Origin of the sequence: Pseudomonas sp. NFACC08-1 (assembly GCF_900106735.1) — a bacterium.
Taxonomy (GTDB): Bacteria; Pseudomonadota; Gammaproteobacteria; order Pseudomonadales; family Pseudomonadaceae; genus Aquipseudomonas; species Aquipseudomonas fluorescens_Q.
Genome location: NZ_FNNL01000002.1, coordinates 486020 through 543324 on the forward strand (window position 1 = coordinate 486020; position 57305 = coordinate 543324).

Genomic DNA, 57305 nt, shown 5'->3' on the forward strand with positions numbered 1-57305 from the left:
GGCCACGCTGACGGTGAACACCAACAGGTTGGTGCTGGCCGTGCGTCCCTCCACAACCGCGCCGTTGAGCGAGAGGTTGACCTCCTCGCCCGTGGCCGTGTCGGTGAGCCCGGAAGCACCCGCAACCACGCCCAGCGCGTAAGTCAGCGTACCGGCACCGTCGGCGCCGTAGGCGGAGGTGAAGTTGGCGGCGAAGTTCTGCGTGGCGTTGGTGCCCAGTAGCGTCTCGTCCACCGTCAGGGTTGGCTCGGTGCCGGTGGTGCTGATGCTCGGTCCGTCGTCTTCGAAAATCATCTTGGAGCCGATCTCGGTCTTCGCAGTGGACGCCTGGACCAAGGTGAAACCACCGATGTCAAAGTCGGCGTGGTCGGTGCCCTTGGCATCGAGGGCCGCGCCGTTTTCGATGAGCACACGGTTGTGATCTGACGTGGTGGTGTATTCGATCTGGTAGCCGGCCTTGACGCCGGTGATGGTGGCAACGCCGGAAGCGAAGCTGATGACGATGCCCGCATCATTGGCCGAGCCGTCCGAATTCTCGATGACGGCGCCGGTGCTGATGTTGGTGACCCGCACGTTGCTGATCGCAACCGGGGTGTCACCGGTATAGCCGTTGATGAAATTCACCCCGGATTCAGCCGCGGTGCTGAACGCGCTGATTTTTACCACGGCGGTCTTGCCGGCCTGCAACTGCACGACATCGAAGTTGGCCATCTTCGTATTGAAGACGTCGGTAAAGTCGATGTTGGATTCCAGGTCCGCTTCGGTCTGGTCCAGATTGGGAATGGTCACATCCTGCCTGGCACCGGTGACGAAGGTGAAACGGATGCCTTCCTGTTCCACGATCATCTGGTTATTGGTACCGAAGGTCGTGGGCCCACCGGCCTGGCTGGTATTGATCGTATCGCCCGTGGTGATATTGGCGCCGCTGGATTGGTCGGCCGGGTCCTTGCCGGTGGCGATGATGGTGGGCTCATTGATCCGCAGGACACCGTCGACCAGCGTCGTCGTCGGGTTCGCCGTGGTGAACATCAGGAAAAGGTTCTGGCCGGAGGGGGCGTTGGCCAGGCTGAACTGAAGGTCCTGGCTCGCGCCGATGAAGACTTTGTCCAGCAGGTTGACGGCATCGTCTGGGTTGGTATTGACGGGTTGCTGGAGCGGTTCGTAGAGCACGGTCCAGATCTTGCCGCCGGTGGCGGTTTCTTCAATGTAGGCGGCAAAGACGATTGCACCGGCTGGGCCGCCGGCCCGGCCGAGGACGATATTGTCGTTGGTGTCCGTGTAGAGCAGGATGCTGGTGCCATTGAGCGTATCCAGCCCGCTGTCCACCCCGTCGAGCGGCGCACCGGTGCTGCCGACGAAGCTGATATTGGTAATGCTTGCTCCAGGCGCGGCGTTGACCGTGAACGCATCGCTGCCGGTGTCGCCCACGGCGCCGGTATACCCGCTCAAGGCGGCTCCCGTCGCGGTCCCTGTGCCAAGCGCGGTCAGGCGGCTGGCGAAGGTCGTGGGGAGGGAGGCGACCAGAATGTCGTTATCATCCGCATCTGTTGCAGGGCTCGGCGTGGCGGTGCCGTTCTGCAAATTGGCGGTTTCATCCAGCGTTACGTCGACGCCGGTTGCCACGACCCCCAGATCGGTGCTGGCGGTTGCAGTGAATAGCGAGGCCGGATCGCTCAGCAGTGCTGAGTCTTGCTCGCGAATAGTCATGACTTTCTCCAGAGCATGCGGTCATCGAGGTCTGACCGTTGACCTTATGACCGCAACTATGGGCAAGCCCGGCGTTATTGCGTATCGGCTGATACTCCCAGGCGGGGTGGGAGTTTCGGCCTATGTCACCGGCAATGGGATTAAGCCTGCGTGGGCAGATTCGCGCAAAACCCCGACAGTCCCAGCAAGCCTGCGAAAGCCCGGCAGTCGCCGTTGCGAGAAAGTGAAGCCGTCGATAACGACAGCGCCCACGGGCGCCGGGCCGGCGAATGTCTCGTCGGCCCGCTCACGCAGGAGAGCGATCATGACCGATATCCAACACAGCATTCCCCAGGAAGTCGAAGGCAAGGTGGCACTGGTCACCGGAGCCGCCAGTGGCATCGGCAAGGCCATCGCGTTGTTGCTGCACGCCCGCGGCGCCAAGGTGGTCGCGGAAGACATCAACCCCGCCGTCCATGAGCTGGCCCGTCCCGGGCTGGTGCCGCTGGAGGCCGACATCACCGAGGATGGCGCTGCCGAGCGCGCCGTCGGCCTGGCCGTCGAGCAGTTCGGCCGGCTGGACATCCTGGTCAACAATGCCGGGATCATCATCAACAAGCGGGTAATCGACATGACGCGCCAGGACTGGGAGCGCATCCAGGCGGTCAACGCCACCGCGGCCTTCCTGCATTCACGCGAAGCGGTCAAGGCGATGATGCCGAACAAGTCGGGGGCCATCGTCAACATAGCGTCCTACGCGTCCTATTTTGCCTTCCCGACCATTGCCGCCTATACCGCCTCCAAGGGTGCCCTGGCACAACTGACGCGGACCCTGGCGCTGGAAGTCATCGAGGATGGTATTCGCGTCAATGCGGTCGGCGTTGGCGATGTGGTCACCAACATCCTTAATGACGTGGTCGAGGACGGCCCGGCGTTCCTTGCCCAGCATGGTGAAGCCGCGCCTATTGGCCGAGCCGCACAGCCGGAAGAAATTGCCGAGGTGGTTGCGTTCCTTGCGTCGGACCGTGCCAGCTTTATCGTCGGTTCGGTGGTCATGGCGGATGGTGGCATGACGGTCACTGCTGGCTGAGTCAAGAAAAACGGCGCTTATCCCATGAAAGGGTAAGCGCTAACGCCGATCAGTTAAGCCTCAACCCCGTGGGAGCAAGCTTTGCTCCCACAGGTTTTGTGTCATGTGATCCTTAACTGACTGGCATTAGCCCGGGTGCTTCATCTATCTGAATGAATCAACCCGGATACAAACACTTGGTAGCGGCTGGTAAAAAATCAGTTGCAGCGCCACAGCCCCCTGTGGCGAGGGAGCTTGCTCCCGCTGGGGCGCGAAGCGGCCCTAAACCTGAATCCCGGTTATGTCAGATTCAATGGTGTCGCCGGCCTTGGGCCTGCTGCGCAGCCCAGCGGGAGCAAGCTCCCTCGCCACAAAAGCGGCCCTTGCTCCCACAGGTTTTGTGTCATGTGATCCTTAACTGACTGGCATTAGCCCGGGTGCCTCATCTATCTGAATGAATCAACCCGGATACAAACACTTGGTAGCAGGCTGGGAAAAAATCAGTTGCAGCGCCACAGCTCCCTCGCCACAAAAGCGGCCCTTGCTCCCCCAGGTTTTGTGTCGTGTGATCCTTGACTGACTGGCATTAGCCCGGGTGCCTCATTTATCTGAATGAATCAACCCGGATACAAACACTTGGTAGCGGCTGGGAAAAAATCAGTTGCAGCGCCACAGCCCCCTGTGGCGACGGAGCTTGCTCCCGCTGGGGCGCGAAGCGGCCCTAAAACCTGAATCCCGGTTATGCCAGACTCAATGGTGTCGCCAGCCTTGGGCCTGCTGCGCAGCCCAGCGGGAGCAAGCTCCCTCGCCACAAAAGCGGCCCTGGCGCCTAATGCCGATCAGTTAAGCCTCAAACCCGTGTGATCCTTAACTGACTGGCATTAGGGTAAGCACCGCTTTTTTTGCCTTTGTCTTGAGTGCTTGTTCAGAGTTGTACCCGACGAAGCCTGCCGTTTAACGGCACCACGCTTCCATCTGGTGTAGGCAGTGGTCGCCCGAGCAGCCCCATGCCTTCGCTGACCAGTACCGCGTCCGGTAACAGGCACAGGTTGGAAGGGGTGTCCAGGTCGCGGGCGAGCACCGTGACCTGGGCGGTTTGCAAGTCGCAGCTCAGCAGCCGCCCACTGAACCGGGTAAAGCCGCCATGCAGGGGTTCGCCGTTCCAGTCGGGAAGCAGCGGTTGTTGCAGGCGCTCGCAGAGTTCCAGCACCAGCAGTTGGCCGTTGGGGCGCAGCGCCAGCCCGGTGGGCAGTTGCAGGCCGTGAATCAGGATGTCGATCCTGGTGCTGTCCGGCCAGACCCGGATCACCTGGCCGGCCTTCTCGGCAAAGTCGATGCCCTTGCGGCTCGGGTCGCCGTGCAGTTCGCCCGAGAACAGGCTAATCAGCACGGCGTCTGTCGCCGGTTCGTACACCAGGGTCACGGGAACGGCTTCCTGGCCTTGATCCAGTTCGGGCAGCTGGGCCAGCACGCGCTCCTCTTGGCCTGTGATGAACTCCACCAACTGATTGGTATCGGGCTTGACGGCCAGCCAGCTGTGGCGGGTCGGGTGGTAGCACAGCGCATTCAGGTTGCCACGGCTATGGAACACTGGCTCGGGCGGTGTGAATTGCAGGTCCAGCAGTTTGGAACCGGCGACGTAATCGGTCTGGCTGACCAGGCAGCGTCCGTCACCGCAGGCGATGTCCGACACCCCCATGATTTCATCACGCAGCATGCGCGCCTGCATGTTCATGGCGCGAAAGCCTTGCGTCAATGTTTCGCGGGGCAGGTAGGTGCCGGGCCGCTGCGGATCCGGTCGCAGTCGACTGATACGGCCGCTGAAGGGTTGGTCGGGCAACCCCGAGCCTGCTTCGGTCAGCAGCAGGCTGCCATCGGCTTGCAGGCAGAGGCCGCGAGGGTTCAGCAGGTCCTCGGCGACCAGGGTGCTGGGGCGCAGGTTTTCCCCGGGGTGCGCGGGGATCTGAAGGGGAACGGGCATAGGCTCTCTCCGTGATTGAGCAGGGGATACGGTCATTGCGGCGGCTGCCACGGTTCACCGGTGAGATAGGCCCGCAGCAACGCCCGTTGGCAGGGCGACATCGAGCGCACCACGGGCATGAACAGCGTGGTGCCTTTGTAGGCGTCCGAGGTGCGGGCGAGGATAGGGTTCTTGGCGCCCATGACGGCGTCGGGCTGATTCAGCGGGATATAGCGCGACATGGCGGGGAACGCCAGGTAGTGAAAACGCAGCACGTTGGGGTACATCAGCGGCCAGGTGATGGTGGTGCCCTGGGGAATGCCGAAGTCGGTCTGGGCGTATTTGCGAAAGTTGGTGAAGTAGGCACTGCTGTCGAGGCCATTGGCCGTGCAGGTCAGGGCGACGAAACCCGCTTGAGCGGCGCTGCCCGGCTTGAGGGTGACCGGGAAACTGACGGAAAGCTGGCCACTGTCGACGGTCAACAAATCAGGGAAGTCGAGGAAGTCCCAGTATTGCGGTTGATCATAGACCGCGGGGGCCGCCGCCTGCAGGCCAATTTCGGTAGTGCTGGGCACCGCCCCGCCCAGGTACCTGACCTGAAGGGTGATCGACAGCCCGTTGGGGTAGTCCTCCAGGTAGACGTTGCGTTGGTCGGCATAGATCCGATAGGTCGACTCGGTGGCCTGCAATGTGGTGCCGGCGACCTTGCCCGGTGCGTTGATCGCCAAGGCAGAGGTCCGTACTGCCTGTAGCTGGTCGGCGGTCAGGGGCAGGTCGACGATGCCGCCATACACGTAGTAATCGAACAAAAAGCGGCTGGTCGGCTCCAGGGTCGTCAGGGTGGTGGAGCCGGCGCTGATGGTCACGGTCCCGTAATTGGCGTTGGGGCCGATCGGGCTGGTGATATCGTCCCTGACGGCCCGGAAGGTTTCCTTCGGAATGACGTTCACCATGTCGATGCTCAGGTAACCGGTGTTGTCCAGGTCGGCATAGCCGGCATTGCCGGTACTCTGGTTGACCAGTTGCCGGCCCGGCTGGCAGTTCAGCGGCTCGTCGGCAAAGGCCGGGGCCAGTGTGCCGATGACCCGGCCGATGCTCGGGTTGGGCGTGTACCGGCCGGCGGCATAGTCGGCGTCCAGTTGTTCGGTGGTCATCGTGGGGCACATTTCGAACATGACGAAACGCAGGACGATGCCCGTCGCTCCCGGTGCCTGAATGATCGAGCGCAGGCCGCTGCTGTTCTGGTTCCAACTGACAATGCTGCTCAAGGGGAAGGTCAGTTGAAATGTACCGCTGGCGTGGAAAGAGCCCGGCGCATCCATTTTCGCCGGCAGCAGCACACGTCCCGCCACGTCGAAACTGCTGCACACGGTGTCGCTGCGGATCAGCAATTGGATGTTGTCGTTGCCACCGATTTGCAGGCCACCGACGAAGATTTGGGTGGTCGTCGAGGAGGTGGGGTCCAGGTCCACCATCATCGGTCCGGAAACGGGCCCCTGGCCGGTCACCGGGTCCACCGAACCGAGCAGGTAGACGGGCTGGCCCACCAGGTCGCCGGTGGTGTTGATGCTGCCGGGGATGCCCTGGGAGCTGATCAGGGCGTTCTGCATGTCGACGACATGCTGCCCATAGTGATTCCAGCCCCCGGCGGTGTAGTAGTTGCCGGTGGGGGCATTGATCATGTTGTTCAACTGGTCGTCGGTGTAGGACTCGGCGCTCGGTGCCAGGGTCGAAGTGGTCAGGTCGAAGAGCGGCCAGTCAGCGTTGCCACCGTAGGGAATGGTCGGGGAGTTGTTCGGCAGGCTGACGTCCGTGCGGATGCCGCCCCAGAAATTCAGCCGTGGTCCGTTCAGGATGCTCATGATTTATTCCTCGTCCTTGATGGTTTTGCCGACAGGCGAATTGGCGAATTTGAACAGGTAGGAGTAGTCGGATTTGTAGGGGCTCTTGACCGGAGTCGCCATGGAGTGGCAATTCATGCAGCTGCTGTTGGGCTGGATGTAGCTTTCCATGGTCACGTTGGCCGAAAGGGCGGGGGTCGGCTGGCCCAGTGGATTACTGGGGTTGTCCGGCATCAGCGGGCGCTGGGTGGTGATGAGTTGGTAGTACTTCAGCACGCTGCGTTGCAGGTCCGGGTCGCTGCGGTAACGGGCGTTGACCTCGTTGGTGATCTCGGCGATCGGGGTGTACCGGTTCAACGGGTTCGGGGTCTGGAAGGTGGTGCCAGGCTTGGGCACGCAGACCAGGTGCGCGCCCTGGGTCTGCCAGTCGCAGGGTGACTGGTTGAGCGTGGCTGCCGGGGCGTTGGCGTTGAAGTAGGAATAGGCCGTGCCGGAGGCCGGCTGGTCGACCCATACACCGTTCACCAGCGTTTTGGGCGGAACGTTGTCGATCTGCTCGAAGGTCGACCAGATCCACTGCGGATAGCCGTTCACCTTGGTGATGACGTGCAGCCCCACCAGGCCCAGATAGGCCTCGGTGACGCCGGTGCGCTGGCCTTGGTCGTCGAACGTGGCCACGCGCGCAAGCATGGTCAGGTAGCGGCTGGCATTGTCATTGGGGGTGAGGATGCGCCAGCTCGATTTGACCTCGATGACCCCATAGGGAAAGTTGATGTTGTTGGCTTTGGAAACCACATCGGCGTTATAGAACTGGTTGGCGACGATGTAGTTGTAGGAGGTCTCGTTGGCCGAGATGTCGTAGTAGGTCGGGTTGCCGGCCTGGTCGATCAGCCAGCCGCCGACGGCCTGGTCGACGGCATTCACCTGGGAGCTGTTCTTCAGCGCGGCGATGTTGATAATGCCCAGGCTCTTGGCAAGCTGCGGGGTGTTCCAGGGGCCTGGATCGGCCCCCCGTGGCAGGAAGGTTTCTTCCACGGTCTTGTAGGTCTGCCAGACGGTGTAGCCAGGATCTCCCGGTTGTTTGCTGCAGTCGGGATCACCGCGCTGCCCCGCCTGGGCGGGCCAGTTCACGGCGATGAACAACTGCCAGCTGTATTGATCGAACAGGTCCTGGCTGGCGTTGGCCGCCGGCGCCGTGCTGGGGGGCTGGCAATTCAGGTTCGAGGCCTGCGTCCGTGGCATGGCTTGTTCCTGGGATTGTTCCAGGGCCAGGGCCGGAAGACTGGCCAGACCCAGTAGCACCAGGGTGAAACGGAATGAAGTGTTCATGGCGATCCTTCGTCATTGGTCAGGGTTTGCGCTGCATGAGCTTGTTCCACTGCGCCTTTTGCCCGTTGCTCTGTGAAACCGGTGGCTCGAACAACTGGCAGGGCGGTGGGTTCGCCGGGCACATCGCAGCCACCTGCGCCCAGGTCTGGGCAGGGTCCGGTCTGGCGATGCGGAAGTTGGTGTAGTTCTGGCTGACGATGGGGGCATTGGCGACACTGCTGTCACCGGAGAAAAAGAACGATTGGGGCTGCCGGTAGGGCGGTTGCCCCGACATTTTTTTGTAGAAGGCATAACCGAACAGGATCGGACCTTGCGGCGAATCCAGGTCCAGGGCGTAGGCCTGCACGCTGCCATCCAGGTTTTTGCTGCGCGCGGCGCTGTAGGGCAGGTGCTGGATGAAGTCTTGCCGCGGTGGATGATTCATCGGCGAGAACATGCAGCAGGCCGGCATGTCCTTGGGGCGATCCTGCGGGTAGGTCAGGAAGTATGCCTTGTTGCCCAGGGACACGAAGGAGCAGGTGTAGTTGTTGTTCTTGATCGGAAAGATCGGCAGGCAGTACTTCTCATAGTGCTCCATCATCGCCCCGAAGCCGTCGCCATCGGCCGGGATATAGGCCGTGTCGTAATAGCTGGTCCCGCGAGAGACGGTGTAGTCCGCCGGGGTCAGGGTGGAAGGGGGATTGCTGTAGGGCGGCGGGTTTTTTTCGTAGTTGTGCATCACCCGGTACATGGTCCAATCGCTGATCCAGAACGCCGGGAAAAACGGATCGGAAGGGTCGCCCGGGGCACGTTTGGCGATGCAGTTGCCGTTCTGTTCGTTGCAGCCCTCGGTGTTGTGCACGCCCATGGTGAAGTAGACGGCACCGCTGTCCTGCTGGGCAAAAAGCCCCGGACTGAACAACAGGATCAGTAACAACAGTCGGCTCAAAATGCAGGCTTTCATATCGACACTCCTGTGCAGTGCCGGGCGGCGGGCTCGCCACCCGGTGATCCTGGGTGAAATCGTCAAAGGCCGTTGTAGTCACTCATGCTGAGTTTCTTGGGCGGATAGTTGAACTTCACCAGGCGCTTGGCCCACAGCTCCAGGACGGCGCGGCGGCTTTGGGACATGTCCCGGGTGATGGGCATCGCAAGGGTGCTCTGGTCCTGGTAATCCTTGCTGATCAGCAAGATCAATTGGTCGATTGCGCCCTCCACGCGCGTCCGGGAATTGAGCGGCATGAACTTGTTCATGATGGGGTACAGGTAATAGAAGGTCTGCAGGATCCTTGGATAAATGAACTTGTCCCACAGCAGCTCTGGAGCGTTTGTTTTCTCGTAGATGGCGTTCCAGGTGTCGATGAAGTCCTGTTGCAACTGCATGTCCAGTGGCAGCACCCGTATCGGTGCGAGGAAGTCGACGTAGGCCTGGGTGATCGGGAAGCTGAACGGAATGGCCGGTTTTTTGCCGTTCTCCTGCACGAAGAAGCGCAAGGTAGGGAAGCCTGGCGCCACTGCCCGGCAGCTTATCTGGGCGATGCCTTGGGCGTTGGTGGTGATGACGGCGTAGGAGTAATTGACGCTGCTGGCCTTCTTGTCCTCCAGTGTACCGGTGCCATTGAGGCCTTTGTCGAAGACCAGGCAGGGGCGCAGGTCGACGGCGACCGGCGTACCGGTCGCTCTGAGGAAGTCTTGATACCCGATCGGGTTGCCCACGGGTTCGGGTACGTCCTGCAGGTCGGTCAGCCGGCGACCGCTGCCGGTGCTGCGATAGAGGGCGACCTTGGGGGCGTCGATGAACTGCGGCAGATTGGCTGTATTGTTGATACGGGCCGACGGGTTGTCGTAGAACAGCGTGAAATCGGCCGCATTACTGAAAGCCAGGTAGTAATTGCTGCTGGTCACCATGTAGGGGTTGCCGTACTCCGCGACATACAACGTGGTGTTGGCGGCCGGCTGACCATTTTTCTGCACCATGATGCTCAGCGTCTTGCGGTCACCGACATCGATGAAACTGCCGCTCTCGATGACTTCGGCGGTCCACGGTTGCTGGCCGGCGGCGATCCTCGGAGGGGTGGCCGGGAGGCGCTGTTGCAGCAGCAGAGGACCGGACTGCAGCAGTGCCTTGGCTTCGGGGTTGAGCGTGAGATCGAGGATGCCTGAGCGTAGCTCGAAAGCCGATTGCTGGTATTTATCGAAGCCGAAGCCGATCCCCGCCATGAACCGTCCCTTCTGGCGCACGCCCAACAGGTAGTCGCCGGCGTTGAATTTCTCAGGGACCAGGATGTCGGCTGCGGGGTCCACGGGATAACACGGGAACGTGTTGCTCAGGTCCAGCGACAGGGTATTACCGTTGATCTGCGCCGAGATCACCCCCAATGGGACACTATGATTCCCAGCGGGACCCGGTTGAACGACCGAGACTGGCTGGGTGGGTACCAGGCGCACCCCGGCGGGAGCGGTGGGGTATTCGTTGGCGAGCCACAGACCCAGCACCGCCGAGGTGCGGCTGTAGGCGGGGTTGAAGAAAATCTGGTTGACGTTGTTCAAGCCTTCCCTGTACAGATCACGCACTTTCGCCATGATGTCCGGGTGGTTGGAACGGGTGTTGGGGCGCTGCGTGTAATCGTTGAACACACCGTTCTTGTCGTAGCAGGTCAGGTAGGTTGAAAATCGGAACATGAGGCCCTGGGCCCCTTGCTGCGTCATCTGCTGCTGGAGGTTGGCCAGAAGACGCGAGTTGCCAATCGCCCATTCCAGGTTCTCCTTGGGAAAGCAGGTCTGCCAGGTGGTGCTGACGTTCACCAGGCCACCCAGGGCTCCCCAATTGAAGTTCAGGAAACGGTCCATCATCCGATACTTGCGGTTGAGGGTCAGGCCGCAGGACGTATCCCCCAGCACCAGTTTGTCGAAATACAATGCCGTGAACGTGTTCTGCCATGGGCTGATGTCCACGAAGCGCGCCGGGGTCGGGGCGGAGCTGCCCAGAGGGCTGCCGAGTAAGTGGTATTGCGCGCCGATCAGCGAATCCTGAGCGATGTAGGTATTGGCCTGCAGCTCGCCACCGATGACGGTCGAGGTGGTTTTCCCGTAGTTCACCAGACCGCAACTGTTGTCACCGAACAGATCCCATTCGGCGGGCATGTACGGGTCATGCTTCGGATTGATATTGCCTGGCACTTGTTGCACATAGGTCGGCATGTCGGCCATGTACTGCGTCGAGAGAGCCCATGGCATCAGCCTGTCGGGGGCATTGTGGGGGGTGATGCCGAAGTGCTTCACGAACGGCCAGTTGATGTCCATGTTGACCGCGTCGTACAGCGGGAACATGTCATTGTTGTTGGCCGTCGGCGGGTTCCAGAACATCTCGCCGTTGAGGTAGATGCGGGGGAAATTCAATATGCTCATGTCGTGCTCTCCTTAGCGTTGCCACTGGGCGTGTTTCAGCGACCAGACAAAATCCAGTTTTTTGTAGCCGACGAAGGCCTTTTCCGGCAGCGGCGTAGTCGGGTAGGTGAGACCGCCTGAGGTCGGGATGGCGAAACTGAACCAACCGTTGCTCTTCGAGTAGGCGGCGGTGCCGTGGCAGGCCAGGCAGGACGATGTGTCCTGGAATGCCGACTCCAACTGTGAGTTCGCCAGGACCTGGGTAATGGGCTGGTATTCCACGCCGATCAACTGGTACTTCGACAGCGTCGGGTTATTGGCCTGGAACTGGGCGTTGACCGGTATGGCACCCGCTGTCGGCCCGGTGCTGTTTGTCATCGGCGTAGGCGGGTAGTCCTTGTTCACGGTGTATTTGGGGTTGTTGAGGTTTTCGAAGGTGGTCCAGACCCAGTCGGGGTTCAGTTTGTTGACCACATGCAAACCGCTCAACGCCGCATAGCCGACCTTGTACCCGGTGCCCACGGCGTAGTAGGCCTGGGCCACGTAGTAGCCATCTTTTTCCAACTGCTTCTTGTAGTTCGCGTCCGTGCCGATCCATAGCCAGGCGGCTTTCAACTCCCAGGCCGTGGCCGGAAAGTTCAGGTTGCTCGTCAGGGCCTCTTGACCATCCACGTTGTAGACATTGGTTTTTACGATGTAGTCGTAGGTGTCCTGGCCCATCAGCAGTTGAAAGCGCACGACGTGACCTTGTTGTGTGGCAGGCACGGCGGCACCGCCCATGGCCAGGCTCAGGCCGTCGACCTGCTGTACGGCGTTGATGTTATGCAGGAGACGGTTCGGGTCTAGCCCCAGGGCTTTGGCTTGCCTGAGCACCTCGCCCGGTGGCTTCATGCGGCTGTCATACGAACCGGGGTTGGCGCCATTGGCCAGATAGACCTGATCGGAAGGCTTGAACAGCTCCCACTGACGGTTGTAACCCTTGGCGTCGGACTGGTTCAAACAGACGAACCAGTTCCAGGCCATGGTCTCGGGACTATTGTTGAACGCGGTCCGGGTCTGGTCGGCGTTGTATCCAAATTGCAGGAAGTTACCGCAATTGAAGTTGGTGGCGTTCTCGGCCTGGGCCAAACCGGCCAGGGCACTTAGAACAGTGATGGAAATGGCTCGCCGCATGGAAGCTCCTTGGCATTCGCCGTATCGGCATGAGGGTGCCCCCGGAAGTGTTCCAGGAGCAGTTGCTTCACCGCCGTGACCGCAAGGTGCTGCGGCAGCGACAGATCACAATTGGTGATGAGCAGCGGGCCGGTCTTCTCGCTCGTGGGCAGCCGTCCGTGGCTGCCGCGGACCAGGCGGGTGTCCAGCGGAATCAGGTCCATGTAGTAGCGAAAGCCGAGCTTTTTCTGGAGCAGGCGGCGCGCCACTTTCAATGTCGGGAAGCGAATGGCCGGGTCGATGAACAGCTCGAGCGGGTCATAGCCTGGCTTGCGATGGATGTCCACGGTGCGGGCAAAGTCGGGAGCCTTGCGCTCGTCGAACCAGTAGTAATAATCGAACCAGTAACCGGGCGCGGCCACGGCCACCAGTTCGCCGCTGCGGGGATGATCCAGTTGCCAGGCCTGTTGTTCGGTTTTATCCAGCACCTGTTCGATGCCGGCCTGGCGTTGCAACAGCGCCTTGACGCGGGGGATGTCGCGCGCCTGCTTCACGTAGATGTGCGCGACCTGATGATCGGCCACCGCAAACGCTGCACTGGCACCGGGATCGAGCAACTCCCAGGTCAGCGATTGGCGGACCTGCAACAAGCCCTCGGCTCGTAACAACCGGTTGATGGAAACGGATTGGGTGACGGCTTCGATCCCGTATTCGGACAGCAGCATCACTGCCGCGCCTTGTGCTTGGGCAAAATCCAGTAGACGCCCGACTTCACCGTCGATGGCCCTTACCTCGTCGGCAATCGACGGGTGATCGGGCCCCAGGCGTTGCAGGCTGTAGTCGAGGTGGGGCAGGTAGATCAATTGCAGGTCGGGGCGGTTGAGCTGGAATTCGGCGATGGCGCAGTCGACGATCCAGCGGCTCGACGCGATGCCGGCCGCCGGTCCCCAGAAACTCGGAAAGGGAAACTCGCCGATCTGCTGTTCGATACGCTCATGCAACGAGGCCGGCGCCGAATACAGGCCGAACAGCTTGCGACCATCGGCCGGGTAGTGGGGCCGAGGGGTAATGGCGGCGTCCACGTCGGCATACATGTTGTACCACCAGAACAACTGGCTGCAGCGAAACCCGGGGTACTGGCGCTTGAGTGTCTGCCAGACCTTTTCCCCCTGGATCAGAGCATTGGGTTGCAGCCAGAAACGCACTTCGGCCTGATCGCGAAAATACCAGCCGTTGCCGACGATGCCGTGTTCCGACGGTGGTTGTCCGGTGAGGATCGAGGCCTGCACGGTCGAGGTGACCGCCGGGAACACTGGCTGCAGCGTGGCCATCTTGGCCGTTTTCAACAGGGCATTGATGCAGGGCGTCGCGGCACCCAACAGCGCGGGCGTCAGGCCGACCACGTTGATCAGCAGCAGCGGCGGTCGCGCAGGATCAGAGCGCATGGGCGTGGGCCTCCAGTGCCTGAGGTTGCAGCAAGCGGCGCTGTTGCAATTGATCCTCGACCCAATGCAACTCCGCCGCGATGCCCTGGAGTTGGGCATGCTCGGTCGTGGGCCGCAATTGGCTGGGCAGGACGCCCCAGCTGTAGGTTTCCACTTCCAGTACGGGGCGAAAATCCCCATGGTCGGCCAAAAAGTCGAAAGTCTGCGACAGGGCAAGCTGGCTGCCGCTGAGTTCGGGCAGCAGCAACTGCTCGCTGAACAGCGGAATGTGAAAGTGAATCCTCAGTTCGGGATGAGAGGCGCGGTTCTGCTCACAATCGTCCAGGGCTGCGGGGAGGTCGGCCCAGGCCGATAGCCGATCGTGCCCATCGCGAGCCTTCACTTGATGCAGGTAGGTGGGCTCGGCAAAACCGCTCAATGTCTTGAGCACCTGTTCGCGCCGGTGCTCGTCCTCAGGCAGGCGACAAATCAGTGCATTGGATAACTGGATCTTGCCGATGGGGACCCGAGCCCGACGCAATCGGTCCAGTGATTGATAGCAGTCTTCGAACATCACGGCCTGGTGGCAAACGTCAAAGCACAGCGCCAGGTGTTCATGGTGCGGGTCCGTGGCTTGCCAGTGGCGGAAGAAGGCGATGGCCTGGTCGGTGTTTTCCAGCACGCAATCGGGCTCCATCTCCAGGCAGACCACGATCTTCTTGCCCGTCTCCCGTTGCAGCCGGGCCAGCCCGGCAGTGAGCTCGCGCAGTTGCTGCTCGGCACGTTGTTGTAGCGTCGGGCTCCAGTGGGCGGCATAGCCCAGGGGCAGGCTGGAGATCACTCCCTGGGCACAGTCCGCTGGCAGGGCCTGGGCGAGAAATCGAGCCAGGTCCAGGCTGTACGCCAGCCGCTGCGGATCGGCCCAGCTGGGCAGGTAGACGTCGGCTTTCACCGCGCCCTGGTGAAATTGGCCGTAGGGAAACCCATTGAGTGAGGTCAGGCGTAGTCCGCTGCGTTGCAGCAGGTCGAGGAAATCCGCACGGGTCGACGCTTGTTGGAGTTCGGCGGCGGCGAGGGCGCTGATCCACAATCCACTGTCCTGCGTATCGAGCCCGCGCAGTGTGCGTACGGTCTGGAAATGCCGTTCGACGCAAGCGCATAGCCCGCCCAGGTCATGGGTCGGGTGAACGTTGCTGCAATAGCCGATCTGCGTGGCCGTCCAACCCGTGCGGGCGCTCATTTGATCACCGGTTCCTGGCCCCGCAGGGCGGAGTTGTCCTGCCATTGCCGCCGCTGATCGATGGGCAGGGGCGTGCTGACCAGGGCTTTGTCCAACTGGCCGCTCTGGGCGAAAAAGTCCACCGGGTTGTGGAACAGCACTTGTTCGACCTGGGCTTCACTGAAGCCTGCGGCTAACATTGCCTGGCCGGTCTTGGGCACCTTGAGCGGGTCGCTGATGCCCCAGTCGGCGGCGCTGTTGACCACCATTTTCTCCGTGCCGTACTGCTGCAGCAGCGCGACCATGCGTTGTTCCGACATCTTGGTGTTGGGGTAGATGGAGTGGCCGCGCCAGCAGTCGCTGTCCAGCACCAGGGGCAGGGTCAGTTCGTTGAGGTGGTCAATGATCACCAGATGTTCGGCAATGCCGACCTCGCGAATGACGGCGAGCGTGCGTTTGGTGCCACCAATCTTGTCGCGGTGCGGCGTGTGCACCAGCACCGGCAAATTGAATTGCTTGGCCAGCTCCAATTGCGCGGCGAGGAAGCGATCTTCTTCCGGGGTAATGTCGTCGTAGCCGATTTCACCCACCGCCACCACGCCGTCTTTCACCAGGTAGCGCGGGAGAATCTCCAGCACCTCATTGGCCACCGACAGGTCATTGGCCTCCTTGGGATTCAGGCCAATGGTGCAGAAGTGATGGATACCAAACATGCTGGCGCGAAAACGCTCCCAGCCCAACAGTGTGTCGAAGTAGTCGATGAAGCTGCCGACGCTGGTCCTGGCCTGGCCCTGCCAGAAGGCCGGCTCGATTACCCCGGTGATGCCGGCGGCCGCCATGTTCTGGTAATCGTCGGTGGTGCGGCTGACCATGTGGATATGCGGGTCAAAGTACTTGGGCATGGTGAATCCTCGTCAAAAAAAGCGGGGGGCGGTGGGGCATCAGTTCGGCGAAACGCCGTCCAGGTGCTCGTGCCATTGCGTCGGCAAGCGTTGTTGCTGGCCCAGGCCGGCCAGGCGCTGACGTTGCGCCGGGCTCAGCAGGTCGAAGGCAATGACGTGGGGCAGCCCGGCGGACACCGTTCGTTCGGCGGCGAGTTGTTCGTCCAGCAGGTCGAGGGCCAACTGGTTGAGGGTGACGCTTTGTCGTTGCGCCAGGCCGATCAGGCGTCGTACGTCGAGGCCCATGCCCAGCGCTTTCAGCACCAATTGGTTGAAGGCCTGTTCGTTGTAGTGACGCGATGGGTAGGCGGTGTCCAGGGCGAGGGCGGCGAACACCTGGCTGTTGCTGGTGCGCCCGGCCTGGCGTGCAAGCTCCACGCACGCTCCGCGACTATCGAGCCAATCGAGGGCTTTCAAGGTGGCGACCTTTTCCTGGTCGTCGCCCCACAGGAACAATTGGTGCAGCAGGGGGACTTGCCCGGCGGCGGGCTGCTGTTCCAGCACCTGGGCCAGCAGCAACGCCCGCGCCAGCTGGACGTTGCTCCAGCCATCGCCACCGGGTTGCGCACGCTCCTTGAGGTTGCGCTTGCATTGGCTGCTCATGAGCGCCGCGGTGTTGGCGTCCGGGCTTAGGGCAAGCTGTTCCTCTGCCTGATGCCACCATCGCCGTTCGCTTTCATCGAGATGGCGGATGAAAGGCTGGCGTTGTTCGTTCAGGCAATCGTGGCGCATGTCGAGGGCCGCCGATGCCGCTGCAGTAACGTCCATGTTCATGTTGGTTTGATCCAGCGCTGGAAATGGGGAAGCAGGAAAAACACCACGACACATAACAGGCTACCCAAGGGCTGGTTAGCCACGGCCAGCACCAGGGCATCGAACAGCGGCAGGGCTGCCAGGCCAGCGCCGATAAAGGCGCGGACCTGTCGTTGCCGAGGGTTGGCCAGGTTGTGCCAGTAATGCCAGCCCAACCAGCCAAGCCATAACAGCAGCACCGGCCAAAACCAGGCGCTGCCTGCATAGACTGCCAAGGCCAGTGGGCTCAGCATCAGCAGCAGGGGGAGGCGGCTGATCAATTGGTTGCGGTGTTCCTGGCGAGCCAAGTAGGTCAGGCCGCTGATGTAGACACCGAGCAAAATGGCGCAGAGCCAGATCGGCCCCGCCGGCATCGCCAGGCTGGCCGCCGCGGTGAGGTAGAGCGCCGAGCGGCAGGCCCCCATCAGCCAGACGCTGTGGGCGTATCTCTTGTGCAGCAGGTTGTAACCGAGAATGCAACCCACCAACAGCGTCGCGCTGCCCAGCAGCCAGTGCGGCTGCTCGATGAACTGGCTCAGGCCCAGCAGCGAGGCGGCAGCCAGCACCAGCAACAACGCAGTGGCCAGCCGCACGTGCTGGCGGCTCACCAGGCCCAGGGTTATGGGACGGGGGTTGTGGTGTTGTTGGTCCCAGTCGGCGTCCAACAGGTCGTTCAACAGCATGCCGGCGAGGTACAGCAGCGACAGTGCCACCAGCAGCAGGATCCACACCAGGGAAGACGGCGGTGCCAGGGCCCCGGCGCTGCTGGTGAGCAGGGCGGCGGCCAAGGTGTTGGTCCACACCGTGGGCAGGTTGGAGACACGGCCGAGGGTCAGCCAGGTCTTGAGGTTCGGCGCCGTCTGGTTCATTGCGCACAGCGCTCGTTCAGGATCGGCGCAAGCTCGACCTGGGTGGACAGCCGCTGCAATGCCTGCTCCATTCGCGCGGTATCGATTTCATGCAAGTCCACCGACTCGCCGATCCGGCTCAACATGGGGATGGAGAGTTGCCCGCCCAGATGCTGGCGGAACTCCTCCAATCCCAGCAAGACCTGCGAGCGCCCCAGTGCATCTTTCAAGGTCAGTTCTGGCGGGTTCAGGCAGAAGCCGAGCTTGAGCAGCAGGTTCAGCACCCGTTCGGTGTCGCCGTCGCTCAACAATCCCAGGGCATTGGCATAAAGCCCATCCAGGGCCATGCCCACCGCGACGGCTTCACCATGGCGCAGTCGGTGCTGACTGAGATTTTCCAGTTTGTGAGCGGCCCAGTGTCCGTAGTCCAAGGGCCGTCCGTTACCGCGTTCGAAGGGGTCGCCGGCACCGGTGATGTGCGCCAGGTGCAATTCGGCGCAGCGGCGGATCGCATAGCGGCTGGCCCCATGTTCGAAGTGGGCGAGGGCGTCGGCCTGTTGCTCCATCCATTGGAAAAACGCCTGGTCCTTGATCAGCGCCACTTTGACCGCCTCGGCCAGGCCTGCGATCTGGTCGCGCCGGGTCAGGCTGGTCAGCAATTGAAAGTCGTTGATGACTGCGATGGCGGGATAGAAGGCACCCAGCAAGTTCTTCTGGCCGAAGGCGTTGATGCCGTTTTTTACACCGATGCCGGCGTCGTTCTGGGCGAGCACGGTGCTGGGGATGCGAATCAGGCGAATGCCACGGTGGAAGGTGGCGCAGGCGTAGCCCACCGCATCCAGCACCGCGCCGCCACCGAGGGCCAGCACATGGCAATGCCGGTCCAAGCCATGTTTCAGCATGTCGGTGTACAGCCGCTGCAACACCTGTGAATCCTTGCTCGACTCGCCGGCCGGGACCGCAATCGGCGGCGCCTGCAGGTGCAGGTCTGGAAAGTGGCTGGCGAAGTAGGCGTTGATCTGTTCCTGCAGGTGCGGGGCGCTGTGCAGCAGTTGTTCATCGGCGAATATCAACACCGTGACCGGGCCCCTGTGGCCGGCCATGAGCTGGCGGTGCAGGCAGGGATTGAGCGGATCGAATACATGGTCGGTGAACACCACCGGGTAGTCGTAGCTGACCTTGAAGCGCCCGTGCAACGGTTGCTCCGCGTCGTGCCGGCGAAGGCTCTTGAACAGGCTGTACCCGGCGATGAACAGCCCGGGCAATACCATGCTGGCGAGCAAGGTCACCAACAGCGCGTTCTGCTCGACGAGAAAGGTGCCAACGGCGCTGTAGGCCAGCGCGAGGCCGGCGTTGGCCAGGGTGGTGACCAGGATGAAAGCGCGCAGAGGGTAGCCTTGCATACCGGCGGCGACGACTGAAGTTTCCGCCAATACCGGGACCCCGCGCAGGCAGATCAACGACAGTGTGCCCAACCGGTACGCCAGTTGCCCCGGCTGGCGCTGATGCAGGCCCAGGCGGCCGGACAACAAACGCAAATAGCCGGCGCCCAGGGCATAACCCAACCCGGCGCCCAGGCACAGCCCCACGAAAATCGCCAGGTAACCCCCCACGCTGCCGAGCATGGCCACGGCCAGCAGCGCAACCATGCTCGACGGCACCGGCAGCACCACGTCCAGCGCCAGCAGGGCGATCAGCAGCAACGCGAGGTAGAGTTTCTGCGCGGGCGTCGAGGGTTGGTACAGGTCGAGATGGGTCAGGAAGTCTTGGATCTGTTGTTCGAACAGCAAGAAGCTGGCGATCACCAGGGCGGAAAAGCAAACCAGCGACAGCCAGAAATGTCCGGCTGCGCCTTTTTGCGAGAGCAAACGATACCCACGGCCATGCTTCATCAAGCATCCCTCTTGTTGTTATTGACTGATTCCGTGTCAGTAATTGAAAGCAACGCCAAGTGTGTGTTTTAGGCCAATAGACGCTCTCGCCCGAAGGGCTGTCAGGTGTGGTTGACGATGCGGTTGGAGACAGATTTGAATCTAGACGGCCCGGGTGTTTTTGCAAGGCTATCTGATGGCGATTTGATTTGGGGCGCCACTCGCGTTTCAGGTGACCCGAATTAGCTGCTTGCCCGGCCCGTTCAGGGCCTCGAATAGCCGCGCAACTGCGCTGGGCTGACGCCAAGGCGTTGCTTGAACAGCGTGGTCATGTGCGCCTGGGAGTTGAAACCGCAAGTGTGGGCGATATCGGTCAGTCGGGCGGTTGAGTCGCGCATCAGCGCCCGTGCCTTGGCCAGGCGCCGGTCGATCAGGTAGCTGTGCGGGCTTTTGCCGGTGGCATTCTTGAATGCCCGCATGAAGTACCCTTCGGACAAGCCAAGGAGGCTGGCCATTTCCTTGACCCCCAGCGGACCGTCGAGACCGGCGTCGATGAACTCGTCGAGCAGGCGCATTCGCCCGCCGGTGATGGACCCTTGTACGGGGGCCGAAAACGTCTTGGGGTCCTTCACCCGTTCAGCCAATCCGAGCGTCCAGGCCTCCCAGTCATCCTCCGCGGTGGCACGCAGCAGTGCGCTGCGCATTCTCAGGGCGAGGGTGATGGCCTGCGGGTCCATACGGTTGTTGAACGCATGTTCCCCCGGCAACGCCATACCGTCGGTGCGCACGACCCGCAGGTATTCTCCGCCCCTGGGAGATTCGGAGAACACGTCGCATTCGGCGGGGACAAATGCCAGGCCGTTGGGGATCGCCTCGAAGGGCTGCACGCGGTCGCTGCCGATGGCGTGCAGGCCACGCTGGCTGTCGAAGGCAAAGCCGATCGCCGACTGGGTGGCGACATAGCGGGTGGCGTAGGCGCAGCCGGGCAGCAATTCGATCGCCCACGGCCCGGCTTCGATACGACGGACCGGTTCGGACTGGGGCGGCTGTTGGCGGTTTCGAGGGTTCATGAACAGCATAGTAGTGAAGAGAGGAGCAGAAAGTCAGGTCAGTTTTCTGAAAGCCCGCCGATGGAGCCCTGATTAGACTGGGCAAAAACCCGGAGGCCCATCATGCACACACTGACTCGCGACGATATCGAACAAGCTGCCCGCCACTTATACGAAGTCATGCCCGCCACCGCCCAGTACGCCTGGCCCTTGTTGGCTGAACGGCTGGGTTGCACGGTGTGGGTCAAGCACGAGAATCACACCCCGACGGGGGCCTTCAAGGTACGCGGCGGCCTGACCTTCGTGCGCTGGCTCAAGCGCGAGCACCCAGAGGCAAAAGGCATCGTCACGGCGACTCGCGGCAACCACGGCCAGAGCCTGGCGCTGGCGGCCAGCGCATTGGGTTTGAAAGCGTTGATCGTCGTGCCGCAAGGTAACTCGGTGGAGAAGAACAACGCCATGCGCGGTTTTGGCGGCGAGGTGATCGAGTATGGCCGCGATTTCGATGAGGCCCGTGAGGAGGCCGTGCGCCTGGCCCAATCGCATGGCCTCTACCTGGTGCCGCCGTTCCATCCCGAGTTGGTCAAGGGCGTGGCGACCTATGGGCTTGAGCTGTTCAACGCGGTGCCGGACCTGGACACCGTCTATGTGCCGATAGGCTGCGGCTCGGGGATCTGCGCGGTCATCGCCGCCCGCGATGCCTTGGGCCTGAAGACCCAGGTGGTGGGCGTGGTGTCCACCGAGGCCCTCGCGGCGAAGTTGTCGTTTGAAGCGGGCAGGCTATGCGAGACCGCGTCGGCAAATACCTTTGCCGACGGCCTGGCCGTGCGCAGGCCCGTTCCCGAGGCCTTTGCCATCTATGGGGCCGGGGCGGCGAGAATCGTAGCGGTCAGCGATGCTGAAATTGCCGGGGCCATGCGGGCGTATTACACCGACACCCACAACCTCGCCGAAGGTGCCGGCGCGGCCGCCTTGGCAGCGCTGATGCAGGAGCGTGAAACGATGCGGGGGAAAAGGGTGGCGGTGATTCTCTCCGGTGGCAATATCGACCGGCCGGTGTATGCGAATCTGATTGGCTGAGGTCGGGCTTGCCGCCGTCATCGCGAGCAAGCCCCCACAGGAGGGCCGAGGTGTATCTCGAATCTTACAATCACCCCGGACAACTGTGAGCGAGCTTGCTCGCGATAGCCGCAGGTCAGGTTGCACCTGAGGTTGAATGTGCCGCCAATGACTACGCCGCTTCCGCAGCCATGGCTGCCCGGACGCTGGGGCGTGTTGCGATTCGCGCCATGAACGCCGCCAGTGCCGGCCAATCCCTGATCTGGATATTGAACAACGGCAGCCAGTTCAGGATGGTAAACAAATAGCTGTCGGCCAGGCCAAAGGTGCCCATCAGGTAATCCTGTCGTTCAAGGGTCTGGCTGAGGTAATCCAGGCGCCTGAACAGTTTTGCCCTGAAGATGGCCTTGGTCGACTCTGCAATATCGGCGTTGAACAGCGGCGCACATCCGCTGTGAAGCTCGGAGGTAATGAAGTTCAACCATTCCTGCAAGCGAACCCGCTCCCAAGTGCCATTGGCCGGCGCCAGCGTGTTTGCGGGGACCAGGTCGGCCAGGTACTGGACGATGGCGGGCCCCTCGGTCAGGACATTACCGTTATCCAGCACCAAGGCTGCCACGTAGCCCTTGGGGTTGATGCTCAGGAAATCGAGCCCATCGGCAGTTCGCTTGGTTTTGTTGTCGACCCGAATCAATTCAAATGGCAGGCCCAATTCCCGCAGCACGATGTGCGGGGACAATGAACAGGTCATGGGGGCGAAGTACAGTTTCATGGTTTCCTCAAGGACGGGGGGCGTGCTGTCAGAATCCGCGAGGGCCGGAACATTTTCAAAGGACATCTTCAGTGCTAGCGTATGACAAAATATCATGAGCAAGCCAAACCCAATGGCCATCAGAATCCCTTCCCTCAATGGCCTTAAAGCATTCGAGTCAGCCGCTCGGCATATGAGCTTTACCAAGGCTGCGCAAGAGCTGAACGTCACGCAGACAGCCATCAGCCATCAAATTCGCCGGCTCGAAGAGGAACTGGGCGTGCGCCTGTTCTTGCGGCTCAAGGATGGCCTGGCCCTGACAGACGAAGGACATGCCTATTTCCCAGGCGTTCGCGCGGCGTTCCATGAGTTGCGCTATTGCACGCAGACGTTGCTGCAGAGCCGCAGCAACAGCGTCTTGACGATCAGTACCCTGGTTTCATTTGCTTCCAAATGGTTGTTGCCGCGACTGGCGTCATTCCAGCAGGCGTTTCCCAACATTGACGTGCGCGTTACGGCATCTACCGAACGAGTGAATTTCCGTGAGGGCGGCGTCGATGCGGCCATTCGTTACGGTTCCGGGGACTGGAAGGGGTTGCGGGCGGACTGGCTGATGGCCGATGAGATCTTTCCGGTGTGCAGCCCCAGGCTGCTGCAAGGTCCGAAAGTCCTGGAGAATCCACGCGATCTGGCCCGGCACACCTTGTTGCAGGTCAGTGGGGTGACCCGCGACGACTGGAGTGCCTGGTTGAGCGCCGCTGGCCAGCCGAAAAAACTGGCCGAAGGCAGCCGGCTGACATTCGACCTTGCGATGATGGCCGTTCAGGCTGCGGTTGACGGTCTGGGGGTCTGCATTGGGCGTTCGACCTATGTCGAGGATGACCTGAAGGCCGGGCGATTGGTTGCACCCTTTGATCTGCGATTGAAATCTGACCTCGGCTTTTATTTCGTGAGCCCGCATGAAACAGCCGACACCCCCAAAGTGCAGGCCTTTAGAACCTGGTTGATGGATTCGTTGGGTTTTGGCGCCGAAACATGATTACCGCGTACCGTTCAGCCTTCAGTCAGCGAGCCGATATGAATAGAAGGTCCGGTTACTTTCAGGGTTCACCGAGGGTACGTCATGTTTAATACAACACTAAAAAACGAACTGACGGCTAGGACGGCCGAATTGGCAACATACAAAGGACTGGTAGGCTCCCTGGAGCGGTCGATGGCTGTTATCGAGTTCAGCCCCGACGGCAAGGTCCTTCGGGCGAACGAAAATTTTCTTGGCACGATGGGCTACCGTGCGGATCAATTGGCCGGCCTGTCCCATCGGGATTTTTGCACCCCGGCGCTGGTGGGCAGCGCCGAGTACCGTGAATTCTGGAACCAGTTGCGCGCCGGTCAGTTTGTTTCCGGCACGTTTCAGCGCCGTAGCGCGCAAGGGCAGAACGTCTGGCTGGAAGCCAGCTATAACCCGATAGTGGACGAGCAGGGCCGCGTCGTGAAGGTGGTCAAGTACGCACTCGATGTCACCGCCAAGGTTGCCAGCGAGGCAGAAACACGTGGCCGGCTGGCGGCACTCGACCGGGCCATGGCCGTGATCGAGTTCGACCTGGGCGGCCACATCCTGACCGCCAACGACAACTTCATGAATGTCATGAATTACACGTTGGCAGAGCTCAAGGGCAAGCATCACCGGATGTTCTGCGAACCGAGCCTGGTTGGCAGTTCGGAGTACAGTGATTTCTGGCGCCGTCTCAACGCCGGCGAGTTTTTCAGCGGCCAATTCAAGCGCCTCGGCAAAAACGGCAAAGTCGTCTGGCTGGAAGCCAGCTACAACCCGGTCTATGACGCCGAAGGCAAGTTGTGCAAGATCGTGAAGTTCGCCAGTGACATCAGCGAGCGGGTGGAGAAATTCGAAGAGGATTCGCGTGGCGCTTCCCGTGCGTACCATATCTCCGCCGAGACCGAGCGAGTGGCCGAACAGGGTGCCCAGGTGATCCACCAGACTGCCAAGGAGATGCGCGAGATTGCCGATAACATTGGCTCTTCCGCGCGTCTGGTTGGGCAGTTGGGCGCGCGTTCGGAAGAGATCACTGCCATCGTCAACACCATTCGCGGCATTGCCGACCAGACCAACCTGCTGGCCCTCAACGCGGCCATCGAGGCGGCACGGGCCGGGGACCAGGGGAGGGGGTTCGCGGTCGTGGCCGACGAGGTCCGGCAACTGGCCGGGCGCACCAGTCGCTCCACCTCTGAAATTGCCGAAATGATCGGCATGATCCTCTCCGAAACCCGCGATGCCGTCGCCAGCATGAACGTGACCCATGAAGGCGCATTGCGCGGCGTAACCCTGGCAGATCAGGCCGGTTCGGTCATCGTGCAAATCAGGAACGGGACCACGGACGCACTTGAGGCCGTGAGCATGTTTGCGTCCAAGCTCGACGAGTCCGAGGTGATCCCCAAGACGGCTATCGGCTGGGTGGGTTGAGGTGAGCTGAGTCCTCGCCCTTGCGATTCATGCGCTTGACCAATTCAAGCAATACCGCTCGCAGTTCCGGCGGTCGCACGGGCTTGGCCAGCACCGAGATACTCAGGCTTTGCAGCGATTGGCGTATCCGCTCGATCTCATGCCCGGTGATGACCAGCGCCGGGACTTGCCAGCCGCGCTGCTCGCGTAGCGCGGCAATGCATTCGGCGCCCGAGACTTTTGTGCCCAGGTCGAAGTCGGCGATGACGATGTCGCAATCGCTGGTCAACCCTTCGCCGTCGCTGTGGGCCTCAACCTCGCAGCCCCATTTTTCCAGCAGCGCCGAGGTCGCCATCAGTACGTTGGCGTCGTCTTCAACCAAGCACACCCGTAACCCGTCCAGGCGATTCTGGACGGGCACTACCTTGGGCGCCATGACACGTGGTGCTGCCGGTTCCAGGCCGCTGATCGCCACCCGGGTGCCTTGTCCGATCTTGGAGCGGATGTGTATATCGACGTCGAGCATCTGGCTGATGCGCTTGACGATGGACAGGCCGAGGCCAAGGCCCTCGACATCCTTGTCGCGCATATGGCGCACGCGGTAGAACTCCTTGAACACTTCGGGCAAATGTTCGGCGGCGATGCCGCGCCCCTTGTCGTAGATCACCACGGCCAGGCGCTTGCCCTGGCGCCGCACGCCGATCAGCACGGGTTGGCCGGGTGCGTATTTGAGCGCGTTGGACAGCAGGTTCTGGACCATCGTAGTCAGCAAGCCGGGATTGACGCTGACCCAGTAAGGACAGGCGCGCAGACGCAGCTCGACGCCGGCCCAGCGGGCCGCTTCGGTGTTCTGCTTGACGACGTCCTGCAGCAATTGGCCCAGGTGTACGGTGTCGGCTTTCGGCATCAGTTGGCCGTGATCGAGGGTGTAGATATCGAGGATCGAGCGGAATAGCTGCGACACGGTGTGCAGCGAACGGTCGATGTTGTCCACCAGTCGCAACTCTTCCTGGCCCAACCGGGCATCGCGCAGGCAGGCCGTGAACAGGCCGATGGAGTGGATTGGCTGGCGCAGGTCATGACTGGCCTGGGCCAGGAATCGCGATTTCTCCTGATTGGCCAAAATGGCTTCTTCGGAGGCAATGCGTGTGCGCTTGAGCAAAATGTGCGCGTAGGCGGGCACCACAATGGTGGTGACGATCAGCATCAGGAACATGTAGGGCTGCGTATGCCAGAACGGGGTCAGCCAGAAAACCAATACCAGGCTCGACAATGCGATAACGGTCGCCAACGCCAGGTAGCGCGAGCCGAAGCGCATGCCATTGCCCAGCGTGACCCAGAGTAATGCAGCGTACACCGGGAGCGTGCCCTCTCCACCGACGATCATGGCAAATGCGATGCCGGCATAGTCATGCAGCATTGTGAAAAGGCGCCGCCAGAAGAAGTGTCCGGGCCAGCGCTTGATGATCATGCGCAGGAACACCGAGACGACGATGAAGGTACAGATGTAGATAATGATGGGTACGTAGCTCGCGGCGTCTTCTGGATAGAGGCCGGCCAGGATGACGATATACAGCAGCGCGCAGGCGCTGACGGTCAGGCGTAATGTGGCCTGGTCGAGTTCACTGTTCTTTTCCACCGGTTTTCGAACCTCATGGGCTTCTGGTGCCTTGAGATAGCGTAGCGGCTGGCCCATCAATGCGACTCAGAATAGTTGCCCGGGCCGGGATACTTCAGGAGGGGACTACCACGCAGGGCGTCGGGAGAGCACGTGAACGAAGTCGTTCGTTATCTGCAAGGCTTGCGTCTTGAGCGCAGGTACTTGGAAGAAATGAGGTGAGGGTTGGGGACAGGCTTGATGCTGTCCCCAAAGGCAATGCCATTGCGTCAGTAGACCCTGTAGTACTTCACGACGTCATCGACGAAATAGATGGTCAATACCGAACCCTGGGTCTGGCTTTGGCCCGCTTTCGTGCCGGTCACGCTGCTGAGGTCGTTGGCCACGGTTTGTGCCTTGGACAGTTGTGCCGAGGTGTCGTACATCTTCAGGCGCGTCTCGGGCGACACGTACTTGTGGGCCAGCTTCATGTACTTATCCAGGCCCTCATCACTCTTTTCATAGGTCCAGTTCGACTCGTTGCTGGTACTGGTCGAATTGAGCTCTTCATTCGTCGGCGCGCCGAACATTTGAGTGATCTGGCCTTTTGTCGTCTTGCCCGGAATGATCGTTTGCTTGAGGTAAGAGACGTCGTATTTTTGGGCACCCTGATTCAAGGCGCCCATCAAGTTACCCAAGTCGCCGGTGTTTGCACAACCGTTCAGTACGCCCGCCAGCATGCACAGCGTCATTCCATTTCTAAGTGTTTTTCCATATTTGAAGGACATGATGACTTACCTTGAGTTGATGTCAGGACCATTCCATTTCAACCGTGCAACGGTGAAGTTGACCCAGCATTGCGCCGCCTATCGATTTATTAAATCCATAGGCTTCGCATGTCATGACGTTTCAATAGGTACAGTGATACTGCACGGCGCATGGCATGTTGGCTTTCTTTATATTTGGCTGTTCGAACAGCCTTTTTATGGAGCGTCCACAGCTTAGGGGGAGCGTACTGGGCGAAGCTATAGTACAAGTGTGCTATGGCCCCGGAGATGGGCCGGCACGGAGGGTGATGCTCAATTAATATTCGCCGCCGTTATACATTCAATTGTCTTGTTTTCCCGGCCATCCACCATTGCTTGGGAAGTTGGAAAACTGCGCCGCAGCCGCCGCGCGCGTGGGCACACCCAGGGATTTGAGCAGGCTTGAGACATGGATGCGCACCGTGAACGGGGAGATACCCAGGTCCCGGGCTATCTCCTTGTTGGTCTTGCCGGCGGCGATCAAGCCAAGCACTTGCCGTTGGCGCGCGGTCAGTTGGGAAAGTGCATCGTCCAGGATCGCGTTTTCGGCTTGATACTTCACCACCACTTCGCCTTCGCGTATTGCCATGATGGCGTCGGCAATTGCGGCGGGGTCGATATTCTTGCCGATGAATCCGTCGGCACCCAGCGCTATCACCTGGGAAATAACATCGACATCATCCACCATTGAAACCACAATGATCGAGGTGCGTTTGAACTCACCGCGCAACTGGCCGATGACTTGCAACGATTTGATCCCGGGAAAGCGCAAGTCGAGTATCAGGGAGTCCACTTCCACTCCGGAGCGTGCCAGCGCCAATACTTCGTCCAGATTTCCAGCCTGTTCTATGGATGCTGTCGGTATGAGTCGTTCAATGGTTCTCAGCATACCCTCGCGAAACAAAGGGTGGTCATCTGCCACAATTACTCTGCACGTCATGCTTCAGATCCTTCTGATCTTCCAGTTCACGAATCGTAACCTAAACTGCCCCCTTGGGTTTCAAGTTTGAAACAACCTTTCATGTTGGAATAATCCAGTGACCATGACGGAAAAGAATAGCGAGCTTGATCAGGCTACCTTGAGATTGACGGTCGGGGCCTGTGCAGCGCTCTACATCATTGTGGTGGCCTTTCTGGCCAGCGACTTCGAAACCTATGTACCGATCCTGTGGTACATGACCTTTTTCTTCGGCACCGCTATCCCTCTGCGCATGGCGGTCAAGCGCTGGCCCGGGCACTTCTTCCTGCGTCGTCTTTTTGCCATGACACTGGATTATGCCAGTCTTGCCTTTGCCTTGATCGTGGGTGGGGAGGGTACGCTACCGGTGTACGCTGCATTGCTCTGGGTCACGTTGGGCAATGGCATGCGCTTCGGCTCGCGCTACCTGGCGCTGGCAACCGTTATCGCGTTGTCGACCCTGGTGGTGATTTTCCTGCTCACGCCGTTCTGGCGTGGTCAACCCTATCTGTTCCTGACGCTGATCGTCACCACCATCGTGGTGCCCGCCTACGCGCATATCCTGCTGACCCGAACCCGCATCGCTTCGGAAGAGGCGATTGCCGCGAACCAGGAGAAGTCCCGCTTCCTGGCCCAGGCCAGCCATGACTTGCGCCAACCGATTCACTCGATCGGCTTGTTCACCGCCTGCCTGCGCGATGCCCGGTTGGGCCAGGAAGAGTTGCGACTGGTGGACAACATCGACCGTTCGTTGCACATCGTCTCGCAACTGTTTCGCTCGATCCTCGATATCTACACCCTCGATAACGGGCAGCTTGAACCGCAGGCCGAACCCGTACACCTGGGCACACTGCTTCAAGATGTGGTCAAGCAGAACACCGAAGCGGCCCGCTGGGCCGGCGTCGAGTTGCGCCTGCGGCCTTGCCGGCATTGGGTCAATGTCAACGCCGGCCTGTTGGCGACCATGGTGCAGAACCTGGTCTCCAACACGCTCAAATATGCCTCCGGCCAACCGGTGTTGATCGGCGTGCGTCCGAAAGGCAGTGGCCTGGCCATCGTCATCTATGACAAGGGCCGGGGCATTGCCGCCGAACACCTGCCCGAGGTGTTCAAGGAGTTCTATCGGGTGCGTCACGTTCGTGACAAGGACGTCGAGGGGCTGGGCCTGGGGTTGTCCATCGTCAAGCGAATCAGCCACCTGATCAATCTGGACATCCAACTGGACTCCCGGCTCGGCAGGGGCACTCGCGCCATGATCCAGGGGCTGGAAACGGTCGCGCCAAGGGCGATGGTGGACAGGCCGGTGTCCACGCACAGCCGTTTGCAAGGCTTGCGGGTGTGCCTGGTAGAGGATGACGCCAACGTGCTGATGGCGACATCCGCGCTATTGGAGAGGTGGGGGTGCGAAGTGGAAACCCACAGTGACGGAGTGGGCGTGACCAGTGACTGCGACATCATCATTGCCGACTTCGACCTGGGCACGAAGGTCTCCGGTTCCGAATGCATCGCCGCGATTCGCGAACAACGGGGCTGGGAAGTCCCCGCCATGATCATGACCGGCCATGAAATCGAGAGAATCCGCCATGCGCTGCACCACATGAACATTTCGATCCTGGCCAAGCCCGTGCGACCGCCGGAGTTGCGGGCGACCTTGCTCGAGCTGACCAAGAACTTTTCCAGCATCAGGACGTGATCGCCGTCCGGGCCATTGCTCGTTCTTCCACCATTCCATTTTATGAAACGGTGGATTGCAGTTTGTGCGTATTCCTGCGCCGTCGCTTTGGGCAGAAGATGACTCCAGCCACTTGCACAGCCGTGCAAACGAAGGCGGAGAATCCCCAACCGTAGCGCACTGGCGCAGGCGTTCATGCTGCGAGCGCGAGGAGTAGCTGATGGACGTAGCCTTGCAAGCAAAAACCTCGCCCTGGCACGAAGGAGAGCTGGCCTTGCAGCGCTCCGTCGGGGCAGTCGACATGATGGCCAGTGTCGGTCAACGGCAACTGGCGCGTACCTGGATGCCGGACCAGCATCGGGAGTTCTACGCCCAACTGCCTTTCGTGGTGCTGGGGGCGGTGGATCGGCAAGGCGACGTCTGGGCGACCCTGCGCGCGGGACAACCGGGCTTCATGAGCTCACCCGATCCGCAGACCCTGCACATCCAACTCGAACCTGAGCCGAACGACCCGGCCCAGGAGGGCTTGGGCGAGGGCGATGCCATCGGGATGCTGGGGATCGAGTTGCACACCCGCAGACGCAACCGCATGAACGGTGTCGTCCGTCGTCAGCTCGACCCGGGGCTCGAGATTTCAGTGAGCCAGGCGTATGGCAACTGCCCTCGCTACATCAACTTGCGCCAGTACCACTTCGTCGACGCGCAGGCCGTTGCGCCGCGTCAACTGACCCTGTCCGACCCGCTGGTGCGGCACCTGGTGACGGCGGCCGATTCGTTCTATATCGCCACCTACGTGGTACGCGATGGCGAGCGGCAGGTCGATGCTTCCCACCGTGGCGGCAAGCCAGGGTTTGTGCGCATGGATGAAGATGGATCGCTGACCATCCCGGACTTTTCCGGCAACCTGTTTTTCAACACGCTGGGCAACATCCTGCTCAATCCACGGGCAGGGCTGGTGTTCGTCGATTTCCGGACGGGCGATCTGCTGCAAATGAGCGGCTCGGCGCAAGTGCTGCTGGACGACCCCGAGATCAGCGCGTTCCAGGGCGCCGAGCGGCTGTTGCGCTTTACCCCGCAACGCATCGTGTATCGCCCAGCGGCCATTGCGCTGCGCTGGAAGGACCAGGAGGAAGGCGACTCGCCCAATTCAATGATGACCGGCAGTTGGGAGCAGGCCGCCGAGCGCTTGCAGGCCGAGGCGCTGCGTAGCCGCTGGCGGGCGTTGCGTGTTGCGCGGGTGGTGGATGAAAGCCACAACATTCGCTCGTTCTACTTGCAGGCGAGCGATGGCTTGGGTTTGCCCCGGTTTGAAGCCGGGCAACATTTGCCAGTGAGGATCTTGTTGGAGGGACAGAGCGCTCCATCGATCCGGACCTACAGCGTATCCAGTGCGCCGTCGGATGATTTCCTGCGTATCAGCGTCAAGCGCGATGGCTCGGTGTCGTCCCACCTGCATGATCAGGTGCAGGCGCTGCACGAGATTGAGGCGCGGGCGCCTCAGGGCCATTTCACCGTCCAGGCCACCGAGCGGCGTCCGTTGGTCTTGCTGGCAGCGGGGGTAGGTATCACGCCGTTGTTGTCGATGTTGCGCGAGGTGGTGTACCAGGGCCTACGCATCAGCCGCATGCGCCCGGTCTGGCTGGTGCAAAGCGCTCGTTCGGTGGCCGATCTGGCTTTCCGTGACGAGATCGACGAACTGGCCGCCCGTGCCGGCGACAAGCTACAGGTTCTGCGCCTGGTCAGCCAGCCACCCACTGATGGAAGGAGCGCTGAGGGCTATGACCTGGCCGGCAGGATCGATGTGGAACTGCTCAAGAAGCTGCTGCCGCTCAACGACTACGACTTCTATTTGTGCGGGCCGGGCAGCTTTACCCAGGCGTTGTACGACGGCCTGCGCAAGCTGCGCATCCCTGACGATCGCATCCACGCGGAAACCTTCGGGCCCTCGACGCTCGTGCGAGATCTCGAAGTGAGCATGCCGGCGCCGGAGCAAGTGCCGGCCGCGAATGAAGCGGTGAAGGTCTTGTTCGCCAGTTCCGGCAAGGAGGCACGTTGGGAGCCGGGCAGTGGGACGCTGCTGGAGCTGGCCGAAGCGCGCGGCCTTAACCCGGAATTCAGTTGCCGCGGCGGCTCCTGCGGCACCTGCAAAACCCGCTTGAGCCGCGGCCAGGTGCATTACCTGAGCCAGCCGGCCGAACCGGTCGGCGAAGGTGAAGTGCTGATCTGTTGCGCCGTACCGGCCCAGGGGAGCGAGCCGTTGGTGCTGGAGGTCTAGTGGCCTGCGTGGCTGATTCGTGTACTCGAATTAACCGTACAGGCCACTAGGCTGACCGCCCGACTGTTTCACTGGATGAAATGCTGGATTGTAGAAGCTGGTTATTCCGCTGTCCGGGACAGGAGCAGAGGATAGCGCCATCGACGCGATCACCGCTTCGAGCCCAAAACAACATGGAGTACGTCATGTCTGAGAAAGCGATCAAACTTTATCGCCACCCGCTGTCGGGGCACGCCCATCGTGTCGAGCTGATGCTCTCGCTGCTTGGCTTGCCAACCGAGTTGATATTCGTGGACTTGATGAAAGGTGAGCACAAGACTCCGGAGTTTCTCGCCATCAACAGCTTTGGCCAGGTGCCGGTGATTGACGATAACGGCACCGTCCTGGCCGACTCGAACGCGATCCTGGTCTACCTCGCGACCAAGTATGGCAAGGGGCAATGGCTGCCCAGTGATTCGCTTGCCCAGGCGCGGGTGCAGCGCTGGCTGTCGGTGGCGGCGGGCCAGATCAACCAGGGGCCGGCCAACGCCCGGTTGATCACCGTGTTCGGCGCCGGCTATGACGCCGAAGACGCCATCAAGCGCTCCCATGCCCTGTTGAAGGTGATGGAGACGGAGTTGGGCCAAAGCCGGTTCCTGGCCGGTGAGCAACCAACCATCGCTGATGTGGCCGCGTACACTTACGTGTCCCATGCGCCGGAAGGCAACGTCGCGCTGACCGACTACCCGAATGTCCGGGCCTGGCTGGGCAGCATCGAAGCCTTGCCGAATTTCGTCGGCATGCAACGTACCGCCAAGGGCTTGCAGCAAGCCTGATTCAAACCGCGGGTGCTTGTCGGGGGGCATCTTCCGGCAAGTTCATTCAAGCCACGTGCCCTCAAGACTGGACCACCCATGGATCGCTTTCAGGAAATGCAGGTTTTCATGGCGGTGGCCGAGGAGGAAGGGTTCGCCGCTGCTGCCCGCCGACTGCGTATCTCCCCGCCAAGCGTGACGCGCGCCATTGCGGCGATGGAGGAGCGGATTGGCACCCAGCTGTTGTCGCGCACCACCCGCAAGGTGTACTTGACCGAAGCGGGGCAACGCTACCTGGAAGATTGCCGACGGATCCTGAGTGAGCTCGATGAAGCCGAGGAGGCTGCTGCCGGCAGCTATTCGATCCCCTGCGGGTATCTGACGGTCACCGCTCCGGTGCTGTTTGGCGAGCTGTACATCGCGCCTTTGCTGACGGATTACCTGGATCAATTTCCCTCGGTACACCTCAACGCCTTGTTGGTCGACCGCGTGGTGAACATCGCCGACGAAGGCATCGACGTGGCGATCCGCATCGGTCATTTGCAGGAAAACAATCAGCACGCCATCAAGGTTGGTGAAGTGCGCCAGGTGATTTGTGGCGCCCCGGCCTATTTCCAGCGACACGGACGGCCAACTCATCCTGGTGAGTTGAGCAAGGCCAACATCGTGATGTCTTCGGCCAGTCATTTGCTGAGCCTCTGGCAGTTCATGGACGAGGCCAGTTCACTGAGCTTGCGCTTTGATCCACGCCTGGTGGTGACCGCGAATCAGGCGGCGATCAATATTGCCTGCCAGGGTTGGGGCGTCACCCGGGTCTTGTCCTATCAAGTAGCCCGGCAGGTCGCCGATGGGGAACTTGAGGTGGTGCTCAAGGCGTTCGAACCGCCAGCGTTGCCGATTCACGTGGTGTATCAGAAGAGCAATCGAGTGCCGGCCAAGGTGCGCACGTTCGTCGACTTTCTCGCTGATCGGTTGGGGGACGACGTCACGCTCAAGCCTGTCGTAAAAGGCCTCGCCTGATGGCTCGCCACCATGAAATGCTGATGTTCCATGGGCTGTCGCAGTGCCCCAGTCTCGCTTCGGCAGCCCAGCGCCTCAACGTTTCCGGACCGACCGTGATGCGTGCCATCGCTCGGTTGGAGGCGCGACTGGGTGTGCAGTTACTGTTGCGCAGCACGCGCGGGGTCGTGCTGACTGAGGCCGGGATCGGCTTCATGGCCGACTGTTCACGGATCCTCAGGGCGATTGACGAGGCCGAGGCATCGGCCAAGGGCTGGCATGTCCAGGCCCAAGGCAACCTGACGATCCTGTTGCCCTTGCTGTTCAGCCGCTATGTCATGGCCCCGGTGCTGGCCGGCTACATGGATCAGTACCCCGAGATCAGGATATTCGCCCACTACCACGATCGTTTTCCGAACATGCATGAGGAAGGGCTGGATGTGGCGGTGCTGGTGGGGCATTTGCCCAACTGCTCATTGATCGCACGACCGGTCGGCAGCGTTCGTTCACTCGTCTGCGCCAGTCCTGGCTACCTGGCGCTTCATGGTGAACCGGTTGTGCCGCAGGATCTGCACAATCATCGACTGATCGCCACGCAGGCCAACCAGGATTGGGTCCAGTGGCCTTTTCATCAGCCGGCCAGCGGCCTCAAGGCACGCACGCGGCTCAGCTGCGCCACGCTACAGACGGCCATCGATGCGGCGGCTCATGGGGCTGGGTTGATGCGCTGCTTGAACTATCCACTGCACGACTATCTGAACAGCGGACGCTTGCGGCGGGTCTTGCAACCTTATGAGCCGCCATCGATACCGGTTCATGTGGTCTACCGCGAAAGAAGCAAGGCGCCGATGCGCGTGCGCAGCTTCGTGGACTACATCGTCGAGCGCCTGCGCGAGCACCCGGCCCTGCGAGCGGATGTTTCTTGAGTATCAGCTCGCGCTTGGGCACGTTGCTGGCGAAGGCTGGCGCCTTTGTGATGGGGGTGCTGAAGGTTTTATCAAGCGCCGGCTAAGCGATCACCTCAGTGGCAAAAGAACTCGGTAACGGCTTGGGTCTCAGCGGCGTCCGGAATGCGCCGCCAGGCAATGAAACGTTGGATCGTCGTACCGATCGTCACAGGCCATGCATTACGTCTTGGCCGGCGAGTCGATCAGCCGACAGGTTCCCAGGAAATAAAACACACCACCGGCAACAATGAACAGGGCGAGCATGTAGAAGATGTAGTGAGGTGGCTGCGTTGCCAATACGACGCCACACAGCACCGGCCCGGAGGCGGCGCCGAGGTTGCCGAGATTCTGCGCAGCGTAGTACATGCCGCGCAGGTGGTCGGGCGCGATGTTGTCGATGAACATGTATTCAGTGGGGAAGACGATGATCTCTCCGACCGTGAACACCGCCATGGCGATCACCCAGAGCAGGAGGGTATCGGCCACGGCGAAGCCGGCCAAGCCGAGGATGAACAGACTCAGCCCCGCTGCCAGCCACAGGTTCAGATGCCGGTGGGAAATCTTTCGGCCAATGACGTATTGCAGGCTGATCACCATCAGCGCGTTGGTCGTCACAAGGGCGCTGATGATGCGGTAGGTGGACTGAGCTGTTGTAGTGACCACCAGGTACTGGGAGAGATAGGCCGTGAACTGGCCGAAGACCACCGCGCTGAGCAGGCCGCCGAGGGTGAAGCACACTAAGCGGTAATCGCGCAGCAGAAGCTTGCCCACGGCCAGGAAGGGAACGGGTTTAGCGCTTTCGCGAGCCAGCTCGCTCCTACAATGGCTCGCATCGACGACCGCCAGGTCCCTGTCGCCCCAGACAAAATAAATCAGGCAGAACCCGGCACCCAGCATGCAGGACAATAGAAATGGCAAGCTGATGTCCAGATCGGCTATTCCCGCCCCGAGAAATGGCCCAACGGCATAGCCGATGTTGGTCAGGGTGTATTTGATCGAGAACGCTTCGCTGCGCTCGGCCACCGCGAGCAAGCTGCCGAATCCCGCCTTGACCGCGATATCGATGACGGCATAGGCCAGGTTGATCAGCACCAGGCAGCTGTAGAACAGCCAGAGATCGCGAGCCAGAAACATTCCGAGAAACCCCGCCGTGAATAATCCGCTGAACACCAGAATGAGTCGGTAGCTGGACACGTTGTCCACCAGGAATCCACCGTAGAGGCTCAACAGGGAACCGATGATCAATGTGCTGCCGATCACCAGGCCGATGTCGGCAACGTTCAATCCAAAGTTGCCCGACAGGTAGATGACCAGGTAGGGCAGTGTGATTGCCCGGGACAGTGTCAGGATGAGTGACGCCGAGAGCAGCAGATTGACTGACGCGGGGTAGTTTTTAAGGGTGGCGAGCATCCTTGCCTCATACGACCGGAGATGTTTATAGGGAGCAGCGTCGTCGCGCGGACGGACACGCGGCAGCCAAGCTTACTGAGGAACCCAGTTCTGATTTATGATGATTTTTCTCCAGTTGATTGAATTCAGTTCATGAATAAGGATGTCCATGTTTTCCTCGGAGCGATTGAAAGGGATCGATGTATTTGTCTGTGTCGCCGAGTCCGGCAGTTTCAAGGCTGCCGCTGAGCGGATGAGCCTGACCAGTTCTGCGATCAGCAAAAGCGTTGCTCGCCTGGAGAGCCGACTTGGGGTTCGACTGTTCGAACGTACGACTCGACGTGTTTCGCTGACGGATGCAGGACGCGCCTTTCTTCGCACCTGCACAGGCGTGCTCGCCGACCTGGAAGAGGCTGAGTGGTCGCTGCACGCTGAAAACACCGAGCCACGTGGCAGGGTTCGGATCGACCTTCCGGGCGCCTTCGGCCGATCCCAGGTGCTGCCTATCGTCTTGCGATGCCTGCAGGACTTCCCGCAACTGGTGCCACACCTTTCCTTCTCCGACGGTTTTATCGATCCTGTGCAGGAAGGCGTGGACATCGTGATCCGTTTGGGAGGCGCGGACATTTGGCCGGCCACGTGGGGGCATCGCCACCTTGGCAGCGAATGGCATATTTTCTGTGCGTCCCCTGCGTACCTGGCCAGGCATGGCACGCCCCTGATCGACCTCGATCTGGAATATCACCAGTGCATCGCCTACGGTTGGCCGGATGGAAACGTCAGCCCCTGGAATTTTGCCGGGCATCGGGGCGAAACGCTCACGAAACAGGTCTCGCCAACGCTGGTGGTGGGCGATGGCGAGGGCCTGGTGATTGCGGTATTGGCGGGTTACGGTATTGCCCAATTACCGTCCTGGTTGGTCCAGCGGCAACTGGATGAGGGGACGTTGGTTGAAGTGCTGCCGCAGTGGGCAACCGATGGAATGGCGATCAATCTTGCCTGGCAGAAAAACCGTGGGACGCTTCCCAAGGTCGCGGCTTTATTGGACGTGCTGACGGCCAGTTTGGCTCGGACGGCAGCAGGGCGGGGGCAACGACTCTAGAAGTTCTGCCTGTGGTGCCACGACTAAGTCGACACCGAATCATGGCAACAGACACAAAGCTTGTTGCCATCGAGATCTCGAAAGTAGGCGCCGTAATAGTCGGGGTGGTAGTGGGGTCTCAAGCCAGGTTCTCCCTCACACGTCCCGCCCAGTGCCAGCGCTGTCGCGTAGCTGTTCCTCACGGCTTCCCGGTTGGGCGCAAGCAGAGCCACCATTTGTCCGTTGCCGGGTTCGTGCATCTTGTCGTCAAAGGGTTTTCCAATCACGAAAATGGGACGAGGTGAATGCTCGGCAACCCAGCCCGCCCAGCCTTTGTGAGCGTCGCTAAATTTCAATGTCAGGCCCAGCCCGGTCATGATTTTTGAATAGAACACGAAGGCGCGATCAAAATCGCCGATACCTAGAAACACGTGCGAGATCATAATGGCTACCGTTTTGCCTGTGGGCGCGAGGGTTGTTTGAAATTCCAGCCTACGCTGCCACAGGCATCATCCCGCTGCCAAGTCCGGGCGGTTAGTGCTTCGGCTCAGACGCCGGACGCCTGGCCTGCCGGGCTTCGGTGCCGACGACCAGCCAGATGCCAATCCCGGACACCACCATCCCCGACACCATCTGCCATGAAAGCGGTTCGTCGAACATGACCCAGGCCCAGAGCATCGTAATGGGCGGGCTGAGGTACAGGACGCTGGCGACCCGGGTGGCGGTCGCGCGGCGCAGACACAGCCAGTAGAGCCCATAGCCGCCCATCGTCGACAGGCCCGCAGTCCACAAGACGCTCAGTGCAAAGCCGGTGCTGGGTATCGGGGCGAGGCTGCCATGGGCGGCTTCGACCAGGGCGAAGGCCAGGCCCGAAACGCAGCATTGCAGCCACAGGTTAGGCAACAGGCCCAGTGTTTGCGCGCAGGGTAGGTATTTCTGCCACAGAGTCGCGACGGCGAGCGAGAGCATGCCAAGCAGCGGCAGGCCATAGGCCCACCAGGGCGCGTTGCCCCACGCCAGCGCGCCTTGGGTCACCAGCATGACGCCGAGCAGGCCGATAAGTAGGCCGGCCCAGACCTGCCAGGCCAGTCGTTGCTTGAGTACGCTCGCAGCCAACAGCGCCAGGCCCATCGGCAGCAGATCAGCGACTAGCGCGGCCAGGCCCGCCGGCACACCCAGCGCAATGCCTTGGGTGATACCGGCCAGGTAGCCCGCCATCGCCAGCAGGCCGATGCCGGCATTTTTCAACAGCACGACGGGCGAGGTTCGGCGCAGCGCTCTGGCGACGAAGGGCAACAGGACGAGTGTGACCACGACGCAACGCCAGAACACCACCAGCAATGCTGGCGCGTAATCAATGGAAAAACGCGCGCCAACGAAGCCGGAGCTCCACGTCAGCAGCAACGCGGCTTCGAGCAGTGGCAATGGAATCAGCCAGTGCCAGTCGGGCTTGGGCAGTGAAGGGCAGCTCATCGATTTAGTCGGGTTCATGACCACAGGCTACGAAACCGACGTAATCTAATAAATCAAAATGTAATGCATCAGTACTTCACGAAGATTGAATCATGACGGCCATACTCGATATCGACTTGATCCGTACCTTTCATGCGGTGGCGCGAATCGGCAAATTCAGTGCGGCGGCAGAACAACTGCACAAAAGCCCGGCGGCGGTCAGCGTGCATATTCAGCGCCTGGAGGCGGTCGCTGGCGGGCGTTTGCTCAACCGGGACAATCAATCGGTATCCCTCACGGCGTTGGGCAAGCGTCTGCTCGTGGCGACGACGGAACTGCTGAGCACCCATGACCGGGTGCTGGCCGATCTGCACGGAGCCCGGCTGGCGGGACGCATTACGTTGGGGGTGCCGGATGAATACGCCGAGCATGTCATCCGCGACATCCTCCCGGCCTTCGCCGCCGCGTGGCCCAACGTGGTGCTGGAACTCAAGACCGCGCCAAGCTACGCGTTACGTGACCTGGTGCAGCGCGGCCAGCTCCAGGCAGCGGTCGTTGTGCAGCCGAAGGGTCAGGCCAGTGCTGGAGGGCAAGTGCTGGTTTCCACCACGCCGGTCTGGGTTGGTCCGGTCCACACGACGATGGCCCCGATGGCGCCACTGCCGTTGGCGGTGCATGCGGCGCAATGCCCTTATCGGCAAGCGATGATGGAGGCCCTCAGGCAAAGCGGCCGCAGGACCCGAGTCGTTCTGGAAAGCCCCTCCAACCAGGCCGTCAAGGCGTGTGTGGAAGCGGGGTTGGCGGTCAGCCTGATAGACCGCGCGCGCGTAACAGATGCCATGCAGATCCTCGAAGATCTTCCGGTCATCAAGGAGCACGAGGTGGTGTTCATGCGAGCCCAGGCGTCACACGGCGATGAGGCGGTGAACCTGCTTTCCCGTGCCATGCAACAGTATTTCCGGCTGTAGAAGCGGTCTAGGGACTGCTGCGCAGCCCAGCGGGAGCAAGCTCCCTCGCCACGGGGTTGCGCTCGTACTCAAAAATGAAGTCGAACGCTGCCTTTTGTGGCGAGGGAGCTTGCTCCCGCTGGGCTGCGCAGCAGCCCCAAGACAAGACCGAGCCTACTAAACGATCAAGCCGACAGCGGCGGCGTCCGCGGCGGGATCAGGCGTTTTGAACCGATCGATTCGAACGCCGAAGCCAGTCGCAATAACGTCGAATCGTCATAGGCGCGGCCAGCGAATGTCAGCCCGACGGGCATGCCGATATCCGCCATGATGCCCATCGGCACGGTGACCGTAGGCACGCCCAGATGGCGGATGGCAAGGTTGCCGTTGGCGACCCAGACCCCATTGCTCCAGGCGATATCGGCAGATGCCGGGTTGACGTCCGCATCCGCCGGCCCGACGTCGGCGACGGTCGGGAAGATCACCGCGTCCAGGCCCAGCCGCTCCATCCAGTCCTCCAGATCGATTCGACGTGTCTGTTCAAGCCCACGCAGGCCGTCGGGCAGGGTCGGGATCTGGTCCCACGGCGTGATACCCCGCTGGGCCATCTTCACGTACTCATCCATGCCGGCCGCCAGATCATCCTCCCGGTTGGGCAGGGTGCCCGGGTCGTGGGGGAAGATCTTCGGTCCGTCGACGTCGGCCAGGCGATTCAACTTCGGATCGCCGTTGGCCCGCAGGAAGTCATCGAATGCCCAGGCCGACAGGTCCCACAATTCATGGTGCAGGAACTCTTTGGAAACCAGGCCGCGGGTGAATACCGTAGGTGCGCCAGGACGATCGCCCTCGCAGTTGGACACCAGGGGGAAATCCACCTCGACCACTTCGGCGCCACAGGCCTCAAGCGCCTTGCGCGCTTGCTCCCAGAGCTCGATCACCGAGGCGCGGGTGATGATTCGCTGCCCCGTCGGGCCGCCGATGCCGGGGGCTTGGGCCGTGCCCGCCTCAGGGTCGGCGTTGATGTACATCCGAGGAACGCCGAACCGAACGCCTGCCAGCGCACTTGGGTTGCTGGCAAGGCTCGGATACGAGGCCGGACGAACTGAATCAACGCTCGGAATCGGCACCCAGGGTTGCAGGCGCCACAGGTCGCCACGGGTGTCCGGGTCCTCGGCGACCACCACGTCCAGCACTTCGAACAAGTCGGCCATGGTCCTGGCGAAGGGCACGACGACGTCCATCGTCGGCGTCAACGGCCAGTTGCCACGCACCGAGATCACCCCGCGCGACGGCGTATACGCGCACAAGCCATTGTTCGACGCTGGACCGCGCCCGCTCGACCAGGTTTCTTCGGCAAGGCCGAACGCCGCGAAACTGGCGGCGGTTGCCGTGCCCGCACCGTTCGAGGAGCCGGAGGCAAACGGCGCGGTGAGGTAGTCGGCGTTGTACGGGCTCTCGGCACGGCCATACACCCCGCGCTGCATGCCGCCGTTGGCCATGGGCGGCATGTTGGTCTTGCCCAGGCAGATCGCCCCGGCGGCGCGAAGCCGTTCGATGGTGAACGCATCGCGATAAGCAACCAGGTCCTTGAACGCCGGGCTGCCGGAAGCGGCAGTGAGCCCCTTGACCAAGTAACTGTCCTTGGCCGTATAGGGAATGCCGTCAAGCGGCCCCAGGGTCTGGCCGCTGGCCCGACGGGCATCGCAGGCCCGGGCCTCGTTCAATGCATCGGGGTTGCGCACCACCACCGCGTTGAGGGCTGTGGGCGTGTCGGGGCCGTCATAGGCATCGATCCTGGCAAGGTAGGCCTGGACAAGCGCCACAGCGGTCGTCTGGCCCGACTCCAGCGCAGCGCGCAATTGGCCAATGGAGGCTTCGGTGATTTCGATCATGCTGTCAGCGCCGCGGCAGAGGGATTGCGGGGTGTTCGGTTCCATTGAAGCTGCTCCTGAGACTTCAGGTCATCTCAAAGTGGATATTTATCGGACTTGCGCACTGTACTACGGAATAGCGATCAGGGGCAGTCGGGTTTTGACCGCACTGTCTCTCGAACGAGCGAAAATTTGCCACCTTCAGACTTCGTTAAGAAACGGCCTCGATACTTTCTCCCAATAGCCCGAGGGAGAACGTTGACCCATGCCCGATTTCGACTGGAACATCCGCCTGCCGCTGGCCTTCGGTGATGCCGGCCCGCCGGTTCGGCACTTGCACCGGGCCTTGCCGGGACAAGCCCGGCGAGCTGAGTTCGAGGCGTTCATCCAGCAGCGTTTTCGCCAGGTCCACGGTGCCGATATTCGTCACTTCATGCCGGAGCTGTTCGGGCTCGACGATGTCCATGGCACGCTCTGCGCAGCCGCTGGCGTGCGCCGGGCCGCCCAGGGGCCGCTGTTCCTCGAACATTATCTGGACAGTCCCATCGAGCCTTTGATCAGTGCCGCCGCCGATCGAATGGTGGACCGCGCTGGCATCGTCGAGGTTGGCAACCTGGCCGCCAGCGACACGGGCAGCGCCCGGCTGAGCATCATAGCGATCACTTATCTGTTGGCCATGGGCGGCCTGGAGTGGGTTGCGTTCACTGGCAACATCGGCCTGGTCAACAGCTTCCATCGCCTGGGCCTCAAGCCTGTGACGCTGTGCCCGGCAGACCCGCAGCGCCTCGGCGAAGACCGTCATCTCTGGGGCCGCTACTACGAGAGCCAGCCGTGGGTTCACGTTGGAAACATCCGCGCCGGTTTCATTCATCTGCGCAATACCGGCGTGTTCAATCGCTTGGGACTGCCGACGGACCTCGGAGAAACCAGCCATGTCGCCTGAAATGGAACGCTTCAAGCGCACTCTGCGTGGTCATGCCGAGCGCAGGGGCCATGCCGTGGCACTGTGGGGCGACGGCTCGCAGCTCGACTACGCGACACTTTATTCCGAAGTGGTGTACCGCCAGCAACGCTTGCGCGATGAACACATCAGTGTTGTCGCCCTGGCGCTGGATAACGGCATCGAAGCGATGCTCTGGGACCTTGCCGCACTGTTCGAAGGGCTGACCTGCGTCATCCTGCCCGGGTTTTTCAGCCAGGCTCAACGTCGGCACTGCCTGGAGCAGAGCCAGGCCGAGCGAGTGATTGCCGAGCCCGCATTCGAAGCGCAACTGCAAGCTGCCGGATACCAGCACAGTGGCGAGTTCTGGCGACGGCACTTCGACGGACCGAGCCGTCTGCCGGCAGGCACCGCCAAGCTGACGTTCACCTCTGGCACCACCGGCACGCCGAAGGGCGTCTGCCTGAGCGCCGACAGCCTGTTGCGGGTGGCCCGCGAACTGGAGCAGGCCAGCCAACCGGTCGAGGCCAGGCATCACCTGGCGTTACTGCCCCTGGCGATTTTGCTGGAAAACCTTGGCTGCTACGCGGCGTTGTATGCCGGCGCCATGCTGAGCCTGCCCAGCCAGAAAACCCTCGGCATCCAGGGCGCCAGTGGGGTCGACCCGACCCGGCTGCTGGGATGCCTGGCCGAGCGTCGGGCGCAGAGCCTGATCCTGGTTCCGCAGTTGCTGCTGATGTTGGTCATGGCTGCCGAACAAAAGATGTTCAACCCGCACATCGTGCGATTCGCCGCCGTTGGCGGGGCACGGGTGTCCCACGATTTGTTGCAGCGGGCCCAGCGTGTTGGCCTGCCGGTGTTTGAAGGCTATGGGCTGTCGGAATGCGCCTCGGTGGTCTGCCTCAATCGGCCACAGGCTCATCGCGCCGGCAGTGTCGGCCAGCCGCTGCCCCATGTGGAGATCCGCTTGGCCGAGGACGGCGAAGTCCTGATCAAGGGCTCGACGCTGCTCGGTTACCTGGGTGAGCCACCGCACGCCAGCGAATGGTGGCCCAGCGGCGACCTGGGTGAGTTCGACGAAGACGGTTTCCTTTACCTGCGCGGTCGCAAGAAGCATCAGTTCGTGACCAGTTTCGGTCGCAACGTGAACCCCGAATGGGTTGAAGCCGAACTCACCCAGGGCGGTGACATTGCCCAGGCCTTTGTCTATGGCGAAGCCATGCCGCACAACCATGCACTGCTCTGGCCCGCCCGGGCCGACTGCACGGATCAAACGCTGGAGCTGGCCGTGGCCAAGGCCAACGACACGCTGCCCGACTACGCGCGGGTCCATCGCTGGACGCGCCTGGACCAACCCTTCAGCGCTGCCAACGGCATGCTCACCGCCAATGGCCGGCCACGCCGGGAAGCCATCGTCGAGCATTACCGCGCGCAGCTCACTTCATCTGTCTTGTCCGAGGAATCCCCAACATGAGTTTTTTTGACACGTTGCAAGAAGCCACCCAGCAAGAGCGCCAGGCGCTGTTCAATCTGCCGATCATCCGCGACGCCCTCGACGGCCAGGTCAGCCTCGCCAGTTACCGGGGTTTCCTGATCCAGGCGTATTACCACGTGCGCCACACCGTACCGCTGATGATGGCTTGCGGGGCGCGCCTGCCAGCGCATTTGGAATGGCTGCGCAAGGCCGTGTGTGAATACATCGACGAAGAGTACGGCCACGAGCAATGGGTGCTGGATGACATTGCCGTGTGCGGTGGCGATAAGGAAGCGGTGCGCAACGGTCAGCCGTCGTTGCCCATTGAGCTGATGGTCAGTTACCTCTACGACTTGATCGCCCGAGGCAACCCGGTGGGCCTGTTCGGCATGGTCAATGTGCTGGAAGGCACCAGTATCGCTCTGGCGACCCACGCCGCCGACAGCATCCGTCAGCGCCTGGAATTGCCACCCACGGCGTTCAGCTACCTCAGCTCCCATGGTTCGCTCGACATCGAGCATATGCAGACCTATCGCGGCTTGATGAACCGGCTGGAGGATCCGGCGGACCAGGCTGCGGTGATCCATGCCTCCAAGGTGGTGTACCGGTTGTACACCGACATGTTCCGCGGCCTGCCGCGTGACGGGGAGCATGAACATGCGCCTGTGTGATGCGCGTGTCGTGCTGACCGGCGCCAGCGGCGGAATCGGCCAGGCCATCGCCGCCGCCTTGTGCGCCAGTGGTGCGCGGGTGCTGGCCGTGGCCAGGCATCACGAAGCCTTGCAGCCGTTGCTGGAGCGTTATCCGCAGCACTTGAGCTGGGTCGAAGCCGACCTGACCTTCCTCGTCGACCGGCGCAAAGTACTGGTCGCCGCCGAGGCTCTGGACGGTATCAACCTGCTGATCAATGCCGCCGGCGTGAACCACTTCGCCATGCTCGAACAACTCGACGACAGCGAGATCAACGCCATGCTGGCACTGAACATCAGCGCGCCGATTTGCCTGACCAAACTGCTCTTGCCACTGCTCAAACAGGCTGACAGTGCAATGGTGGTCAACGTTGGCTCGACCTATGGATCAATCGGCTACCCGGGCTATGTCAGCTACTGCGCCAGCAAGTTTGCCTTGCGCGGTTTTTCCGAAGCCTTGCGCCGGGAGTTGGCCGATACCCGTGTCGGCGTGCTCTACGTAGCGCCCCGGGCCACCCGTACCTCGATGAACAGCCCGGCGGCCGATGCGCTCAACCAAGCCCTCAAGGCCAACGTCGACGACCCGCAAACCGTGGCGGCGGCGGTGATCCACGCGATTATCGGCGACCGACGCGAGTTGTATCTGGGCTGGCCCGAACGCTTTTTCGTCGGCCTCAACAGCCTGCTGCCCAACCTGGTGGACCGTGGCCTGCGCAAGCAATTGCCACTGGTGCGCCGTCTCAGTCACAAACCCGAAAACGAGCATCTCAAGCCATGAAAAAAATCCTCGCTTGCCTGTTGATCGGCACCCTGAGCCAAAGCGTCTGGGCGTTGGAGGCGGCCGACCAGCAACGTCTCAGCGACATCCAGCAGAGTTGGGCCCATATTCAATATGAAGTGCCCGAAGGCCAACGTGCCGATGCGTTCGAAAAACTCGCCGTCCAGGCATCGGCGTTCAAGCAGGAGCGCCAATCGGTGGCCGAAGCGTGGATCTGGTCTGGCATCGTCAACAGCAGTTGGGCCGGCGCCAAGGGTGGGATCGGTGCACTGGGCAAGGTCAAGGACGCCAAGGGCGACCTGGAAAAAGCCCTGACCCTGGACCCCAAGGCCCTGCAAGGCTCGGCCTACACCAGCCTCGGCGCGCTCTACGACCGGGTGCCGGGCTGGCCCCTGGGTTTCGGCGACTCGGACAAGGCCGGGCAATTGCTCCAGCAGGCGTTGCAACTCAACCCGAACGGCATCGACAGCCTGTACTTTTGGGGCGATCACCTCTACCGTCAGAAGCGCTATAGCGAAGCCAAGGCAGCGTTGCAAAAAGCCTTGCAGGCAGCACCGCGGCCGGGTCGGGAAACGGCTGATGCCGGGCGTCGCAAGGAGATCGACGCCTTACTGGTGGATGTGAACAAGCAACTGAACTGACAGGAGCGGATGTGCGTTTATTACTGATCGAGGATGACGTGGCCCTGGGCGAGGGCATCCATCAGGCCCTGAGTCGCGAAGGTTATACCGTCGACTGGGTGCAGGACGGCAGCAGCGCCTTGCATTCGTTGCTCAGTGAAGCATTCGACCTGGCGGTGCTCGACCTGGGCCTGCCACGCATGGACGGCCTGCAAGTGTTGCGGCGCTTGCGTGACAGTGGCTCCAACCTGCCGGTACTGATCCTCACTGCCCGCGATGCCACCGAGGATCGTATCGCCGGGTTGGACGCCGGGGCCGACGATTATCTGGTCAAGCCCTTCGATCTGGCGGAACTCAAGGCCCGGCTACGGGCCTTGTTGCGCCGCAGCGCCGGCCGCGCCCAAGCGTTGATCGAACATGCCGGCATCAGCCTGAACCCAGGTACCCAGCAAGTCAGTTACCAAGGCAAGCCGGTGGCCCTGACGCCCAAGGAGTATCAGTTGCTCCATGAGCTGCTCTCGCCGCCGGGTCGCGTCATGACTCGCGATCATCTGATGCAACTGCTCTACGGCTGGAGCGAGGAGGCCGAGAGCAACACGCTGGAAGTACACATCCATCACCTGCGCAAGAAATTCTCCACCGACCTGATCCGCACCATTCGCGGGGTCGGATACCTGGTGGAGGAGCGTCGATGAGTTCGATCCGGCGTCGCACCCTCACGTTGATTCTTGGCCTGCTGTTCCTTGGCCTGTTGATCATCACCGTATTCAACCTGCATGACAGCAACCACGAAATCGCCGAGGTCTACGATGCCCAGTTGGCGCAGAATGCCCGGCTATTGCAGGGCGTGATGCGCATGCCGATGGCGAGCAAGGAGCACGCCGAACTGTATCAGGCGTTCAATTCGGCGTTGGGGCAGGCAGCGCCCAAAGTCGACGGTCATCCCTATGAAAGCAAGATCGCTTTCCAGGTCTGGAACTCACAAGGTTCGGTGTTGGTGCAGACGTCCAGCGCACCGTCGTTCACCTCACCGCCGAACGCGCCTGGCTTCAGTGAGGTCGTGGACCAGAAAAACCGTAAGTGGCGGGCGTTCGTCCTCGACGACGCGCAATACGGCTTGAAGATCTGGGTGGGTGAGCGCGACGATGTGCGGGCCGACCTGGTCGACCGCATTGTTCGTCACACCGTCGTCCCCAACCTGATCGGCAGCGTGGTGCTTGCGGCCGTGATCTGGCTGGCCATCGGCTGGGGGCTCAAACCCCTGGTCGATATGGCGGCGAAGTTGCGGGCCAGGCATCCCGGCTCACTGGAACCCCTGCAAATGATGCCGCTCCCTACGGAGCTTGAGCCCATGCAGGCGGCCCTCAACCGCGTCTTGGCGCAGATCCAGGAGGTGATGGGCCGTGAGCGGCGTTTCATTGCCGACGCCGCCCATGAAATGCGTACGCCGTTGGCCGTGCTGCGGGTGCATGCACAGAACCTGATGGAGGCGGGGAGCGAGCAAAGCCGTCGCGAGTCCCTGGAACACCTGATCGCTGGCGTCGATCGCACCACGCGTTTGGTCAATCAGCTGCTCACCATGGCGCGGCTCGAACCGCAGGCGGGTGTGCCGACGCCTGCGGTCATCGACCTGGCCGCCACGGTTCGTGCGAGCCTGGTTCAGCTGACGCCCTGGTTGTTGAGCAAGGGGCTCGAGCCGGTGCTGGATGTCAGCGATGACATCGGCCCGGTTCGAATCGACCCAGTGGCCATCGACATCGCCTTGAACAACCTGGTGACCAATGCGGCCAATTTTTCGCCGGCCAACGGCACGATCACCGTACGCCTGGCCAGGAAGGGCGATCACTACGAGCTGTCAGTCGAAGACCAGGGGCCGGGTATCGACGAGGCCGAGCGTGAGCGGCTCTTCGAGCGGTTCTACAGCCGCGGCAATGACCAAGGGGCGGGGTTGGGGCTGACGATCGTACGCACCATCGCGGATCGTCTGGGAGGGCACATACGCCTGGAGAATCGCACCGAGGGTGGGCTGTGCGCGACCTTGGAAATAGGGCGCTTCTAAGCGATTTTCCGCTGCCATGACAGGTGGCCGGTCCCGTGCGTTGCTTCAAGCAGGCGCATCGGCCATGGATTGCCGGGCGAGAAAGTCGACTATCTCGCCAACCGTGCTGCGTGCCGTGCGTGTAACGCCGATCAGGGTGGCGGAAGCCGACCCCGTCCACTCGCCGTAGCCGACCAGCCACAGCCTGGGCTCTTGTATCGAGCGGGTGCCCTCGACCTCCACACGGCCGTCGTTGTTGAGCAACCCCAGCGCATCCAGATGCTGTAGGGCGGGCCTGAATCCGGTGCACCAGATCACCACGTCCACGGCTGATTCGCGGCCGTCGGCCCAGATCACGCCGTTGCGGGTAAAGCGCTCGAAAGGCCTGACGGCCTGAAGGACGTTGCGTTCACGGGCCTCGACCACCGGCGGCACCATGACGATGTCACCCAACCCTCCCACGGGTTGGTCGATGACGCGACCTTCCTGCTGGGCCTTCCAGCGCTCGGTGGCGCGCTCGAACAACACGCGCCCATCGACCTCGTCAGGAAGGAACAGTGGTTCGATGGGGGTGACCCAAGTGGTCTCGGCGATTTTCGACACCTCGGCCAGAATCTGTGCCCCTGAATTGCCGCCGCCCACCACCAGGACTTTCTTGCCGGCGAACGGGGCCGCCTCGACATAGTCCGCCGAATGCAGTTGCTGGCCGGCGAACAAGGCCGCATCAAGATAGCGAGGGATGTAGGGGTTGCTCCAGGTGCCCGTTGCGCTGACCACGACCCGGGCATCCCAGTGCTTGTCCGTGGCATATACGCGCAAGCCCGTTTCGGTGGGTTCCACACGGGTGACCTGTACCGGCCGCACCACGGGGAATCCATAGCGCTGTTCATACTGCGTGAGGTAGTCGACCACATGGCCTCGCGATGGATAGCCATCCTGTGAGGGGGGCATCATCCAGCCGGGGATCGAACTCCAGGTCGCCGGGGAAAAGAGTCGCAGCGAGTTCCAGCCATGCCGCCAGGCACCACCGGGTCCCTCCTGGGCATCGAGGATGACGAACGACAGAGGCGTGCGCCGCAGGAAATAGGCCACCGCCAAGGCTGCTTGGCCCCCGCCGATGATGACTACGTCAAATGTCTCGGGCTGTGAGCAGGGCATGGCGGCGAATCCTTCGGTTGAGGGAGCCCGTTGCAAGGCTCCAAGAGGGGCTTGCAACGTCAATGGCCGCTCCAGGAGAAAGGCCGTTGTACGCTTCAGCAACGTTTGCAGGTCTTGATGCCCAATAACGAATAGAGCGGACAGAAGCGAAAGATACCCGTGGCCAGTGGCACCAGGCCAATCCAGCCCCAGGCGCCGATCGAGCCCGTCAGGGCTAGAATTATAAGGACAAGCCCCACGGCAATACGTGCGCCCCGGTCAATGGTTCCAATGTTGGCTTTCATGACAATCTCCCGATCAATTGATCGCGCCGGGTTTCCAGCACGGTGAACAGCAACATGCCCGCCAACATGGCCAGCATGAACACAATGGCTTGCCAGTGTCCGGTCAGCAGGATGGCCACGGCGGGGCCAGGACAGATGCCGGCAATGCCCCAGCCGATGCCGAACACCAGGCTGCCACCAATCAGGCGTGGGTCCAGTTCTCGCTTGACCGGCAACTGCATGGGGCTGCCCAGCAGCGAATGAGTCTGTTGGCGTGCCCAAGCCAGGGGGACGATGGCGGTGCCAATCGCTCCGATCATCACCAACGCCAGGGACGGATCCCAGGTGCCGGCCAGGTCCAGGAAACCCAACACCTTTTTCGGGTTGGCCATGCCCGCCAGGAGCAGCCCGAAACCAAAGAGCAGGCCGGCGATGAATGCCGTCAGTTTGCGCATGTTCAAACCCCCATCACGTGACGCAGGACAAATACCGTGGCGAAACCGCTGAGCATGAAACACGCCGTGGCGACCATCGAACGCGGTGAAAGGCGCGACAGGCCACACACGCCATGGCCACTGGTGCAGCCCGAACCGTAACGAGTGCCGACACCCACCAACAGGCCCGCGACAGTGAGGCCGAACCAGCCGTTCTGGAACTCGATCGGCGGCAAGGTGGCAAACACGCCCCATACCAGCGGCGCGACGAGCAGGCCCAGGAGAAACAGGGCCTTTTCGCCCACCCCTTCGCTGCCTCGCTGCAGCAGGCTGCCGATCAGCCCGCTGATGCCGGCGATCCGGCCGTTGGCGACCACGAACAGGCCGGCCGCCAGGCCAATCAGCATGCCGCCGGCCAGGGATGACCACGGCGTGAAGTTGAGCCAGTCGAGATTCATCAGCGTTCTCCGATGCACAATCGTTGATATTTCACTAGGCGATTCAACCCAGGGCTTTTACCAGCAGCGCGACCGCTACCAGCGTGGACACCAGGGCGAAGCCTCTTTGCAGATGGGGTTCCGGCAACCTCGCGGCGACCAGGCGCCCGCCGAGCATGCCGACGATGGCCCCCATGGAAAAGGGTAGCGCTATTGGCCATTGCAGGTGGCCCATCGCCGAACTCGCCAGCACCCCCGACATGGAGACCAAAGCGATGACGGTCAGTGACGTGGCGAGCACCGACTGCGTGGTCAAATTGGTGTACCGCTGGAGCGCCGGAACCATGACGAAACCACCGCCCACGCCGAGCAGTCCGGAAAGCACCCCGGCGACCATGCCCGAAGCGGTGAGCGCCCATGCACAAGGGCCGGTCCAGTTCAGCTTGCCGCGATTTTCGTCCAGGACACAGGGTGGCGGTTTACGCGCGGCGGATGCCTTTGCCCCGGCACGAGCGGGCAGTGATTTTTGCAAGGCCCGAAACGCCACGTACATCAGCAACAAGGCAAACAGGATCGTCAACGGACGGTTGGGCGTGCGCTGCGCCAGCCAAAGGCCCAGCGGCGAGCAGATGACCCCCATACTGGCCGTCAACAGCGCCGCCTTGTAGCGTACGATGCCATTGCGCAGGCCCATCACGGCGCCCAGGGTGGCAGCCAGGCCCACCGCCAGCAAACCAATGGGCCCGGCTTCGGCCATGCTCAAGCCCACGCCAAAAACCAGGAACGGGACGGCGAGTATGCCGCCGCCGGCTCCGGTCAGCGCCAGGATCACGCCCACCGCAAAGCCCAGTACCAGGACTGCAATCATCTCGGTCTCCTGGAGCAGAGGTTCGATTTCATAGGTCCGCCAGTTCAGGTTTCGCCAGCCACTCACGGCCCTTGAGCATGGCTTTCCAATACAGCGGCGGAAGAATTCGCTCTTTAAGTAGCCAGGCCAGTCTCGAAGGCCGAGTGCCGTCGATCAGCCAGGACGGGAAGCTGGGGGCAAGCTTGCCGCCGTAGGTGAATTCAGCGAGCACGACCTTGCCTCGTTCCACGGTCAGCGGGCAAGAACCGTAGCCGTCGTAATGGGCGCTGCCCTTGGCCTTGCCCATGGCCGCCAGCACATTATGGGCGACCACGGGCGCCTGCTTGCGCGCCGCCGCTGCGGTTTTTGCGTTGCTGGTATTGGTGGCATCGCCCAGTGCGTGAATATTCGCCCAGGTTTTATGCCGCAAGCTGTCGGGATCGACATCGATCCAGCCCGCCCCATCAGCCAGAGGGCTTACGCGGATAAAATCCGGCGCGACCTGAGGGGGCACCACATGCAGCAGATCGAAGTCATGCGTCACCCGGTGAGTACTGCCATCGGCCTTGACGCAGATGAAGGTCGCCGTTTGTGCCGGTCCATCGACAGAGCTCAGCGTACTGCCGAAATTCAGGTCGATCTCATAGGCGCGGACGTACTCCATCAGGGCCGGCACGTAGTCGGGAACACCGAACAGGACAGCCCCGGCACTGCAGAAGTCGATCTCGATATCGCCCAGTACGCCTTGGCGTTTCCAGTGGTCGGCGCACAGGTACATCGCTTTTTGAGGGGCCCCGGCGCATTTGATCGGCATGGGGGGCTGCGTGAAAATGGCCCGGCCACTGCGCAGTTGCTGCACCTGTTCCCAGGTGTAGGGGGCCAGGTGGTACAGATAGTTCGAGGTGACGCCGTTGCGCCCCAGTGTCTGCGGTAAGCCTTCAATGGCATGCCAGTCCAGTTTCAGGCCCGGGCAGACGATCAACTGCTCGTAGCGGACCACGCGGCACCCATCGAGAATAATGGCGTCGTTTTCAGGTTCGAAAGCCGCGACAGCCGCTTTGATCCAATGCACGCCCCGGGGAATGGTCGCACCCATCGTGTGGGCGGTTTGTTGTGCCTCGAACACGCCACCGCCGACGAGGGTCCAGCCGGGCTGGTAATAATGCACATCCGCCGGATCGATGATGGCAATGTCCAGGCCTGGCTCGCGGGCCAACAGGCTTGAGGCTGTGGCGATGCCCGCCGCGCCGCCGCCGACAATCACCACGGCATGTCGGGCCTCGGCCACGCCAACAGGCGTGCGTCCCTCATTGGCAATTCTACGAATGACGCCTTTCATGTCGAAACCGGCTTTCCTGGCGGCTTCGACAATTTGCGGCAAGGGCTGCTGGCCGGCCTGGGACAGCGCCCACATCGTCGTCGAGCGCATGCCGGAGCGGCAGTACGCCAACACTGGCTTGGGCAAGGACTCGAGCAATTTGCCGAAGGCAACGCCTTGCTCATCGGTCACCTTGCCGGACTCTGCGGCAAGGTAGTGCGCCTCGATGCCCATCGCTTGTGCCGCGCGCTGGATGTCGGCAAACAAAGGTTGATCGCTGCCTTCACCATCAGGGCGGTTGCAGATGATGGCGCGAAAGCCGCTGGTTTTGATCTCACTCATTTGGTCGGGTTGAACCTGCCCCGAGATCGAGAGGCCGGACGCAAGGTGGCGGATGTCCATGACTGTCTCCGTGATGACGGTTTTTCTTATAAGGGGGGCCGGTCTTCAGAGCCGATTGAGTGGGATTTTCAGGTAGCACGTGCCGTTCGATTCCGGCTCCGGGAAATGCCCGGCCCGCATGTTGACCTGGACCGATGGCAGGATGAGCGTCGGCATGTCCAGCGAGGCATCGCGCTGGGTGCGCATTGCCACGAATGCTTCTTCGCTGACGCCGTTTCGGACATGGACATTGTCGGCGCGTTGCTCGGCGACGGTGCTGGAAAACTGCACCTCGCGGCCACCGGGTTGGTAATCGTGACAGGTGTAGAGCAGGGTGTTGGCCGGCAGGCTCAAGACCTTGTTGATGGACCGGAACAACGTATGCGCGTTGCCACCGGGGAAGTCACACCGTGCGGTGCCGTAGTCGGGCATGAACAAGGTGTCGCCAACGAATGCAGCCGTTTCCTGGCCGTCGCTGATGACATACGTCATGCAGGCGGGGGTGTGGCCCGGCGTGTGAAGCGCATGGCATTGCAGCGTTCCAATAGTGAACGACTCGTCATTGACGAACAGGTGGTCGAACTGGCTGCCATCGCGGGGCATCTCCCCACCGGTGTTGAACAGCGTGCCAAAGACTTCTTGTACAGTCGCAATCTGGCTGCCGATCCCTATCGTGCCGCCGAGCTTTTCCTTCAGGTACGGGGCGGCGGTGAGGTGGTCGGCATGGACGTGGGTTTCAAGAATCCATTGGACCTTCGCCTCCAGCTCGATCACCCTGGCCATCAGCTTGTCGGCCGAAGTGGTTGTGGTACGGCCGGATTTGGGATCGAAATCCAGGACGCTGTCGATCAAGGCGCACTGGCGCGTCGTTTTGTCCAGCACCAGATAGCTGACAGTGTGGGTCTCCGGATCGAAAAATCCTTCGACGTACGGTTTTACGGTCATGAACGGTCTCCTTTGGGCTCTCATCGAACCGCTTGAAGAACAGACAGAGCAATAATGCTGCCAGGTGGATGCTGGGTCGTTTTAAAAGGCTAACCTAATGATTTTATTGATTTAACTTCATGAGTCCGCGGGGGTGCGGGCCGATGCCCAGACAATTTAACTGCCATTGGCAGTGTTTGTTGGCATAGTGGCAGTGCCACCTGTGCTGGATGAATTCACTGGAGCCGCGATGACACACCGCCTGCCGCCCACCCAAGACCCGCTTCCACGTGCAGACCAGGTGCAGTCCCTGGTCTCGTTTCTGGAGCATGAGCCCCAGCCGATGATCGTCCTCGATCCTGATTACAACATCCTGGCGGCGAACACGGCTTACCTGCGTCAGTTCGGCAGCGCCGACAAGCCGTTCATTGGCCATAAGTGTTATCGGGTTTCCCACCACTACGATGTGCCTTGTGACCAGGCCGGCGAGAACTGCCCGATGAAAAAGGCCAGGGAGATGCGCAGTCCGGATCGGGTCTTGCACATTCATCACACACCGCGCGGACCGGAACACGTCGATGTGGAACTGCGCCCGATCCTCAATGAGCACGGCGTCATCACTGCTTATGTGGAGCGCCTTACCCAGGTGCGGAGCGCCTCGGCACGGCCCAGTAATGAGGGGCTGGTGGGCAGTTCACCGGCCTTTAATCAGGCGCTGTTGGAACTGCAGCGGGTAGCGCCCTCGATGTTACCGGTGCTGTTGCTGGGAGAGTCCGGCACAGGCAAGGAGCTGTTTGCCCGCGCCGTCCATGAAACCAGTGAGCGGGCCGCGGGGCCTTTTGTCGTGGTGGATTGCTCCGGCTTGACCGAAACGTTGTTCGAGAGCGAGCTGTTCGGCCACGAAAAGGGGGCATTTACCGGAGCGACCACGCGCAAGGTGGGCCTGGTGGAGACGGCCCAGGGCGGTACGCTGTTTCTCGATGAGATAGGCGACGTTCCCCTGGCCATGCAGGTGAAACTGTTGCGACTGATCGAGTCTGGAACCTATCGCCGTGTTGGCAGTGTAGAAACCCAGCACGCCGATTTCAGGCTGGTGGCCGCGACCCATAAGCCCTTGGAAAAGATGGTGGAGAGGGGCGAGTTCAGGCAGGACTTGTACTACCGCATCAGCGTTTTCCCTATCCATTTACCGCCCTTGCGGCATCGCCTTGAAGACATCGGCTTGCTGGTGGATTCATTCCTGCAACGTTCCGGGATCGGTAAGCGTCGGCTGACCATCGATCTCGAGGCGCTGATGCAATTGCAGCGGTTTGCCTGGCCGGGCAATATCCGCGAGCTGCGCAATGTCCTGGAAAGAGCCGCACTGTTTGCCGACGACGGCGTCATTCACGCCTTGCATCTGCCCGCGCCCCCCTTGGCGTTGTCCGCCCCAGCCTTGACGCCTGTCCGCAATAGCAGGGACCTGGAACAGTTGGTGGCCACTTTCAAAGGCACCCGCAGCGAACTGGCCAGGCACCTGGGCGTGAGTGAGCGCACGTTATACAGGCGGTTGAAAGAACAAGGCCTGGCCTGAACGTCATCGAGCCTGGACTGCCAATGACTGCCAGCCCCTGGCAGTTTGGCAGGTTTTATTCTCGCCAAACCAGGCAATGAGTTTCGTGCATCTCAGTAACTAATTGTTTTATCAGGATAAAAAATATATCCAGGCGTTGGCATGCGCCGTGCTAAAGCATGTCCCATGACTATTTCCGATAAACGATTGCGTCGCCATCTGCTCACAGCCGTGCTGATCAAACTGGTCGTGCTGACGGTGCTGTGGTGGCTGTTCATCAAGGATTCGCGCGTCAGCGTCGACTCGAACACCATCAGTGACAGGTTCGGCGTACCCACCTCGGCTCAAGGGGCAAGCAAGTGATCTCAGAACAACTGGTGGATCTGTCACGGCTGCAATTCGCAGCCACAGCGCTGTACCACTTTCTATTTGTACCGCTCACCGTGGGGATGGTGTGGCTGCTGGTCATCATGGAAAGCGTCTACGTGATGACAGGCAATGTCATCTGGAAAGACATGACTCGCTTCTGGGGCAAATTGTTCGGCATCAACTTCGCCTTGGGCGTGACCACCGGCATCACCTTGGAGTTTCAGTTCGGCACTAACTGGGCCTACTACTCGCACTACGTCGGGGACATCTTCGGGGCCCCGCTGGCCATCGAGGGTCTGATGGCGTTCTTCCTTGAGTCGACCATGATCGGCTTATTCTTCTTCGGTTGGGATCGCCTGAAGAAAGAACATCATTTGCTGGTCACGTTGTTGATGGCCATCGGTACCAACCTGTCGGCGCTATGGATTCTGATCGCCAATGGCTGGATGCAGAACCCGGTGGGCTCGCAATTCAGTTACATCACCATGCGCATGGAGATGGTGGATTTCTGGGCCGTGGTCTTCAACCCGGTGGCGCAGGCCAAGTTTGTCCACACGGTGTCTGCCGGTTATGTCACCGGCTCGATGTTTGTGTTGTCGATTTCCAGTTGGTACTTGCTCAAGGGGCGTGATGTCGAGTTCGCCAAGCGCAGCTTCCGGGTGGCGGCCGCCTTCGGCCTGGCCTCTGTGCTGAGCGTCATCGTACTGGGGGATGAGTCGGGTTATACGGTGGGCGAGGCGCAGCAAACCAAGCTGGCGGCCATGGAGGCCATGTGGGAAACCAAACCCGCACCGGCGGGCCTGACGCTGGTGGCCAGCATTAATGAAGCCGAGTCCAGGAATAACTGGGAGTTCGATGTGCCGTGGGTGATGGGCTTGATCGGCACGCGCTCGGTCAGCAAGCAGATCCCAGGGATTCATGACATCAAAGCGAAAAACCGCGCGCGCATTCTGCGAGGCATTACCGCCGTCAATGCGCTTGAAGCGCTGCGCGCCGATCGCACCGATAAGGCCGCGTTCGATACCTTCGAAGCGTACAAGGCCGATCTGGGCTTTGGCCTGCTGCTTAAAAAGTACGTCGAGGATGTCAACCAGGCCACGCCGGCCATCATCGACAAGGCTGTGAACGATACCGTACCGCGGGTGACCCCGATGTTCTGGGGGTTCCGGATCATGGTCGGCCTGGGCTTTGCCATGCTCGTGCTTTTCGGGCTGGCATTCTGGAGCACCTTGAAATCCAGCGGCGCACATCATCGCGGGCTGCTGCGCTGGGCGCTCTGGATGCTGCCTGCGCCATGGCTTGCCTGCGAATTGGGCTGGTTCGTCGCCGAGTACGGCCGCCAACCCTGGACCATCTACGGTGTGTTGCCGACCCACATGAGCGTTTCCACCCTCAGCGTCGATAACCTGTATGGCTCTCTGGCTGGGTTCGTCGTTTTCTACACGGTGCTGCTGGCGGTGGAAATGTTCCTGATGGTCAA

Annotated in this window: 49 protein-coding genes and 2 pseudogenes (1 of these 51 cut by a window edge); 22 read left to right on the forward strand and 29 right to left on the reverse strand. The window is 61.4% G+C overall.

Translation table 11 applies throughout. From position 1 onward, the window contains the following. Positions 1–1707, reverse strand: a 1707-nt coding sequence (locus tag BLU76_RS05760) for a DUF5801 repeats-in-toxin domain-containing protein (RefSeq protein WP_256572648.1), incomplete at its 3' end; no start/stop codon positions are given. 304 nt (positions 1708–2011) lie between these two features. Between BLU76_RS05760 and BLU76_RS05770 the strand changes: the two genes are divergently transcribed. Continuing rightward, entirely contained in the window at positions 2012–2776 is a 765-nt protein-coding gene (locus BLU76_RS05770) for an SDR family NAD(P)-dependent oxidoreductase (RefSeq protein ID WP_092221877.1), read from the forward strand. 904 nt (positions 2777–3680) lie between these two features. On the opposite strand, the gene BLU76_RS05775 is transcribed toward BLU76_RS05770, so the two are convergent. The 13 genes from BLU76_RS05775 to BLU76_RS05835 form a co-directional block, all read right to left on the reverse strand. Then, positions 3681–4736: a hypothetical protein gene (locus BLU76_RS05775; RefSeq protein WP_092221879.1), complete on the reverse strand. Its 1056-nt coding sequence runs from the start codon at positions 4734–4736 to the stop codon at positions 3681–3683. A gap of 32 nt (positions 4737–4768) precedes the next feature. Next, positions 4769–6577, reverse strand: coding sequence for a hypothetical protein (locus BLU76_RS05780; RefSeq protein WP_092221881.1), 1809 nt, complete (start codon positions 6575–6577; stop codon positions 4769–4771). A gap of 3 nt (positions 6578–6580) precedes the next feature. Continuing rightward, positions 6581–7885, reverse strand: coding sequence for a hypothetical protein (locus tag BLU76_RS05785; RefSeq protein WP_092221883.1), 1305 nt, complete (start codon positions 7883–7885; stop codon positions 6581–6583). A 19-nt stretch (positions 7886–7904) separates the two neighbouring features. Continuing rightward, the gene (locus tag BLU76_RS05790) at positions 7905–8828 is read right to left on the reverse strand and encodes a hypothetical protein (RefSeq protein WP_092221885.1); all 924 of its coding nucleotides are present in this window, start codon (positions 8826–8828) and stop codon (positions 7905–7907) included. A 62-nt stretch (positions 8829–8890) separates the two neighbouring features. Beyond that, the gene (locus tag BLU76_RS05795) at positions 8891–11272 is read right to left on the reverse strand and encodes a hypothetical protein (RefSeq protein ID WP_092221887.1); all 2382 of its coding nucleotides are present in this window, start codon (positions 11270–11272) and stop codon (positions 8891–8893) included. 12 nt (positions 11273–11284) lie between these two features. Continuing rightward, positions 11285–12424: a hypothetical protein gene (locus BLU76_RS05800; RefSeq protein WP_092141870.1), complete on the reverse strand. Its 1140-nt coding sequence runs from the start codon at positions 12422–12424 to the stop codon at positions 11285–11287. Then, positions 12394–13848, reverse strand: coding sequence for an alkaline phosphatase family protein (locus tag BLU76_RS05805; RefSeq protein ID WP_092221889.1), 1455 nt, complete (start codon positions 13846–13848; stop codon positions 12394–12396). The genes BLU76_RS05800 and BLU76_RS05805 overlap by 31 nt, the downstream gene beginning before the upstream one ends. Then, positions 13838–15067: a metabolite traffic protein EboE gene (gene eboE, locus BLU76_RS05810; protein ID WP_092221891.1), complete on the reverse strand. Its 1230-nt coding sequence runs from the start codon at positions 15065–15067 to the stop codon at positions 13838–13840. The genes BLU76_RS05805 and eboE overlap by 11 nt, the downstream gene beginning before the upstream one ends. After that, positions 15064–15948 carry a TatD family hydrolase gene (locus BLU76_RS05815; RefSeq protein WP_058545409.1) on the reverse strand — a complete coding sequence of 295 codons (885 nt, stop codon included), beginning with the start codon at positions 15946–15948 and terminating at the stop codon, positions 15064–15066. The genes eboE and BLU76_RS05815 overlap by 4 nt, the downstream gene beginning before the upstream one ends. 39 nt (positions 15949–15987) lie before the next feature. Beyond that, positions 15988–16761: an EboA domain-containing protein gene (locus tag BLU76_RS05820; RefSeq protein WP_092221893.1), complete on the reverse strand. Its 774-nt coding sequence runs from the start codon at positions 16759–16761 to the stop codon at positions 15988–15990. Beyond that, entirely contained in the window at positions 16758–17648 is an 891-nt protein-coding gene (locus BLU76_RS05825) for a UbiA family prenyltransferase (protein WP_092221895.1), read from the reverse strand. The genes BLU76_RS05820 and BLU76_RS05825 overlap by 4 nt, the downstream gene beginning before the upstream one ends. After that, on the reverse strand, positions 17645–19519 hold the full coding sequence (locus tag BLU76_RS05830; protein ID WP_092221897.1) for a 3-dehydroquinate synthase: 1875 nt from the start codon (positions 19517–19519) through the stop codon (positions 17645–17647). Before BLU76_RS05830 ends, BLU76_RS05825 begins: the two co-directional genes overlap by 4 nt. A 242-nt stretch (positions 19520–19761) precedes the next feature. Further along, positions 19762–20577 carry a helix-turn-helix transcriptional regulator gene (locus tag BLU76_RS05835; protein ID WP_092221899.1) on the reverse strand — a complete coding sequence of 272 codons (816 nt, stop codon included), beginning with the start codon at positions 20575–20577 and terminating at the stop codon, positions 19762–19764. Between the two features lie 93 nt (positions 20578–20670). Between BLU76_RS05835 and BLU76_RS05840 the strand changes: the two genes are divergently transcribed. Then, the gene (locus BLU76_RS05840; protein ID WP_092141850.1) at positions 20671–21627 is read left to right on the forward strand and encodes a threonine dehydratase; all 957 of its coding nucleotides are present in this window, start codon (positions 20671–20673) and stop codon (positions 21625–21627) included. Between the two features lie 151 nt (positions 21628–21778). Here BLU76_RS05840 and gstA read toward each other — a convergent pair whose 3' ends face one another. Next, positions 21779–22378, reverse strand: coding sequence for a glutathione transferase GstA (gstA, locus tag BLU76_RS05845; RefSeq protein ID WP_092141847.1), 600 nt, complete (start codon positions 22376–22378; stop codon positions 21779–21781). A gap of 112 nt (positions 22379–22490) precedes the next feature. On the opposite strand from gstA, the gene BLU76_RS05850 reads away from it, so the two are divergent. From BLU76_RS05850 to BLU76_RS32205, 3 genes and pseudogenes are all read left to right on the forward strand, one after another. Then, entirely contained in the window at positions 22491–23396 is a 906-nt protein-coding gene (locus tag BLU76_RS05850; protein WP_063321594.1) for a transcriptional regulator GcvA, read from the forward strand. Between the two features lie 174 nt (positions 23397–23570). Next, positions 23571–24248, forward strand: a pseudogene (locus BLU76_RS32200) (PAS domain-containing protein); the annotation flags it as partial. Positions 24249–24362: 114 nt separating this feature from the next. Then, positions 24363–24836 (forward strand): annotated as a pseudogene (locus BLU76_RS32205) (methyl-accepting chemotaxis protein); the annotation flags it as partial. On the opposite strand, the gene BLU76_RS05860 reads toward BLU76_RS32205, so the two are convergent. From BLU76_RS05860 to BLU76_RS05870, 3 genes are all read right to left on the reverse strand, one after another. Then, positions 24817–26511: an ATP-binding response regulator gene (locus BLU76_RS05860; protein WP_218190240.1), complete on the reverse strand. Its 1695-nt coding sequence runs from the start codon at positions 26509–26511 to the stop codon at positions 24817–24819. The pseudogene BLU76_RS32205 and the gene BLU76_RS05860 overlap by 20 nt on opposite strands. A gap of 191 nt (positions 26512–26702) precedes the next feature. Beyond that, positions 26703–27164, reverse strand: coding sequence for a hypothetical protein (locus BLU76_RS05865; RefSeq protein ID WP_256572649.1), 462 nt, complete (start codon positions 27162–27164; stop codon positions 26703–26705). Positions 27165–27519: 355 nt separating this feature from the next. Continuing rightward, positions 27520–28158 carry a response regulator gene (locus BLU76_RS05870; protein ID WP_092141835.1) on the reverse strand — a complete coding sequence of 213 codons (639 nt, stop codon included), beginning with the start codon at positions 28156–28158 and terminating at the stop codon, positions 27520–27522. Between the two features lie 103 nt (positions 28159–28261). On the opposite strand from BLU76_RS05870, the gene BLU76_RS05875 reads away from it, so the two are divergent. The 5 genes from BLU76_RS05875 to BLU76_RS05895 all read left to right on the forward strand — a co-directional run bounded on the left by BLU76_RS05875 (position 28262) and on the right by BLU76_RS05895 (position 34842). After that, positions 28262–29869 carry an ATP-binding response regulator gene (locus BLU76_RS05875; protein ID WP_092142714.1) on the forward strand — a complete coding sequence of 536 codons (1608 nt, stop codon included), beginning with the start codon at positions 28262–28264 and terminating at the stop codon, positions 29867–29869. A gap of 199 nt (positions 29870–30068) precedes the next feature. Next, positions 30069–32123 carry a 2Fe-2S iron-sulfur cluster-binding protein gene (locus BLU76_RS05880; protein WP_092221901.1) on the forward strand — a complete coding sequence of 685 codons (2055 nt, stop codon included), beginning with the start codon at positions 30069–30071 and terminating at the stop codon, positions 32121–32123. A 185-nt stretch (positions 32124–32308) separates the two neighbouring features. Further along, positions 32309–32938, forward strand: coding sequence for a glutathione S-transferase family protein (locus BLU76_RS05885; protein WP_063321590.1), 630 nt, complete (start codon positions 32309–32311; stop codon positions 32936–32938). A 78-nt stretch (positions 32939–33016) separates the two neighbouring features. Next, positions 33017–33937, forward strand: a complete 921-nt coding sequence (locus tag BLU76_RS05890) for a LysR family transcriptional regulator (RefSeq protein WP_092221903.1) — start codon at positions 33017–33019, stop codon at positions 33935–33937. Beyond that, entirely contained in the window at positions 33937–34842 is a 906-nt protein-coding gene (locus tag BLU76_RS05895) for a LysR family transcriptional regulator (protein ID WP_092141829.1), read from the forward strand. The genes BLU76_RS05890 and BLU76_RS05895 overlap by 1 nt, the downstream gene beginning before the upstream one ends. Positions 34843–35043: 201 nt before the next feature. Here BLU76_RS05895 and BLU76_RS05900 read toward each other — a convergent pair whose 3' ends face one another. Continuing rightward, positions 35044–36273, reverse strand: coding sequence for an MFS transporter (locus tag BLU76_RS05900; RefSeq protein WP_092221905.1), 1230 nt, complete (start codon positions 36271–36273; stop codon positions 35044–35046). 148 nt (positions 36274–36421) lie between these two features. Between BLU76_RS05900 and BLU76_RS05905 the strand changes: the two genes are divergently transcribed. Further along, entirely contained in the window at positions 36422–37354 is a 933-nt protein-coding gene (locus BLU76_RS05905) for a LysR family transcriptional regulator (protein WP_092222161.1), read from the forward strand. Positions 37355–37377: 23 nt separating this feature from the next. Here the strand turns inward: BLU76_RS05905 and BLU76_RS05910 are convergent, their stop codons facing one another. Continuing rightward, positions 37378–37776 (reverse strand): VOC family protein, encoded by a 399-nt coding sequence (locus tag BLU76_RS05910; RefSeq protein ID WP_092221907.1) that lies wholly within the window; start codon positions 37774–37776, stop codon positions 37378–37380. 91 nt (positions 37777–37867) lie between these two features. Next, entirely contained in the window at positions 37868–38824 is a 957-nt protein-coding gene (locus BLU76_RS05915) for a DMT family transporter (protein ID WP_092221909.1), read from the reverse strand. A gap of 74 nt (positions 38825–38898) precedes the next feature. On the opposite strand from BLU76_RS05915, the gene BLU76_RS05920 reads away from it, so the two are divergent. Beyond that, positions 38899–39753, forward strand: coding sequence for a LysR family transcriptional regulator (locus BLU76_RS05920; protein ID WP_092141814.1), 855 nt, complete (start codon positions 38899–38901; stop codon positions 39751–39753). A gap of 164 nt (positions 39754–39917) precedes the next feature. Here BLU76_RS05920 and BLU76_RS05925 read toward each other — a convergent pair whose 3' ends face one another. Next, positions 39918–41624, reverse strand: coding sequence for an amidase (locus BLU76_RS05925; protein WP_092222164.1), 1707 nt, complete (start codon positions 41622–41624; stop codon positions 39918–39920). 244 nt (positions 41625–41868) lie between these two features. On the opposite strand from BLU76_RS05925, the gene BLU76_RS05930 reads away from it, so the two are divergent. Genes BLU76_RS05930 through BLU76_RS05960 form a run of 7 tightly spaced genes read left to right on the forward strand, consistent with a single transcriptional unit; the run spans position 41869 to position 48163 of the window. Then, on the forward strand, positions 41869–42546 hold the full coding sequence (locus tag BLU76_RS05930; protein WP_092221911.1) for a thermostable hemolysin: 678 nt from the start codon (positions 41869–41871) through the stop codon (positions 42544–42546). Further along, positions 42536–44017, forward strand: coding sequence for an AMP-binding protein (locus BLU76_RS05935; protein ID WP_092221913.1), 1482 nt, complete (start codon positions 42536–42538; stop codon positions 44015–44017). Before BLU76_RS05930 ends, BLU76_RS05935 begins: the two co-directional genes overlap by 11 nt. Next, positions 44014–44688 (forward strand): iron-containing redox enzyme family protein, encoded by a 675-nt coding sequence (locus BLU76_RS05940; RefSeq protein WP_092221915.1) that lies wholly within the window; start codon positions 44014–44016, stop codon positions 44686–44688. The genes BLU76_RS05935 and BLU76_RS05940 overlap by 4 nt, the downstream gene beginning before the upstream one ends. Next, complete coding sequence (locus tag BLU76_RS05945; protein WP_092221917.1) at positions 44675–45484, forward strand: SDR family oxidoreductase; 810 nt, start codon at positions 44675–44677, stop codon at positions 45482–45484. Before BLU76_RS05940 ends, BLU76_RS05945 begins: the two co-directional genes overlap by 14 nt. After that, on the forward strand, positions 45481–46125 hold the full coding sequence (locus BLU76_RS05950; RefSeq protein WP_092141799.1) for a tetratricopeptide repeat protein: 645 nt from the start codon (positions 45481–45483) through the stop codon (positions 46123–46125). The genes BLU76_RS05945 and BLU76_RS05950 overlap by 4 nt, the downstream gene beginning before the upstream one ends. An 11-nt stretch (positions 46126–46136) precedes the next feature. After that, positions 46137–46799, forward strand: a complete 663-nt coding sequence (locus tag BLU76_RS05955) for a response regulator (protein ID WP_092141796.1) — start codon at positions 46137–46139, stop codon at positions 46797–46799. Next, positions 46796–48163 carry a sensor histidine kinase gene (locus BLU76_RS05960; protein ID WP_092221918.1) on the forward strand — a complete coding sequence of 456 codons (1368 nt, stop codon included), beginning with the start codon at positions 46796–46798 and terminating at the stop codon, positions 48161–48163. Before BLU76_RS05955 ends, BLU76_RS05960 begins: the two co-directional genes overlap by 4 nt. Before the next feature lie 45 nt (positions 48164–48208). Here the strand turns inward: BLU76_RS05960 and BLU76_RS05965 are convergent, their stop codons facing one another. From BLU76_RS05965 to BLU76_RS05995, 7 genes are all read right to left on the reverse strand, one after another. Next, positions 48209–49300 carry an ArsO family NAD(P)H-dependent flavin-containing monooxygenase gene (locus tag BLU76_RS05965; RefSeq protein ID WP_092221920.1) on the reverse strand — a complete coding sequence of 364 codons (1092 nt, stop codon included), beginning with the start codon at positions 49298–49300 and terminating at the stop codon, positions 48209–48211. Between the two features lie 95 nt (positions 49301–49395). Continuing rightward, positions 49396–49584 carry a YgaP family membrane protein gene (locus tag BLU76_RS05970; protein ID WP_092141787.1) on the reverse strand — a complete coding sequence of 63 codons (189 nt, stop codon included), beginning with the start codon at positions 49582–49584 and terminating at the stop codon, positions 49396–49398. Next, positions 49581–50018 (reverse strand): DUF6691 family protein, encoded by a 438-nt coding sequence (locus BLU76_RS05975; protein ID WP_092141781.1) that lies wholly within the window; start codon positions 50016–50018, stop codon positions 49581–49583. The genes BLU76_RS05970 and BLU76_RS05975 overlap by 4 nt, the downstream gene beginning before the upstream one ends. A 2-nt stretch (positions 50019–50020) precedes the next feature. After that, positions 50021–50455, reverse strand: a complete 435-nt coding sequence (locus BLU76_RS05980) for a YeeE/YedE family protein (RefSeq protein WP_092221922.1) — start codon at positions 50453–50455, stop codon at positions 50021–50023. Positions 50456–50498: 43 nt separating this feature from the next. Further along, entirely contained in the window at positions 50499–51302 is an 804-nt protein-coding gene (locus BLU76_RS05985) for a sulfite exporter TauE/SafE family protein (RefSeq protein WP_092221924.1), read from the reverse strand. Between the two features lie 28 nt (positions 51303–51330). Continuing rightward, positions 51331–53001 (reverse strand): bifunctional protein tyrosine phosphatase family protein/NAD(P)/FAD-dependent oxidoreductase, encoded by a 1671-nt coding sequence (locus BLU76_RS05990; RefSeq protein WP_092221926.1) that lies wholly within the window; start codon positions 52999–53001, stop codon positions 51331–51333. Positions 53002–53046: 45 nt separating this feature from the next. After that, a complete protein-coding gene (locus tag BLU76_RS05995; protein ID WP_092221928.1) occupies positions 53047–53925 on the reverse strand; it encodes an MBL fold metallo-hydrolase in 879 nt (292 codons plus the stop codon). Between the two features lie 229 nt (positions 53926–54154). Here BLU76_RS05995 and BLU76_RS06000 point away from each other — a divergent pair, with 229 nt between their 5' ends. The 3 genes from BLU76_RS06000 to BLU76_RS06005 all read left to right on the forward strand — a co-directional run. Beyond that, positions 54155–55477, forward strand: a complete 1323-nt coding sequence (locus BLU76_RS06000) for a sigma-54 interaction domain-containing protein (RefSeq protein WP_092221930.1) — start codon at positions 54155–54157, stop codon at positions 55475–55477. A 165-nt stretch (positions 55478–55642) separates the two neighbouring features. Next, positions 55643–55819: a cytochrome oxidase putative small subunit CydP gene (gene cydP, locus BLU76_RS31455; protein WP_014338536.1), complete on the forward strand. Its 177-nt coding sequence runs from the start codon at positions 55643–55645 to the stop codon at positions 55817–55819. Next, on the forward strand, positions 55816–57305 hold the 5' portion of the coding sequence (locus BLU76_RS06005) for a cytochrome ubiquinol oxidase subunit I (protein ID WP_092141763.1). The gene runs 82 nt beyond the window's last position; 1490 of the gene's 1572 nt are visible here — the first part of the coding sequence; its start codon is at positions 55816–55818; the stop codon falls past the right edge of the window. Before cydP ends, BLU76_RS06005 begins: the two co-directional genes overlap by 4 nt.

Coding starts and splice junctions, on each gene's coding strand:
- BLU76_RS05770 (WP_092221877.1), top strand. CDS start 2,012: ATGACCGATATCCAACACAGCATTCCCCAGGAAGTCGAAGGCAAGGTG.
- BLU76_RS05775 (WP_092221879.1), bottom strand. CDS start 4,736: ATGCCCGTTCCCCTTCAGATCCCCGCGCACCCCGGGGAAAACCTGCGC.
- BLU76_RS05780 (WP_092221881.1), bottom strand. CDS start 6,577: ATGAGCATCCTGAACGGACCACGGCTGAATTTCTGGGGCGGCATCCGC.
- BLU76_RS05785 (WP_092221883.1), bottom strand. CDS start 7,885: ATGAACACTTCATTCCGTTTCACCCTGGTGCTACTGGGTCTGGCCAGT.
- BLU76_RS05790 (WP_092221885.1), bottom strand. CDS start 8,828: ATGAAAGCCTGCATTTTGAGCCGACTGTTGTTACTGATCCTGTTGTTC.
- BLU76_RS05795 (WP_092221887.1), bottom strand. CDS start 11,272: ATGAGCATATTGAATTTCCCCCGCATCTACCTCAACGGCGAGATGTTC.
- BLU76_RS05800 (WP_092141870.1), bottom strand. CDS start 12,424: ATGCGGCGAGCCATTTCCATCACTGTTCTAAGTGCCCTGGCCGGTTTG.
- BLU76_RS05805 (WP_092221889.1), bottom strand. CDS start 13,848: ATGCGCTCTGATCCTGCGCGACCGCCGCTGCTGCTGATCAACGTGGTC.
- eboE (WP_092221891.1), bottom strand. CDS start 15,067: ATGAGCGCCCGCACGGGTTGGACGGCCACGCAGATCGGCTATTGCAGC.
- BLU76_RS05815 (WP_058545409.1), bottom strand. CDS start 15,948: ATGCCCAAGTACTTTGACCCGCATATCCACATGGTCAGCCGCACCACC.
- BLU76_RS05820 (WP_092221893.1), bottom strand. CDS start 16,761: ATGAACATGGACGTTACTGCAGCGGCATCGGCGGCCCTCGACATGCGC.
- BLU76_RS05825 (WP_092221895.1), bottom strand. CDS start 17,648: ATGAACCAGACGGCGCCGAACCTCAAGACCTGGCTGACCCTCGGCCGT.
- BLU76_RS05830 (WP_092221897.1), bottom strand. CDS start 19,519: ATGAAGCATGGCCGTGGGTATCGTTTGCTCTCGCAAAAAGGCGCAGCC.
- BLU76_RS05835 (WP_092221899.1), bottom strand. CDS start 20,577: ATGCTGTTCATGAACCCTCGAAACCGCCAACAGCCGCCCCAGTCCGAA.
- BLU76_RS05840 (WP_092141850.1), top strand. CDS start 20,671: ATGCACACACTGACTCGCGACGATATCGAACAAGCTGCCCGCCACTTA.
- gstA (WP_092141847.1), bottom strand. CDS start 22,378: ATGAAACTGTACTTCGCCCCCATGACCTGTTCATTGTCCCCGCACATC.
- BLU76_RS05850 (WP_063321594.1), top strand. CDS start 22,491: ATGGCCATCAGAATCCCTTCCCTCAATGGCCTTAAAGCATTCGAGTCA.
- BLU76_RS05860 (WP_218190240.1), bottom strand. CDS start 26,511: ATGGGCCAGCCGCTACGCTATCTCAAGGCACCAGAAGCCCATGAGGTT.
- BLU76_RS05865 (WP_256572649.1), bottom strand. CDS start 27,164: ATGACGCTGTGCATGCTGGCGGGCGTACTGAACGGTTGTGCAAACACC.
- BLU76_RS05870 (WP_092141835.1), bottom strand. CDS start 28,158: ATGACGTGCAGAGTAATTGTGGCAGATGACCACCCTTTGTTTCGCGAG.
- BLU76_RS05875 (WP_092142714.1), top strand. CDS start 28,262: ATGACGGAAAAGAATAGCGAGCTTGATCAGGCTACCTTGAGATTGACG.
- BLU76_RS05880 (WP_092221901.1), top strand. CDS start 30,069: ATGGACGTAGCCTTGCAAGCAAAAACCTCGCCCTGGCACGAAGGAGAG.
- BLU76_RS05885 (WP_063321590.1), top strand. CDS start 32,309: ATGTCTGAGAAAGCGATCAAACTTTATCGCCACCCGCTGTCGGGGCAC.
- BLU76_RS05890 (WP_092221903.1), top strand. CDS start 33,017: ATGGATCGCTTTCAGGAAATGCAGGTTTTCATGGCGGTGGCCGAGGAG.
- BLU76_RS05895 (WP_092141829.1), top strand. CDS start 33,937: ATGGCTCGCCACCATGAAATGCTGATGTTCCATGGGCTGTCGCAGTGC.
- BLU76_RS05900 (WP_092221905.1), bottom strand. CDS start 36,273: ATGCTCGCCACCCTTAAAAACTACCCCGCGTCAGTCAATCTGCTGCTC.
- BLU76_RS05905 (WP_092222161.1), top strand. CDS start 36,422: ATGTTTTCCTCGGAGCGATTGAAAGGGATCGATGTATTTGTCTGTGTC.
- BLU76_RS05910 (WP_092221907.1), bottom strand. CDS start 37,776: ATGATCTCGCACGTGTTTCTAGGTATCGGCGATTTTGATCGCGCCTTC.
- BLU76_RS05915 (WP_092221909.1), bottom strand. CDS start 38,824: ATGAACCCGACTAAATCGATGAGCTGCCCTTCACTGCCCAAGCCCGAC.
- BLU76_RS05920 (WP_092141814.1), top strand. CDS start 38,899: ATGACGGCCATACTCGATATCGACTTGATCCGTACCTTTCATGCGGTG.
- BLU76_RS05925 (WP_092222164.1), bottom strand. CDS start 41,624: ATGATCGAAATCACCGAAGCCTCCATTGGCCAATTGCGCGCTGCGCTG.
- BLU76_RS05930 (WP_092221911.1), top strand. CDS start 41,869: ATGCCCGATTTCGACTGGAACATCCGCCTGCCGCTGGCCTTCGGTGAT.
- BLU76_RS05935 (WP_092221913.1), top strand. CDS start 42,536: ATGTCGCCTGAAATGGAACGCTTCAAGCGCACTCTGCGTGGTCATGCC.
- BLU76_RS05940 (WP_092221915.1), top strand. CDS start 44,014: ATGAGTTTTTTTGACACGTTGCAAGAAGCCACCCAGCAAGAGCGCCAG.
- BLU76_RS05945 (WP_092221917.1), top strand. CDS start 44,675: ATGCGCCTGTGTGATGCGCGTGTCGTGCTGACCGGCGCCAGCGGCGGA.
- BLU76_RS05950 (WP_092141799.1), top strand. CDS start 45,481: ATGAAAAAAATCCTCGCTTGCCTGTTGATCGGCACCCTGAGCCAAAGC.
- BLU76_RS05960 (WP_092221918.1), top strand. CDS start 46,796: ATGAGTTCGATCCGGCGTCGCACCCTCACGTTGATTCTTGGCCTGCTG.
- BLU76_RS05965 (WP_092221920.1), bottom strand. CDS start 49,300: ATGCCCTGCTCACAGCCCGAGACATTTGACGTAGTCATCATCGGCGGG.
- BLU76_RS05970 (WP_092141787.1), bottom strand. CDS start 49,584: ATGAAAGCCAACATTGGAACCATTGACCGGGGCGCACGTATTGCCGTG.
- BLU76_RS05975 (WP_092141781.1), bottom strand. CDS start 50,018: ATGCGCAAACTGACGGCATTCATCGCCGGCCTGCTCTTTGGTTTCGGG.
- BLU76_RS05980 (WP_092221922.1), bottom strand. CDS start 50,455: ATGAATCTCGACTGGCTCAACTTCACGCCGTGGTCATCCCTGGCCGGC.
- BLU76_RS05985 (WP_092221924.1), bottom strand. CDS start 51,302: ATGATTGCAGTCCTGGTACTGGGCTTTGCGGTGGGCGTGATCCTGGCG.
- BLU76_RS05990 (WP_092221926.1), bottom strand. CDS start 53,001: ATGGACATCCGCCACCTTGCGTCCGGCCTCTCGATCTCGGGGCAGGTT.
- BLU76_RS05995 (WP_092221928.1), bottom strand. CDS start 53,925: ATGACCGTAAAACCGTACGTCGAAGGATTTTTCGATCCGGAGACCCAC.
- BLU76_RS06000 (WP_092221930.1), top strand. CDS start 54,155: ATGACACACCGCCTGCCGCCCACCCAAGACCCGCTTCCACGTGCAGAC.
- cydP (WP_014338536.1), top strand. CDS start 55,643: ATGACTATTTCCGATAAACGATTGCGTCGCCATCTGCTCACAGCCGTG.